Genomic DNA, 56,871 nt, shown 5'->3' on the forward strand with positions numbered 1-56,871 from the left:
TGCTCAAAAAAAAAAAACACCCCCCCCGCCAAAAGGCGGGGCCGCTTCTTTATCGGACTTACCGAATACCTGCCGTGCAGCCTTAACGCCGGTCGAATGAATACTTGCCGGGCCCGGTCACGCACAACAACAGCAGCCCACCCATAATGCTGACGTTCTTGTAGAAGTTGATCATGTTTTCATACTGCATCGCACCCGTCATGTTCCAGTAGTGGTGGCCGATGATCGCCGTGCCCAGCGTATAGAGCGCCAGCAGCAACGCCAGCGGTCGCGTGTAGAAACCCACTACCAGCGCAATGCCCACAACAAATTCCATCACCACGGCGATGATCGCCGACAACTCAGGAACCGGCGCCCCGGTCGACGTCATATAAGCGACGGTGCCGGAAAAGCCGGTCAGCTTCGACCAGCCAAACATCACGAACAGCACCATCAACAGGATGCGGGCGACGAGAATGACCGCGTCTTTCTGGTTTTCAAATAGCGTATAGCGCATGATTTTTCTCAAAAGGTAAGGAAGGGTGCGGCTCGCCGCAAACGGTTGCAGCGAGCCACGCTTAAGCCGGCCAGATCTATCGACAGGATTGAACCGCTTAAGCCCACAACTCCGACACTTCAATGTTACGCAGATCGAACACCAGCACCTCCGCGTCGTGACCTTGCGTGAAGGTCAGGGCTTCTTCGCCGCGGACCCGCGCGCCGTCGCCTTCGCCAAGCTCGACGCCGTTCACCGTGACGCTGCCGCGCGCCACATGAATGTAAGCATAGCGATTACTGGCGAGTTCGAGGCGTGCAGTTTCGTCGCCGTCGAAAAGACCGGCATACACCCGCGCATCCTGTTGCACCACCAGCGAATCGTCCGCGCCGTCCGGCGATATCACGAGGCGCAATACACCGCGCTTCTGGTCAGCCCCAAAGTGACGTTGCTGATAACGCGGCGTGGTGCCTTTCTGTGCCGGTGCAATCCAGATTTGCATGAAGTGCACGGGCTCGCTCTTCGAATGGTTGTATTCGCTATGCGCGACGCCGGTTCCGGCGCTCATCAACTGGATGTCGCCAGGCACGATCACCGAGCCGGTGCCCATCGTGTCCTTATGTTCCAGCGCGCCTTCCAGCACGTACGAAAAAATCTCCATGTCGCGGTGCGGGTGCTTGCCGAAACCTTGTGCCGGTGCGACGCGGTCATCGTTGATCACGAGCAGGTCGGAAAAGCCGTTCTGCTTCGGATCGTGATAGTGCGCGAAGGAAAACGTATGACGCGAGCTAAGCCAGCCGTGCTCCGCGCGGCCGCGTTGATTGGCGTGTCTGATATCGAGCATCGTATTTCTCCTTGTTTCGGGTTGTGCGATCCGGCCAGATGTTTGGCCGCGATCCATGAATGACAGTGTAGGTCAATCAGGATGGTTATAATCGAGTGTAAATAGGAAACACTGTATCCATGGAGTGGACAATACGATGCAGCTCGATGATATGCGGATCTTCGTCGCCACGGTCGATGCCCATAACTTCACCGCGGCGGCCAAGCGGCTAGCGCTGTCGAAGCAGTTCGTCAGCCGGCGCGTCATGGCGCTGGAAGAGGCGCTCGGCGTGCAACTGCTGATCCGCAATACGCGCAAGCTGGCCGTGACCGAACTGGGTCAGGAGTTTTATGAACGCGCCCGGCGCATTCTCGGTGAGGTGGAAGACGCTGAGCAGGCGATGTCGCTGCGCCGCGCCGGGCCGCGTGGACTCTTGCGGGTTAGCGCGCCGATGTCGTTCGGGATGATGCATCTGTCGCCGTTGGTGGCGAGCTTTCTACGTGAGCACGGTGATGTGCGCTTCGATATGGAGCTGAGCGATCGCATCGTCGACGTAGTGGGTGAGGGCTTCGATATGGCGATCCGGATCGGCACGTTGCCGGATTCCACGCTGATCGCGCAGAAGCTCGTCGACGTGAGGATGGTGGCGTGTTGCAGTCCTGGGTATGTGCGGCGGCGCGGGTCGCCGGTTGTGCCTGCCGATCTTGCGCGGCATTCTTGCCTGTTGTACGGGCATGGTGGGGCGGTGAGTTGGGATTTTGTTGTTGATGGGGTTTTGAAGGGGGTTGAGGTGCATGGGCCGTTACGGGCCAATAATGGCGAGCTGATTCGCGATGCGGCTGTGGCGGGGTTGGGGATTGTTCGGCTTCCTGATTTTATTGTTGCTGATGCGGTGGGGAGTGGTTTGCTGGTGACTGTGCTTGACGAATTTCTGCCTGCGGCGGCTTCAGTTTATGCGGTTTATCCGCAGCATCGGCAGAGCTCCGTCACGATTCGGGTTTTTGTTGAGTTTTTGCGGGGGCGGTTGGGGAAGGTTTGATTTTTTCATGCGACTCGGCAAACTATTCATCGGCATTAGACTTCGCCATCTCGTCAAGTCGATTTTTCGTGATTCGCGTCATGCAGTTCCAGAATTCAATAAAGCGCAGCGATGCGGGGCCAGCTTCATACACTTCCGCATAACAAAAATTATCCCGGTACAGTTCCCAATGGATTTGCGCATTTTTAAAATAAGGCAATGCCAGGGGTTCATCTTCATCAAGGAGATTTTTATCGTTTTTTTCTATTTCTCGCTCGACCATCAACACCTTTCTATTCAAGGCGTCGACTGTGATCTCAAATTCAAAGTGCGCGCACGCCGCTAGATCCATTCCTCCCAGCGTATTGCTTTTGCAATGCGACACAATCTGCTCATGAGTCTTGCCGGCGAAATAGACCGTTGACGGCAACGCCTTCTTGTAGTCGAACGTCGCCCCATAGATTGTTTCGGCGAACGTCGAATGAGCAATCGTGGAAAGCAAAAAGAAAATACTAATGGCTCGCATCGTAATTTCCCGTTTCAAAAAGTTGGGCTTCTGTACGGCGACGTCCCGGGACACGGTGCGCGACGAATGTCCGTATTACGTCCCGCATCCTATCGTATTCACCTTGATTCAGATAACTCGCCAGGTATTGTGAACGGGTTCCGGGCCAAGGGTCACTGTCCCTTTTGCCTGTTCCAGCGTTGAACAAGACAGATACGAGTGCATCGTATTCATATTGATAAAGCGGAACCCTGACGTCGCGATTTATGGCCGCTTCGACAGGTCGCAAATTGACGTCAAAGAAATTTCTGGCACGCTCAACGGAGATTATGTCGCCAAGGGCGAGATGATCTTCTGGAACAACCCTATGCCCAAGTCCGACCGTCGGTATGCCAAATCCGTCGTCATATACTTTAACGATAAAACCATCCACAACCGGCTTGCCTTGAAATGTTCCATTTAGCATTCCGCTTTCCAGAACGGCGATAAATGTGGCGCCGCGGGTCGTAAGATGCCACGGCTTGCCGATGCGATCACAGCGTACGGTTACGCACGAGTTTGGATCGGTATTGGTGACTACAATTGCAAGTGGTTGAGTCATTGGGCATCCCGCAAATGCCCAAGGTGGATAGAGATGCTCTTCGCGCGGTCTGTCCGATAGCGGCTTGTTCGCCCTTGCGAATCGGTGACTCCATGCCGCAACGCGCCAGACGGCAGACGAATCGAGTAGTAGGTTTCTGGTAGTGGCTGGCCGCGCGTATCCCTCAGCACGAACTGTTCGTCAAAGATCGTGACGGATAAGTCGTTTGCCATGGCAGGCGTCGCAACCGGCGCTCTATCGCTCGCGGTAACGACCGTTATCTTGAATTTGCGTCCATAGATCGCGATGATCCGGGGGTGGACTACGCATTTGCACGCGACCTCATCCCCGTCCACGGCCTGCCGCCTACCTCCATTCGCCACATCGAGCATCCGCCGTTGAGTCGGTACGGGTGCGCCACCGATAATGACGCCCATGGTGTTGCACGCTGCGCACCAAGCCGGATCACCGATAAACGCTATCCTGCGACGTCTACCGTCTTCGCCTTCGATCGTTCCGACCTTATGATTCGTGTGAACCCGGCTGTTGTCGCCGCTCGTAAGCGGGTCATCTTCGACTGCTGCGTAGTAAGTTGTCATTTTCTACACTGCTGTTCGATGGTCCGGAGAAACCGAGATATGGCTTATCTTGCGTGTCTGATACCTCTTTTCCGGGTGTCGGTTGTGTGTCATGCGTCCGCCTCCTTCGCGTCGAAAAAATATTTTGCAAGGAGCCTCTCTTATCGAACTGCGAAGCGATATAGGAAAAGTACGAAAAGCACTCGGCGGGCGGCCGTGGCCCGGTTTCATCTTCACCTGTCCACGCGTTCAATACGTGCCACGTGAGTGCACGCGTGTGATAGCACCATCGGCCGCCGTACCTCGATGAGGTCAGGGCTTACCCATTCCGGAAAATGAAGCTATAGCCGTTCAACGCTGGCACACCACCCAAGTGCGCGTACAGCACCCGTGAGCCATCCGGGAATTCGCGGTTTCTCACCATGTCGATCATGCCGTGCATCGATTTGCCTTCGTACACAGGGTCGGTCAGGACGCCTTCGAGTCGCGCGCACAAACGGATCGCCTCCAGGGTGCCTTCGTTCGGCAAGCCGTATTCGGGACCGCCATAGCGTTCGTCCAGTACCACGTCCTTGCTGGTGATGTCGCGATCCAGGCCGACTTTTTCCGCAGTCTGCTTCGCGATTCGCGTGATCTGTTCGCGCGTCTGCGCCGGTTTCGCGGATGCATCAATGCCGATTACGCGCTCGGCGCGGCCGTCGGCGGCGAAACCCACCACCATGCCGGCCTGGGTGCTGCCCGTCACGGAACACACGACGATGTAGTCGAATCGGAAGCCTAGCTCGGCTTCCTGCTGACGTACTTCTTCGGCAAAGCCGACGAAACCGAGGCCGCCCAGCGGATGGTCGGAGCAGCCCGCAGGGATCGCGTAGGGTTTGCCGCCCGCGGCACGCACGCTCTCCAATGCGTCCTCCCAACTCTTGCGAAAGCCAATGTCGAAACCGTCGGCCACCAACCGGACGTCCGCGCCGAGAATGCGCGACATCTGGATATTGCCGACGCGGTCGTACACCGCATCCGAATAGTTGACCCAGTTCTCCTGCACCAGCACGCACTTCATTCCCAGATGCGCGGCGATCGCCGCCACCTGGCGCGTCTGGTTCGACTGGATTCCGCCAATCGACACCAGCGTGTCACAACCCTGCGCCAACGCCTCGGGGATCAGATACTCCAGCTTGCGCGTCTTGTTGCCGCCGAAGGCAAAGCCGCTGTTGCAGTCCTCGCGCTTCGCGTAGAGATGCACCTTGCCGCCCAGGTGGTCGCTCAAACGTTTCAGCGGCTGGATCGGCGTGGGCCCGAAAGTCAGCGGGTAGCGTGGGAATCGTTGCAGGTTCATGGCAGCTCCGAAGTTGTAGGTTGGACGCGAACAGCAAGCCGTTGCGTTAAACAGATGGTAGGGAAAAGCGCAGGAAATGAGCTTGCAAAGAAATTCAATTCGACATACTTTTAGAGCTAGACAGCAGGAATTGACTTAATAAAACATCGAATGGAAAACAATGAGCGCAACAAAAGTTCGTGGCACGGCTAGCACGGCGGCTGCAGCGGCCGCCGCCACATCCGCATCCGAGCAAGCCGATCCGCTTCACGCGCTCGACCGCATCGACAGGGCGATCCTGCGTCAGCTGCAAACCGATGCGTCGATCTCGAACGTCGCGCTCGCGGCCAAAGTCAAACTGAGCGCGCCGGCGTGTCTGCGGCGCGTCGAGCGGCTGAAGGAATCGGGGCTGATTCGCGGCGTCGTCGCGTTGATTAACCCGAAGGCGGCCGGGGCGGGCATGCTGGTGATCATCGGCGTGGTGCTGGATCGGTCCACGCCGGAGTCGTTTGCCGAGTTCGAGAAAGCGGCGCAGAAAGTGGCGGGGTGCATGGAATGCCACGTCGTGACCGGCGAGTTCGACTATTTCATGACGATCCGCACACGCGATAGCGACAGCTTCAATCGTCTGCACGCGGAGCAGTTGCTCTATCTGCCGGGCGTCCGGCAAATCCGCTCGTTCATGGTGCTCAAGGAAATCCTGTCGACCACGAAATTTCCGCTGTAGACGCCGCGGGCACGCAAAAAGACGCGCATGCTGTCATATATCTCCTTGCTGGACGACTAAGTGTCGGGACCACTCGCGGGCGGCACATTCGGCGCCTGAACGGGTGAACGGTACGGACTTTCCGGGGCGATCATCATGACTATCAGCAGACGGACATTCTTCAGGTTAATCGGCGCGGCGTCGCTCGCCGGGGGCACCGTGGCATGGCGCTCGGCAAACGCGGCGGATACGGGCGCGGCGGCCGCCTACGAGGTCGCGCACAGCGACGCCGAATGGCACAAGTTGCTCACCGACGCGCAGTACCGCGTGCTGCGCGAAGCGGGCACGGAACGGCCCTTCAGCAGCCCGCTGAACGACGAGCATCGCGCCGGCACCTTCGCGTGCGCCGGCTGCGCGCTGCCCTTGTTTTCATCGAAGACGAAGTTCGACAGCGGCACCGGCTGGCCGAGTTTCTGGCAGCCGCTGGATCACGCGGTTATCACGCATACGGACAAGTCGTTCGGCATGACGCGCGACGAAGTCCTGTGCCGGCGCTGCGACAGCCACTTGGGCCACGTGTTCGACGACGGCCCCAAACCGACCGGCCTGCGCTATTGCATGAACGGCCTTGCATTAACTTTCGCGGCCGCCGCGCGCGGCACGAGTTGATCGAATCAGGACGGACATCATGAACATCGGGAAACGTATCAACGGTAAACCGGCCCGCTCGCGCGGGGCGGCCATCGCGCTTTCGGTCGGACTCGGCGCGCTGGCGCTGCTGCTGGCGCAGCGCATGGCATTTTCGTCGGAAGCGGGGGTTGTCATTGCGCCGCCTGCACTCGACGAGCCGATTTCCGCCGCGACCGCGCACGAGGAAACCGCCGTGTTCGCGGGCGGCTGTTTCTGGGGCGTGCAGGGCGTGTTCCAGCATGTGCGGGGCATCACGAAGGCGGTATCGGGCTATTCGGGCGGCCAGCGCGACACCGCGCAATACGAGACCGTCAGTGGCGGCGACACTGGCCACGCCGAATCCGTGCAGGTCACGTTCGACCCCACCAAGGTCACCTATGGGCAGTTGTTGCAGGTTTACTTTTCGGTGATTCAGGACCCGACCGAGTTGAACCGCCAGGGGCCGGACAGCGGGACGCAATATCGTTCAGCGGTGTTCCCGCTGAATGACACACAGCGGCGCATCGCGCAAGGCTATATCGCGCAACTCGACAAGGCCCACGCCTTCCCGGCGCCGATCGTCACGAAAACGGAGCCGTTCAAGGGCTTCTATCCCGCCGAGTCCTATCATCAGAATTACCTGACGTTGCATTCGAACTCCGCGTATATCGTCATCAACGACATGCCGAAAGTCGCCAACCTGAAGCGTCTGTTTCCGAACCTCTATCGCGACAAGGCTGTGCTGGTCGAAGCAGCGCAGTAAAACGGCGAATGCCGCGCCCGGCGCGGCTATCTTTCCTTGCTGGCGCCGTGCCATGCGGCGCCAGCCACGCTTTTTTTGTGGCTGTATTCTCCCTGTCATCATCGCCACGGCACGCTTGTCAGCGGCCGTCGGTCTGTCTTTCCGTTTCTCCGCCCAGCGCCGGCTTTCCAGTGACCAGGCCCGCATTTTGCACAGCAGCGTACGTCGGCGAAACGTTCTCTCGTCACTGTTCATACAATTGCCCTATTGACGGGGCGGTATCAGGGCCGAACAGTGCGTTTTGCCGGGCAATGCGTGTCGTCTGCTGAAAAAATTACATGCCGCGCGTAGCGATGCGGCGGTTGCCGGACGTTGGGCAAGCCGTTGCGGACCTCGGGCGAGAACATAAACCTCTTCGCGATATGCGAGAACGGAGGCTTCTGGTGTTGATCAGCCGTAGAAAGCGGATCGATAAAATCCGCAATAAACAAACAGGCTTTGCGGCAACATCCTTGATCGCCGTGACGCTCGGCGGTATCGGCATTTTGCCGGGTTCGGCCTTGGCGCAAACCCCTTCGCCGCTGGGCGAATGGCAGTACTCCGTGGGCATTCCGCTGCAAAAACTGATGCAGCCGAATATTCCGGACTGGCAGGTGCGATTCGGCGCGGCGACATCGTTCCAGCCGCGTTATGAAGGCTCCGACCGGTATCACGTGATGGCGGGCCCAAGCATCGACGTGCGTTACAAGGACCTGTTCTTCTTTTCGAGCGGCGAAGGCCTCGGCGTCAACTTCGCGCAGGGGCAGAACTGGCGCGCGAGTCTCGCGGCCGTCTACGACCTCGGGCGCCGCGGTCATGACGATCCGGAGGAGTTGAACGGCCTCGGTAACATCAATCCGGCGCCGGGCGTCAAACTTTCCGGCGAATATGTTGTGTCGAAGGATTTCCCCCTCGTACTGCGCGCTGACATCCGCCGCTATTTCGGCGGTTCGAACGGCTGGATCGGCGATCTGGGCGCCTATCTGCCGATGCCGGGCAGCACCAAAAAGTTCTTCTGGTTCGCCGGGCCGAATGTGTCGCTCGCTGACTCCACCTATATGAATAGCTGGTACGGTGTGAATCAGAATCAGGCTGCGCATTCGCAATACTCGCAGTATCACGCGAGCGCGGGTTTCAAATCGGTGGGTTTCGGCATTAGCGCAGTATGGCTGTTCGACAAACACTGGTTTGCCACGGCCGATGGCGCATTCGAACAACTGGTCGGCAGCGCGGGCAATAGTCCGATTACGCACAGCAGGGCCACCGGTGTGGCCGATATCTCCATCAACTATCGCTTTTGATGCAGCAGTGCGGTATTTGAAGGTGATGAGAGGTAAGGAGGGCGGTGCGCGATGGTGGCACATCGCGTCCTTCTTATCAGCTTGATCCACCGGAAACGTCATACGCAATCAAACGCTTGCGGGTACATGGTTTGCTGCCTTCCTCGGGTGCGTTAAACGGGACATTCCCCGGCGCGCCAGAATGCAAAGGAGCAGATTCCATGGCAGGCAAAACGAATACGCAGAAGCCCGCAGCGAAGTCCGGACACGCCAACGATCCGAAATCGAAAGATCTCGAACAGTTTCGCGTCAGCCCCGACGGCCAGGCGCTGCGAACCAATCAGGGCGTGAAGATCGCCGACAATCAGAACACCTTGCGCGCCGGTCCGCGCGGCCCCTCGCTGCTTGAAGATTTCATCATGCGCGAGAAGATCACGCATTTCGACCATGAACGTATCCCCGAGCGAATCGTCCATGCGCGAGGCTCGGCGGCACATGGCGTGTTCCAGGTGTACGAATCGATGAGCGAGTACACCAAGGCTGCATTCCTGCAGAACCCGAACGAGCAGACGCCCGTCTATGTCCGTTTTTCGACGGTGCAAGGCCCCCGCGGTTCGGCCGATACGGTGCGTGACGTGCGAGGCTTCGCAGTGAAGTTTTATACCCAGGAAGGGAATTACGATCTGGTTGGCAACAACATGCCGGTCTTCTTCATTCAGGACGCCATCAAGTTTCCGGACTTCGTGCACGCGGTAAAACCGGAAGCGCCGAATGAAATGCCGACCGGCGGTTCCGCGCACGATACCTTCTGGGATTTCGTTTCGCTCGTGCCGGAGTCCGCGCATATGGTGCTGTGGACCATGTCGGACCGCGCGATTCCGCGCAGCGTTCGCACCATGGAAGGCTTCGGCATTCACACGTTCCGCTTCGTCAATGCGCAGGGCAAGGCGCGTTTCGTTAAATTTCACTGGCGCCCGGTGCTGGGCTCGTATTCCCTACTATGGGACGAAGCGCAGAAGCTCGCCGGCAAGGATCCGGATTTCCATCGGCGTGACTTGTGGGAATCGATTGAAAGAGGCGACTTCCCCGAGTTCGAACTCGGCGTGCAGATCGTCGAGGAACAGGATGAGCACAAGTTCGATTTCGATCTGCTCGATCCGACCAAGCTGATTCCAGAAGAACTCGTGCCGGTGAAGATCATCGGCAAAATGACGCTCAATCGAAATCCGGACAATTTTTTTGCGGAGACCGAGCAGGTTGCGTTTCATCCGGGCCACATCGTGCCGGGGCTGGACTTCTCCAACGATCCGCTGTTGCAAGGGCGTTTGTTCTCATACACCGACACGCAGATCAGCCGTCTCGGCGGACCGAATTTCCACGAGATTCCGATCAACCGGCCGGTATGTCCGTTCCATAACAATCAGCGCGATGCGATGCACCGCCAGACGATCAACGTCGGGCAGGCTTCGTATGAGCCGAATTCGGTGAGTGGCGGCTGGCCGAAGGAGACCGCTCCGGCTTCGTCGGAGGGTGGCTTCGAAAGCTATCAGGAACAGGTGGACGGGAGCAAGATTCGCGTGCGTAGCGAGTCGTTCGCCGATCATTTCTCGCAGGCCGCGATGTTCTACAACAGCATGTCCGAGCCTGAGAAAGATCATATCGCCGCGGCTTACCAGTTCGAACTCGGCAAGGTCACCAAGCCGGAAATCCGCGCGCGCGTGGTTAACGAGATTCTGGCCAATTTCGATGCAGGGCTCGCAGCGAAGGTTGCCGAAGGTCTCGGTTTGCCGGCGCCGAAGAAGGGCACGGCGAAGCTCATGGGGCCCAAAGAGTCGCCGGCACTGAGTCTGCTCAATCGCGTGAAACCGGGCATCAAGACCTGCAAGATCGCGTTGCTGGCCGCGCCGGGTTCCGATGGCGCCGCGATCAAAAAGCTGCAACAGGCGCTGCAAGGCGAAGGCGCGGCGCCGATGTTGATCGCACCGACGCTTGCCGCGATCGACGGCATGGCGCCGGACGCAACGATTGCCGGCTTGCCGTCGATCATGTTCGACGCGGTGATCGTGGTGGGCGGCGAAGCGGGCGCAAAACTGCTGGCGCAATCGGGCGACGCACGGCATTTCGTGCTCGAAGCGTTCAAGCACCTGAAGGCGATTGCGGCGATCGGCGCGGGGCGTGACGTGCTGGCCGCGGCTCACTTGCCGGCCAATGCCGACGGTGTGGCAACCGGCGACGACAAACAGGCTGCCGAGGTGCTGAAGACCTTCATCAAGGCGGCCGAACAGCATCGCGTATGGTCGCGTGCCGCGCAGGCGGAAACGGTGCCGGCGTAGTGGTAATAAGTGCGCGGGCCGCGAGGCCCGCTGCACCCCCATCCTGTATGATTCCTTTATCGCATGGCGATATAAAAAACCTCTGCGGACATCCGAAAAAAATTCCGAATCAGATCGATTTATCAAGCCGATGACAGAAAAAATGACCGTATCTCAGGCTGTCGATCAGAACCGCTTTCGCCGCATCATCCGCCGCAACATCGCGCTGCCTTTAGGCCTCGGCCTGATCACCATGGCCGTGTTTGTCGCGTTGATCGCGTATCTGATTTCGACCATGAACTGGGCGGAGCACTCCGAGCGCGTTATCGGCGAGGCGAATGAGATGCTGCGTCTTGCCGTCGACCGCGAATCGTCGATGCGCGGCTTTCTGATCACGGGCGACGAAAGCTTCCTCACGCCGTATGAAACCGGCGGCCCGAAGTTCAAGACTCAGATCGAAGCGCTGCAGGAGCTGGTCTCCGACAATCCGCCGCAAGTCGAGAAACTCAAGCAGATCGAAGCGATCCAGCAACGCTGGAGCAACGTCGCCGAAAGCATGATCGACGCGCGCCGCAGGCACCTGGATTTCGAAGGCGCGGTGGCGAGCGGTCGCGGCAAGATCGAGTTCGACGAAACGCGCCGCGAATTCGGCGATTTTCTCGCTGTCGAATTGCGCTTGCGCCAGGAACGCTCCGAAGCGACGCGCCGCGTCACGACCACGTTGGTCGGCGTGTTTCTGCTCTTCAGCCTGAGCGTGAGCGGCCTGCTCGCATGGGTGGGGCGCCGCGAACTGATGGGTCTGTCGTCCACCTACGGCGGCGTATTGCGAGAGCAGGCCAAACAGACCGAGGCGTTGCAGGAGCAGGTGTGGTTGCGCTCCGGCCAGCGCCTGCTAGCTGAAAAGGTTGTCGGTCAGGCGACTCCGGAACTGGTCGGTCGGGCGATGCTCGACTTCCTCGCGCAATACCTCGACGCCGCGGTCGCCGCGCTCTACGTGCGCGACAAACGGCACGGCGCGCTGCGCCGCATCGCCACCTACGGTTTCAGCCGCGAAAGCGAACAGGCTACCGCGCGCAATATCGCCGAGGCGGAAACGCTGGTCGGGCAAGCGGCCGCGTCTCGGCGCACGATAGTCCTGCGCGACGTGCCGGACAATTACGTGCAAGTGGTTTCGGCCACCGGAAAAAGCGCGCCGAAGAACTTGCTGATCATGCCGATCGAAAACGACGGGCAGGTCAACGGTGTCGTCGAACTGGGTTTTATCCGCCAGCTGACGGAGCGCGATCAGGCGTTTATGGATCTGATCAGCAACAGCATGGGCGATTTCGTCGAAGCGGCGTTGTATCGCGAACGTCTACAGGACGCGCTTGCCGAAACGCAACAGTTGAATGAAGAACTTCAGGTTCAGCAGGAAGAATTGCGCGTGTCCAACGAGGGCCTGGAAGAACGCGGCCGCGCGTTGATGGAGTCGCAAGCGCGCCTCGAAGCCCAGCAGGCCGAACTCGAGCAAACCAATGTACAGCTCGAAGAATATGCACAGCGTCTCGAGCGGCAGAAGTCGGACCTGTTGCGCGCGCAGGACGATCTTGCCGCCAACGCCGCGCGCCTCGAGCAGTCGAGCCGCTACAAGTCCGAGTTTCTCGCGAACATGTCGCACGAATTGCGTACCCCGCTGAACAGTTCGCTGATTCTCGCGAAGCTGTTGCAGCAGAACCGCACCGGCAATCTGAGTGAGGAGCAGGTGCGCTACGCCGAGACGATCCACGCGTCGAATAGCGATTTGCTGGTGCTGATCAACGATATTCTCGATTTGTCGAAGGTCGAGGCCGGGCAGGTGACGGTTGAACTCGAAACGGTATCGGTCGACGCGACTCTGCAGTCGTTGAGGGAAATGTTCGAACCGTTGGCCGCGGCCAGGCATTTGAGCCTCGCCTTCGACCGCTTGCCGGGCATGCCCGACACGTTCATCACCGACGGCCAGCGGGTCACGCAGATCCTGCGCAATCTGCTTTCGAACGCCGTGAAGTTTACCGAGCAGGGCGAAGTGGCACTGTCGGTCGCGCTGGCCGAAGGCGATATGCTGCGTTTCGACGTGCGCGATTCCGGCATCGGCATTCCTGCGGACAAGCTGGACATGATCTTTGAAGCATTCCAGCAAGCCGATGGTTCTACTAGCCGCCAATATGGCGGCAGCGGTTTGGGCCTTTCCATTTCACGCGAGTTTTCCCATCTGCTCGGCGGCCGGATTACGGTATCGAGCGAAGTGGGCAAGGGCAGCGTGTTCACGCTCTGGTTGCCTCTCGATGCCGAGGCGGCATTGGCGGACCGTCAGAATGGACAAACGCCGGCGCCTGCGTTCGTGCCTCCGACTCCCACGCCGCTGACCGCAGTGGCCCCGGCCCCGCTCCAGGACCGGCCACCTTTAAGCAGTACCCAGCCAGCCGTCCTGGCGACCGCCAACGGCCTGTCTGAATACAACGCAGCCGACGCCACCAGTGGTTCGATCGCCGACGACCGGGACCACCGCACACGCACCGGCCGACTGATCGTCGCCGTGGAAGACGATCTCGCCTTCGCGGAAATCCTGCGCGACCTGACGCACGAACTCGATTTCGATTTCGTTCATGCCAGCAACGCCGCCACCGGCCTCGCGCTGGTGCGCGACATGCGCCCGGCCGCGGTGCTGCTCGACGTCGGACTGCCGGACCGTTCAGGCCTGACCGTGCTGGAGTGGTTGAAGAACGATCCGCTCACGCGCCACATTCCGATCCATATCGTGTCGGCCACCGACCACGCCGACAAGGCGCTGCACCTCGGCGCCATCGGCTATACGCTCAAGCCGACTGCGCGCAGCACGATGGAAGCCGCGATCCGCCGTCTCGAAGCGCGCCTGCAGCAGCGTCTCAAACGCGTACTGGTAGTCGAGGACGACGGGCCCATGCGCGAAAGTATCCGCGCGCTGCTGCAGAGCGACAACACCGAGATCGTTGCGGTCGCAACCCTGGCGGACGCACTCGAGTATCTATCGAAGTTCACGTTCGATTGCGTGGTAACCGACCTCGCGCTACCCGACGGCACCGGCTACGATCTGCTCGAACAGCTTGCCGCGAACCCCACGCACGCCGCGCTGCCGGTGATCGTGTACACGGGCCGCATGCTGTCGGACGAAGAAGAGCATCATCTGCGCCGCTATTCGAAATCGATCATCATCAAGGGGGCGAAATCGCCTGAGCGCCTGCTCGATGAAGTCACGCTGTTCCTGCACAGCGTGGAGTCGTCGCTGGCGCCCGAGCAGCAGCGCATGCTGCGCACCGTGCGGCAGCGCGACAATGCCTTCGAAGGCCGCACCATCCTGCTGGCCGAAGACGATGTCCGCAATATTTTTGCGCTCTCGCATGTACTGGAACCGCTCGGTGCGAAACTGCAGATTGCGCGCAATGGACGCGAAGCGCTCGACGCGCTGGAAAACGGCCCTGAGGTGCATCTGATCCTGATGGATATCATGATGCCGGAGATGGACGGTTTGACGGCAATGGGTGAGATTCGCCGCAATCCGCGTTTTGCGCAGTTGCCCATCATTGCGCTGACGGCCAAGGCCATGGCGAACGATCGCATCCGCTGCCTCGAAGCGGGTGCCGACGATTACGTGTCCAAGCCGATCGACGTGGACAAGCTGGTTTCGCTATGCCGCGTATGGCTGCGGCAGCGGTAGTCTGGAAACGGAACACGATGAGCCAGTCCGGGTTTGACACGCCGCAACGCATCAGCGATTTCGACATCGAGTTGAAACTGCTGCTGGAGGCGATTTACCTCAAATATCAGCACGATTTCCGGCACTATGCGATGTCGTCGCTGCGCCGCCGCCTGGCGCAGGCGCTCGAAGAGTTCGGCTTGAGGACGCTATCGCAGTTGCAGGACCGCATCATGCGCAACGGCGACGAGTTTTCGCGGCTTTTCCAGTACCTGACGGTGCAGGTCAGCGACATGTTCCGCGATCCGTCGTATTTTCTCGCGCTGCGTGAACACGTGTTGCCGCGTCTGCGCACCTATCCGTCGATCAAGGTGTGGGTGGCGGGATGCAGCACAGGCGAGGAATTGTGGTCGCTGAAAATCCTCTTCGACGAAGAAGGGTTGACCGAACGCACGCTGTTTTACGCGACCGACATCAACCCTGACGCGCTGGCGCGCGCCGAGTCCGGCATCTACGCGCTCGACCGGATTCAGGGTTTCACGCAGAATTATCTGGCGTCCGGCGGCAAGCGTTCGCTATCGGATTACTATCATGCGGCGTATGGCGGCGCGCGTTTCGCCGGTTCGCTGAAGGACCGCGTCGTTTTCGCCGATCATAGTCTGTCTACCGACGAAGTCTTTCTCGAGGCGCACCTGGTATCGTGCCGCAACGTACTGATCTATTTCGATCGCGGCTTGCAGGATCGCGCGCTGGGTTTGTTTGAAAACGCGTTGGTGCGCCGCGGTTTTCTCGGTTTGGGCAGCAAGGAAAGTTTGCGTTTTTCCCGTCACTACGAAGCGTTCGTCGAGTTCCGTCCGAGCGAACGCATTTATCAGAAGCGCTAGCGCACGGTCATCATGTCCCGCTCAATCGCCACACCAGCCATCGAGTCCCAGCCAGGTGCCGCCGCAGCACGCGGTTTCGAACTCGTGGCGATCGGCGCCTCGGCCGGCGGCATCGAAGTGCTGAGCGTGTTGCTGAGGGCATTGCCTGCGAGCTTCGCGCCGGCGGTGATGATCGTCACGCATTTACCGCCGGATTCACCGAGCTACCTGGTGCAAGTTTTCACGCACCGTTGCGCGTTGCCTGTGCTCGAACCCGACGCCGGCGAGCGGATCATGCCAGGCCGCGTCCATGTCGCGCCGCCCGGCTATCACATGCTGGTGGAAGTAGACCGCACCGTTGCGCTTTCCACCGACGCCGCCGTGCGTTTTTCGCGGCCGTCGATCGATGTGCTGTTCGAGTCCGCTGCCCTGGTATATGGCGAGCATGTACTGGCGATTCTGCTTTCCGGCGCCAACGACGACGGCGTGCAAGGCTTGAGGCGTGTGCGGGCGTTAGGCGGCACCGCGTGGGTGCAGGCGCCCGACAGCGCCAGTTCTCCAGAAATGCCGCGCGCCGCGATTGAGCGCGGCGTGGCCGATCACATTTATTCTCCCGAAACTATGGCTCGGCGGCTTGCAGCATTGCCGGCCTCTCTTTGACCCGATGCCATGACGAACTCACCTGTGAACATCCTGATCGTCGACGACATCGTCCACAATGTCACCGCGCTCGAAGCCTTGCTGACGCGGCCGGAACTCGCCGTGCTGGTGGCGGACTCGGGCACGGCGGCGCTCGATCTGCTGCTCAAGCACGAAGTGGCATTGGCGATTCTCGACGTCAACATGCCGGGCATGAACGGCTTCGAACTGGCTGCGCTGATGCGCGGCAGCCCGCGCACGTCGCATGTGCCGATCATCTTTCTGACCGCTACGGCGCAGGATGCATCGCGCACGTTTCGCGGTTACGAGGCCGGCGCGGTCGATTTCCTTTACAAGCCGTTCGACCCGCGGATTCTGCAGTCGAAAGTCGATGTGTTTGTTCAGCTCGAGCAGCAGAAGCGCCAGCTTGCGGCGCAACTCGTGACGACGCGGCAGATGCTCGAAGCCAACGAGATGCTGATGGCGGTGTTGAGTCACGATCTGCGCACGCCGCTTGGCGCGGTGCTGGCCTCGGCGGAATATCTGATGCGCACGGCGGCGGACGAGCAATCGATCACGGTCGCCACGCGGGTGAAGAACAGTTCGCTGCGCATGGCGAGAATGGTCGATCAACTGCTCAATCTGGCTCGTTTGCAGGGCGGCCGCTTGCCGTTGCAGCCGCGCTCGATCGAATTGGCGACCTTGTGCAGATCGGTGATCGACGAGTTCGCCTCGCGGGAGAACGGCAAGCGGATCGTGTTTTCCAGCCGGGGGAATACCACGGGGGCATGGGATACGGATCTGGTGTGGCAGGCGGTGTCGAATCTGGTGAGCAATGCGTTGCATCATGGCGAGCAGGGCAGCGATATCAGTGTCGACGTGGACGGCGAGTCCGTCGAGTCGGTGCGCCTGACAGTCGCCAATCGCGGGACGATTCCGCCCGAAGTGTTTCCGCATCTATTCAAGGCTTTCGGGCCCAACAACAGTGGCGCGCGGTCGCGGGAAGGCTTGGGGCTTGGCTTGCACATCGTGCAGGAGATTGCCCGGATGCATGGCGGCAACGTCAGTGTCTGCTCCGACGAAACGGCAGGGACCGTCTTTACGATTGAATTGCCGCGCATGGTGACGCTGGTGCGCGGCTCTTTCAACGGGCGATAGCGAGTCTTTTGTGTGGTCGTAGTGCATACAACCAGATAATCGCCTGGTCGGTGCGATCGATCATGCGCCACGCTCGCGCGCACTGTCGCGCAGATGCAGCCCCGCTGCCGCGGCGAAAAAGCCCAGTGCAGCGACACAGACACCCGGCCAGCCCCAATGAGCGAGCGCCGGCCCGGCAAGTGTGGCGCCGACTGCGCTGCCGATGAAAAAAAGCCCTGTATAGAGACCGTTCACTCGGCCACGCGATTCGGGCGCGAGCAGATTGATCGCGCGCCGGCCCAGCGCCTGATCGGCAATCACGCCACCGTCGATAAAGAATGCGGCTACGGCCAGCATGGCAATCGATGTGACACGCGACACCCCCGAGGTCAACGCCCATGCCGCCATCAGAGTAGCCGCGATGGCGACCGCATGAGCGAGCATGCTGGCAGGCTTCGACCAGCCCCTGTCGCCCGCACGGCCCGCCAACGGTGCGATAAACACGCTGCCGCCGCCGGCTAACGCAAAGAGCGCGACGGCGTTGCTGTTCAGACCGAGCGGCGCGCGCGCCAGGACAATGGCGATGCTGCTCCAGAACGCGTTGAAGCCGGCCATCAGCAGGCCTTGATACAAGGCCCGGCGGCGCAGCACCGGTTCGTGCGCGAGCAATTTCGCCATCGACGCCAATAAGGCGGCATAGGGCGGTGCGCCGACAGGGCGGCTATCCGGCAAACGCGGCACGACGGCGAGCGTGACAATGGCGAGCAACAGGGCATCGGCGGCGTAAAACGCGCGCCAGCCGAGCGCACCGCCGATCACGCTGGCGAGCGGCCGCGATAGCAGAATGCCGAGCATCAAACCGCTCATCACATTGCCGACGACTTTGCCGCGCGACGCCGGTGGCGCGAGCGACGCCGCGGCGGGCACCAGCATCTGCACGACACTCGACGTCACGCCGACGGCGAACGAAGCCGCCAGAAACACCGGTGCGAACGGCGCGATGGCGGCCAGCGCGAGGCATGCGATCTGCGCGGCCAACGTCACCGCAATCAGTGGCCGGTTGGGCAGGCGGTCGATCAACGGTACGAGTCCGACAAGGCCGACCGCGTAGCCAAACAGCGTCAATGCCGTGACGAGCGTGGTCCATGCACCGAGATGCAACGAGACATTGAGCGGGCCGAGCAGCGTTTGTGACGCGAACAGAGGCAGCACGGCAACCGCGACCATCGCGGCGAACCGGATGGTCGGCACATCCTGTATGGGCGGCGTAAGCGTTTGGGCTGCTGTCTGGCATTGAACCGAGGGGAAGTCCATTGTCGGGCCGGTCTAAAGTGAAGTTGAATCGATGCTACTCTCACGTCTGGCAAATACAATTCTCATGAAATTGGATACATCCTCACGATAAACGGGAGAATCGCCGATGGATGCATTGCGCGATCTGGAGGCCTTGGTGGCGATTGTCGAAGAGGGCAGTCTGACGAACGCCGCGCGCCGGCTTGGGCGATCGTTGCAGGCCGTCAGCCGGTCGCTTCAGGTGCTCGAGCGGGCGCACGGATCGACCTTGATCGTGCGAACCACCCGGACTTCGCAGCCGAGCGAAGCCGGCATGCGTTTTTACGAACGAGTCAAAGGTGCGCTGACTGAACTCGAATTGGCGCGCACGGAACTCGCCGAGGAATTGCACCGGCTCACCGGGCGTTTGCGCATCAATGCGCCCACGCTGTTCGGCCCGAAATTCGTCGCACCGCTCGCCGCGGAGTTTTTGCAGCGCCATCCGCACCTGGCGTTGTCGCTCGATCTGAGCGACGAGTATCGCGATCCGGCTGAGAGCGGCGCGGATGTGACGATCCGCATTGGCGAAACGCCTGATTCACGGCTGGTGGCGCGACGGATCGGCACGCTTCGGCGGGTGGTCTTCGCGGCGCCGGATTATCTTGCCGAACGCGGCAGGCCGTCCCATCCACGGGATCTGGCGAAACATGACTGTGTCGTTCGAACGGGCGTGCCGCATCCCGGGCGGTGGGTGTTTACGTCGGCCGACGGCAACGAGATTGCGGTGAGCGTGGCGGGCCGTTTTGACAGCAACCAGGTGGCTGCGGTGAATGCCGGTGTGCTGGGCGGCATGGGGATCGGGGTGGCGGCTTTCTGGCAGATCGAGGAATGGGTGGAGGCAGGACGGGTTGAAGTTTTGCTGGCGGATTTCCTGCTGACACCGTTGCCATTGCATGCAATGTGGCCGAGGACGCGGCGGTTGCCACAGAGAACACGGCTGCTGGTCGATTTTCTGGCCGTCAAGTTGGGGGCATTGTAGTTTTATCGACGGTTATCGGTGGCAGCGGGGAGGGGCACGGGTCCGGGCGGCGTGCGCGGATTTCGCCGTGCACGCGGAGTAGCATCAGGCGCGAAGGAGGTGCGATGCAAGCGTAATGCGCCATTGTGCTACGCTTGTCAGACCGAACCCCACGTACCGTGACCTCGCCATCATCATGCGTTCCTGGCGCATCTCCACTCCGGCCCGCAGCGGGCACATCAACACGTCGCGTGTTACCGACCTCGTCATGTCGATCTCGCATGCCGACCCGGACGCGCTTGCTGCAAGCATTCTGAAAACCGTTGGCGACACGCTTCCCGTTGCGCAGTGCACGATTTTCGCGTACGAATTCGACGCAAGGCCACGCACCGTCTCTGCCGCCGACCATCGCGGCGGACGCTTTCTCCGTGATGTCGCCGACCGCTACGCCACGCACTTTTATGCGTTCGACGGCAACCGCGCCATCATCGGCCGTCCTCAAGCGAAACAGACGCGCGAGGCGTTGGTGTTGCATCAGCAGCAAAGCGAAGAAATCGAAAACGAAGCCTATCGTGCGGCCTGCTACGCGCAGCCCAACGTGTCCGACCGGCTATCGTTGCTTTTACAACCGATGGAAAGTGTCTGGCTGTCGATCAATCTCTATCGTGACAGCGCATACGGCATGTTTCAGCCAGGCGAACTGGAGCATGTGGAAAGCGTCGCGCATCTGTTCGCGCACGCAGCAAAAAGCCATTACGCGCTCAATGGGCAGTATCAGCAGGGGACCGCGGCCACGATGCTGGCGCGAGTCAGACGCGCCTGCCCGGCGCTTACGTCGCGCGAAATCGATGTGCTGCGTGGCACGCTCGAAGGCGCAAGCGCCACCGAGATCGCCGAGCAGATGGGCGTCAAGGCCAGCAGCGTGATTACCTATCAGAAGCGTGCTTATGCGCGGCTGGGAATCTCCAGCCAGCGTCAGCTGTTCGCGCTATGTCTGCTGCCTGAGTGATCCTGATCCGGTGGGCCGACGTTGCGCCCGTGGATGGGCGGCGATGCAACCGCAGCGCCATTGAACCCGCTTCGAAAATTCATCCGCGTTTCGCGCGCGCATCGGTCTGCGTCTCACGATCCCAGCGCTTCAGCCATGGCATGATGAATTCCACGAATCCGTCCGCCGGCGGCGACAGCGCACGCTCGGTCGAACGATACACGCACACGTCACGAATCGTTTCGGGATCGACGATCCGCTTCATCACCAGCCCGAAAGTTCGTGCGAGTGGCGCGACATAGGCGGGCGCGAGCGTCACGGCAAGCCCCTGTGAAGCCAGCCCGAACGCCGTCGTGACGTTGTCCACCACGTCCACCGGAATGATGCGCGCCTCCACCGGCAGATTCGCCAGCATCTGTTCGACTGCGCGCTCGTGATCGCGGCCCGTGGCAACAATCGGCACGCCGCGCAGATGCTGCCACTGCACCCGGCGCCGTACGTTCAACGGATGCGTCGGCGCGCACCACATGACCCACGGACTCGCGAAGGCCGGATCGCACCGCACTCGCGTGCCGCTCTGACGATCCGGGCCGATTGCGAGATCCACGTCGCCGCTTTCCACGCGCTCCACCAACTGTTCGACCACGGTGTCGCAAATGCGCACGACCACCTTCGGTTTGTCGCGTGCATATTCCGCGATGGCGGCCGGCAGCGCGGTCGCCGCGAGCACCAGCGGTGCGCCGACGCGCACGATGCCGGCCGCGCGATTGCGGATGTCGTCGGCGGATTGGGCGGCGGCGCGCACATAGCGCAACACCGACTCGGCCGACGACAGAAAATCCTGTCCCGCGCTCGACAGATTGACGCGCCGCGTGGTCCGGTCGAAGAGGCGAAAGCCCAATTCTGTTTCCAGTTCAGCCAGCAACTGGCTGACCGCCGACGAGGTCAGCCCGAGCCGTTCCGCCGCCGCGCCGATGCTGTGCAAATCGACAATGGCGAGAAACGCTTCGAACTGACGGATGGTGACGCGTGTGAGTGGCATCAGGCGATTCTAAAGAAAAACTTACTAATCGTGAAAAATCGATTGATTGTGTGCGGCGAGCCCTTGGCCGACACTCGTCCTCATCGACGCGAAGCTGGAAACCCGCTTAGACTTCCGTCTCGCCCACGCGGCTATGACTGGGCTGCATCAATCCACCTCAGGGTAAACGCAGGCCAGCATCAGGTCACCAGCAGGCCACATGCTGGGCTCCACTCAAGGAATTGCCATGTTTGACCACATTCCCGCCTATCCGGGCGACCCGATTCTGAGCCTGAACGAGGACTTTCAACTCGATCCGCGGCCCAACAAGGTCAACCTGAGCATCGGCATCTATTTCGACGACGCCGGCAAGCTGCCGGTGATGGACGCCGTACGGCGCGCCGAAACCGCGCTGCTCGATTCGATCGGCCCGCGCTCCTACCTGCCGATGGCGGGCCTGCCGCTCTACCGCGACGCAGCCCAGGCGCTGGTGTTCGGCGCGGACAACGAAGCGCGTGCCGCGGGACGGATCGCGACCTTGCAGACCATCGGCGGTTCGGGCGCGTTGAAAGTCGGCGCGGATTTTCTGAAGCGCTATTTCCCGGCGTCGCAGATGTGGATCAGCGATCCGAGCTGGGAAAACCATCGCGTGGTGTTCGAAGGCGCGGGCCTCACGGTCAACACGTATCCGTATTACGACGAACACACCGGCGGCTTGCGGTTCGCTGACATGCTCGACACGATCAGCCGCTTGCCGGAACAGAGCATCGTGCTGCTGCACGCCTGCTGCCACAACCCGACCGGCGTCGATCTGAGCCCGGCGCAATGGGCGGAACTGGTGCCGGTATTGCAGCGCCGCAACCTGATTGCATTCGTCGACATGGCGTATCAGGGATTCGGTGCAGGTCTTGAGGAAGACGCCGCCTGCGTGCGTCTGCTCGCCGATGCAGGCGTGCCCTTGATCGCCGCCAATTCGTTTTCGAAGAACTTCTCGCTGTACGGCGAGCGCTGCGGTGCATTGAGCGTGGTGTGCAAGAGCAAGGAAGAGGCGGCTCGCGTGCTCGGTCAATTGATGTCGACGGTGCGCGCCAACTACAGCAATCCACCGACGCATGGCGCGCGGCTCGTTGCCAACGTGCTGTCCGACGCGTCCTTGCGTGCGTCGTGGGAAGCGGAACTCGCTGCCATGCGCGACCGGATTCTCGCGATGCGCGGCACGATTCACGAGGGGCTTGCCGGCCGCGTCGATGAAGTGATGCGCGCGCGTTACGTCGCGCAGCGCGGCATGTTCACGTACACCGGGTTGAGCGAAGCCCAGGTCGAGCGTTTGCGTAGCGAATACGCGGTGTATGTGCTGCGGTCGGGACGCATGTGCGTGGCCGGATTGAACGCGCGCAACGCGGGCTACGTGGCGTCGTCGATCGCGGCGGTGGTGGGCGCATAACGGCTCTTAACCGCAACGGCCAACGCAACGAATGCAAAAGCCAAACGTAACGAACATAGCGAACGATAAAAACGGAGACCCTGATGACGACTCTTGAAATGCAGCCGGCGAACCCCGCGAAGGCCGCCTCGATGCATCCCGACGAATGGCAGGCGCGTGTGCAACTGGCCGCGTGCTATCGCATCTTCGACATGCTCGGCTGGACCGAGATGATCTACAACCACATCACGTTGCGCGTGCCGTCGAGCGTGAGCGGCGGCGAGCGGCACTTCCTGATCAATCCGTTCGGTCTGCACTACAGCGAAGTGACGGCGAGCAATCTCGTGAAGATCGACGCACAAGGACGCGTGCTCGACAACTCGCCGTATCCGGTCAATCCCGCGGGTTTCGTCGTGCATGCGGCGATTCACGAAGGGTTGGCCGACGCGCACTGCGTGATGCACACGCACACCACGGCCGGCGTCGCGGTGGCCTGCCTCGAAAACGGGCTGGAGCAAACCAACTTCTATAGCGCGCAATTGCACGACCGCATCGCGTATCACGACTTCGAAGGCATCACGGTGCATGCGGAAGAAGGGCCGCGTCTGCTCGATCATATCGGCAACAGGCAGGCGGTGATCTTGCGCAACCACGGCCTGCTTGCATGGGGCCATACGTTGCCGCAGACTTTCGCTATTCTGTGGACGCTCAACCGCGCGTGCGAAATCCAGATGGCCACGTTCTCGATGGGCCGCGCAAGGCCGGTGCCGGAAGCGGTGGCAATCCGCTGCTCGCGCGACTCGTTGCAGTTCGACCCGCGTCACGGTGCCGGGCAGGACGTGTTCGACGCGCTGGTGCGGCGCGTGGATCGCATGGACGCGAGCTATAAGGATTAAGGCGAGGATTAAAGCAAGGATTAACGCGAGGATCGGCGCGAGGATTAAAGCAAAGATTGACCCGGGAATTAACGCAAGGATTGAAGCAATGAAAGTAGGCATCTACGGTGCAGGCGCAATCGGCGGCTGGATGGGGGTGAAGCTCGCGCAGGCCGGCCACGGCGTGAGCGTGGTGGCGCGCGGCGCGACACTCAGTGCGTTGCAGCAGAATGGCTTGCGTCTGATCGAAGGCGGCGTGACGCACACCGTGAAGGTGAAGGCGAGCGACCAGCCGGCGGACCTCGGCGTGCAGGATCTCGTCGTGGTGGCGGTGAAGGGGCCGGCAATGGCGTCGGTGGCCGCGCATATCGCACCGCTGCTGAACCCGCAGACGATTGTGCTGACAGCGATGAACGGCGTGCCCTGGTGGTTCTGCGACGGACTCGGCAGTGATTTCGCCGGCAAGCGGTTGAAGTCGATCGATCCTGACGGTGCGATCGCCGCCGCGATTCCCACCGCGCAAACGGTGGGCTGCGTGGTGCATGCCAGTTGTCTGATCGAATCGCCGGGCGTCATCCGGCATCATCAAGGCAATGGGCTGATTATCGGCGAGGCGTCCGGCCAATCGAGCGAACGCGTTAACACGCTCACCGCCGCGCTCAGCGCAGCGGGCTTCAATGCATCGATGTCGGCGCAGATTCAGCGCGACGTCTGGTACAAGCTGTGGGGCAACATGACCATGAATCCGATCAGCGCCATCACCGGCGCCACCACCGACCGGATTCTCAGCGACGAACTGGTGCGCAGCTTTGTCACGAGCATCATGCTGGAAGCGAAGGAGATCGGGGCGCGCTTCGGTATTCCGATCGATCAGGCGCCGGAGGACCGCCACGAGGTGACGCTCAAACTCGGCGCGATGAAAACCTCGATGCTGCAGGACGTGCAAGCAGGCAAGGCGGTCGAACTCGATGCACTGGTGGCCGCGGTGCGTGAACTGGGGCAGCTTACCGATGTGCCGACGCCATACACGGATGCATTGCTCGGGCTCGCGCGCCTGCATGCGAGCACGTTGGGGTTGTATCCCCGGCAGTAAACGTAGCTCTGAACGGAGGCCGCCCCGTGCGATCAACGGGGCGGTTTTTTTGTCGTACGTACTGGGCTTTCCGAATCACGCAGTCACTGCGGACGAGGCGGGCAGCTTCGCCGCCTCGATCAACGACAAGGCTCGCTGCGTATCGCCGAGTTCCGTCATGCACAGCAGCGCAAGGCGGGCCAGATATAAAGACGCTTGCGCTTCGCCTTCGGCGGTCAGCGTTTTGCAGAGCGTCGTGTAGACGAGGTCGAGTTCGCTATCGGTCATGGTGTGAGTCCTCTTGCGTCAATTCGTCAGACTGGCCGTCACGGCGCTTTGTACGTTCGTCGCGTTGCCGTTGCGCCAGCGGGCAAGCACGTGACCGTCCGGCCTGATCAGATAGACGGTGCCCGGCGTGGCGTCGAGCATTTCGTGCAGGTGTCCCGCCGGATCGACCACATGCGGGCTGGCGGCGCGCGGCGCATCGCCCGTGACCAGCGTGACCGCTTTGAACGGAATGCTGTGTTCGCCGAGTGCATGGTGCAATTGCTGCCACGCTTCGTCTTGCGCCGTGTCTGCGCCGAAGCGCAGTGCAGTGAAGCATGGCCCAAGCAGATCGGTGAGATGGATATCGACTGTTTCGCCGTCGCACATGCGTTGAAGGCGGCACTCCGGCAGTACCGTGCCTGGCGCCGGACCTTTGGCGAACGCGCCCGATGCAGCGGCGGCGACCCGATTGAGCGGCGACTGGGCATACGCAATCGCATGCGTCTGTCGCGGATTGATCAGAGGCCGCACGGCGGGATGACGTTCGGCAAGTCCTAGCACGGCGCTGCGCATCAGGTCGAACGCGAACGAGGGCGGCGCCATGAATTCCGTGCTCTTCATCCCATAGCTCAGATTTTCACGCGCCGCGTACACGCGCTCGTCGCTGTAGCTGTCGAGCAGACGGTCCGACGCCATGCCGTTGACCACGCAAGCAAGTTTCCAGCCGAGATTGTCGGCGTCGTCGATGCCGGAATTCGCGCCGCGCACGCCGAAAATAGGCACGAGATGCGCGGCGTCGCCCGCGAACAGCACCGAGCCATGGCGGTAGCGTTCGAGCGTCAACGCGTTGGCCTTGTAGACGGTGATCCAGATCGGCGACCATTCGCCGGTTTCGCCCATCGAATCGAGCACGCTCTGCACGCGTGGCATCACGTTTTCAGGCTTGACCGCGGCCTCGGGGTCTTCATCGTCACGAAGCTGGTAGTCGATGCGCCAGACGTTGTCCGGCTGCTTGTGCACCAGCACCGTCGAGCCGGGATTGGAGGGCGGATCGAAATAGGCTAGGCGTTCCGTGGCGCGCCCGCTCTTCAGTTCGATATCGACGATCACGTAACGGCCTTCGTACGTGGTGCCGGTGAGCTTGAGGCCGAGTGCCTCGCGAATCGTGCTGCGGCCGCCATCGCACGCGACGACCCAATCCGCGTGCATTTTCCATGCGGTGTCGCCGGTGCTGAGATCGAGCGTTGCGCCGGCGGTGCTGTTGTCGTTGCCGGTAAGTTGTTCGATACCGGTCACGCGGGTTTGCCAGCGGATGTCGATCAGATCGGCGTGCTGTTCCACTTCGTCGAGCAGCAACTGCTCGATCTGATACTGCGCGATGTTGATCATCGGCGGCAGCGACTGCTCGTCGTCCTGATGCATGGTGAAGCGGAATACTTCGGCATCGCGATAGAAGCTGCGGCCGCCTGTCCATGGCAGGCCCTTTTGCAGGAAACCGTGCACGGCGCCCAGGCGTTTGAAAATCTCCAGGCTGCGGCGCGAGATGCAGATCGCGCGGCTGCCGGTGCAGACGCCGTCGTCGGCCTCGATCAGCACGGAGCGTACGCCCTGGCGAGCCAGCGCGAGCGCCAAAGTCATGCCTACCGGACCGCCGCCGACAATCGCTACGGCGCGCCGCACAGGGTCACGCCCGTCGACTAGCGGCGGCACCGCGCCCGCATAGTGACGCGGCGTGAATGGATAGGGTTTGAAACTGCGGCTCATGCGTGTCTCCTGAATCTCCGTTGCCGATGGATTGCCCGCCGTGGCTTGAGTGCGCTCTAAAGGCGGTGCGAATCGATAGGTGGAGTATGAAGGAGGGGTGGCGCGTGCCTGTCCTCATTTTGGGTACAAGACAAGGGCATTCCGGCGGTCTGAGTCAGGTTTTACGCGCGCTGGGCCGGGTATTAGGCGCTCGGAACTCGCTTGGCGGACCTTGCAGGTCGCCGCGTCGCAGATTCGCAAATAGAAAGGCCGCAGGGCGCTTACGCACGGAACTGCACCCCACGGCTTTTCTGATCCGCGCATGCAGACCGCGCAAACCTGCCTAATCCGCCCCGGCAGCATGCGACGGCTGCCGCGTGTGCAGCAGGCTCGCTGCCGCCTGACATTCCTCGATCATCGCGCGGAACGTCGGCGCCGCGTGCGAAGCCCCGGTCGCGCCCATTTCCGGGCCGCCTTCCGCTGCGCCGCCCACGCCCACGACCAGCGTCGCCCTCGGCCGCCATTCCCGCGTACGCCGCAGCATGTTGCGCAGATACGGCGGCGACTCCGGCGCGTCGAGCGAGATGATGCAGATGACCGGTGCGTCCTTGAAGCTCGGTTCGTCGGCATGTGCGCTGCGATAACCCGAGTGCGTAGCCATCAACGGCGCGAGCCCTTGGCGCCCAAGCAATTGCACGGCAATCGCGACGGTGACTTCGTCGAATGCGCCGCGTCCGGGCACGCACAGCACCGAGGTCTTTTCGTTTTCATGGCGCAGCTGCGGATGCGCCGAAAGCTGCCCTTCGTGGCGCTCCGAAAGATCAGCTGAAGCCGAAGCCAATAGCGCCTCAGCGGCGTCGGCCGATTCGGTGCGCGACAGGCGATCCGGCAGTCCGTCGGCGACTTCCAGGTTTTCGACGATATCGACCAGCACATTATTGATTCGCGCCAGTTGCTCAGGCATCAGCACGCCGCGCATCGCGTCGTTGCGCGCGAGCTTGAGGCCCTCCAGCGCGACCTTGTCGTAGTAATCGATCAGCGACATCTCGCGCAGCAGGCGCTCGGCCTGCACGATGGCTTCATGCGGATCGTCCGCCAGCAGCCGCTGATAGAAGTTCTGCGCGGGTGTGAGCGCGGGCTGATCGCCTAGCAACACGGTGAGGAAGTTCAGACGGTCGGCATAACGGCCGAGCGTGACGACGCACAGCGTGAGCGGCGTGGACAGCACGAGGCCGATCGGCCCCCACAGCCAGCTCCAGAAAATCGCCGCCACGACCACCGCCAGCGGCGACAACCCCGAGCGGTGGCCATACAGCAGCGGCTCGGCAATCTGCCCGGCCACCACATCGACGACGATGAACAGGATCAGCGTATAGACCGCCATGGTCCATTGCGGCTGGATGGCGGCGGCGAGAAACACGGCGAGGATCGCGGCGATCCAGATGCCGATGTACGGCACGAAGCGCAGCAACGCCGCAATCACGCCGAACAGCAGCGCCCCCGGCACGCCGATGATCGCAAGGCCGATTGCGATGATCCCGCCCGCGCTGAGGTTCACGCCCAGTTGCGCGACGAAATAGCGGCTCAGCCGTACCGCGGCGTCGTTGATCGCCGTGGTGGTGCGGTGCAGATCGCGCGAGCCGAAAAGACTGATCAAACGGTCGCGCAGATCTTCGCGCTGCAGCAGGATGAAGATCGTGACAACCAGCACGATAAAAGTCGTTTCGATCGGCGCGATGGCCGGCGACAGCGCGCGTTGAGCAAGCTGCATCGGCGTGGGCGACGGCTCGTGCACCTCGACGGGCGTCGGCACGGCGGGCGCATTGCGCGCCGCCCGCCCCGTGAGGCGCGGCGGGCTCGGCTTGCTCGGCGCCACGCGTTGCAGCGTGGCGGCGGCGCGGCTCATCAGCGAATCGGCCCGGCCGACGGTTTTCTCCTGCACCGTCTCGATCTTCTGCTCGATCGCCACCTGATACTGCGGCAGATCGCCCGCCAGTTGCACGAGTTGCGCGCCGATCAGGCCGCCGACGGCCAGCAAGGTGGCGAGGGCGAACAGCACCGCGATGAAGATCGACGGCAACTGACCCATGTGCAAGCGCCGCAACGCCTGCACCAGCGGTGCGAGCAGAAAGCTGAGCAGCACGGAGAGCGTGATCGGGATCAACACCGCGCGGCCGAAGTACAGTGCGCAGACCACCACGACGCCGGTGATGACCGAGGCCAACCCATGCAGGCTGGGCGTGCCCGGCGGGTATACGCGGTTCGGCCGCCCGGGCGGCGGTAACGATATTTTCATGAACAGACTTCTCGATGGTGTGGCGCTGTCGCTTTACTGAGGGTTCGCGCGGATGGACCGGCGGCAGCCAGGTAAAGCGCCCAGCAATTCATATGCCCGGATTGTAGGCGCTTTGACAGGCGGTGGCCGTATTCCTCAGCCCATGTGCAAACGCAACAGCTCGAACAGTTGCGAACTTGCATACAGCAGCAAGCCGATAAAGCCGCCCACAATCGTTCCGTTGATGCGGATGTACTGCAAATCCTTGCCAATGTTCAGCTCGATTTGCCGCGACATCTCGCGCGCATCCCAATTCTTCACTGTATCGCTGATGTGGCGTGTGAGGAACTGGGCGAAATCCGGCGCCATGGCGCGCGCGGTCTCTTCCAGGTGGTCGTTCAGCGACTCACGCAACGCGGGATCGTGCGCCAGTTCGCGGCCTACCCATTGACCCATCGCCATCACTCTGGCGTGCAGGGCCGAATCGCTGCTTTGCAGATCGCGTTTGAGCCATGCGCGCAATTCGCCCCACATGTCTTTCACATAGGTGCTGAGGGCTTCGCCTTCCACCAGATAACGCTTCAGCTCCTCGCCTTTCTGCAGGAACGCCGGATCGCTCCTGAGTTTGACGATCAGGTTCTGCGCCGCGTCGTCGAATTTCTGACGCAACTGATGAGCGGGATTCTCGCTGATCTGCTCGAGCATCCGGTTCACCGCGTTGGCGATCGCTTCGGCGCCTTTTTCGCCGAGCCACGCCGAGGGCAGGATCATCTCCATCTTCGGATATTCGCTCTTCACCCACTCGACGATGCGCTCGGCGATAAACTCGCGCGCCTGCGGTTCGCGCAACAGCGCCACGACCTGTTCGATGCCGGCGTCGAGCAGTTCCTGATGACGGCCGTCCTTGGTGAGGGTGTCGAGAATCGCGCCCATGGATTGCGACAGATCGACTTTGGCCAGCACGTCGCGCAGCGCGTCCTTGATAAAGACCTGGATGCGCACGTCGTCGGTCAGTTCGAGAATGCCTCCCGTCAGTTTGACCACGTAGTCCCCCAGACGCGCGGTGTTGGCCGGCTTCGTCAGCCAGCCGGTGATGCTTTGCGCCGGGTCGTGTTTCTGGATCAGGCCGACCAGCGACGGCACGTCCAGAAACTTGTCCTGCACGAATACCGCGAGGTTGTCGGCGATCTTGTGCTTGTTCTTCGGAATGATCGCCGTGTGCGCCGAGACGATCGGGATCGGCACGCGGCGAAACAGGGCGACCACGGCGAACCAGTCGGCGAGCGCGCCGACCATGGCCGCTTCGGCCACTGCCTTGACGCCGTCCACCCAGAAACCGCGCGGCATGAAAGCGGTCACGAGGAAAACGCAGGCGGCGGCCGCCAGCAGCAGCAACGGGGTGCGCTTGGCCTTCTTCAGTTCGGTCTCTTTGTTCATCGGCAGCAGGGCAGCGAGGTTCGATTCGAGTGAAATAGGGGGGGCAGTTGGGGTGTTCGCCCGGAAACGCGAGTGTAGCGCCGCTATTCCGGCCGTGTGGCGCCGGCTTGGGACATTCTTTGACCCGCAGGCGCGGTAACATGAGCGCCGAATGAACATCGAGCGACGATGCAATTGAACGGAATGGAGGCACAGTGATCAGGTTTCTGCACACCGCGGACTGGCAGATCGGCACGCAATTCGGCCAGTTCGAGCCGGACGAAGCCGCGCATCTCGCCCAGGCGCGTTTCGACACCGTCCGCCGGATCGCCGAGGAAGCGGCGGCGCGCAAGGTCGACGCCGTGCTCGTGGCCGGCGACGTATTCGACCTGCAGACCGTGTCGGACACCGTGATCCGCCGGTTGTTCGGCGCGCTGCAGGCGTTTTCCGGCCCGTGGGTCATGCTGCCCGGCAATCACGATGCCGCGCTGGTCGAGAGCGTCTGGACCCGTGCGCAGCGCCTGAACTGCATTGCGCCGAATGTGCGGGTCGTGCTCGAACCCGGCGTGGTGACGCTCGACGCCTGCGCCTGCGCATTGCTCTGCGCGCCGCTCACGCAACGCATCACCTACGACGACACGACTGGCTTCTTCGACACGACGGAAACGCCGCCAGGCTATCACCGGATCGGGCTCGCGCACGGCAGCGTAAGCGGGATTCTGCAGGAGGGCATAGATTCGTCGAACCCGATCGCCCCGACGCGTGCCGCAAGCGCGCGGCTGGACTATCTCGCGCTGGGGGACTGGCACGGCCATTTGCGCGTCGACGAACGCACCTGGTATGCCGGCACGCACGAGCAGGATCGTTTTCGCGCCAACGACCCGGGCTTCATGCTCGACGTCACGCTGACCGAACCCGGCGCCGTGGCCGCCGTCGAGGCGGTGCGGGTCGGTCAATATCAATGGCATCGCTGGGACGAGACGATTGCGGTACCGACCGACGTCGATTCGCTCAAGACGCGCCTTGGCGCATTGGGCAATCACGACGTGCTGCGGATCACGGTAAGCGGCACGACGGCGCTGGCCGAGGCCGAAGCGATTCACGTCGCAGTGGAAGAGACTCGCGCGCGGGTGCGCGCGTTGCGCGTCGACCTGAGTGGCCTGCAAGTGCTGCCCACCGCCGACGACCTCGCCGAACTCGGCGCGCAAAGCGGCTACCTCGCGAAGGTGGTGGCGCGTCTGCGAGGCATGCAGGAGGACCCGCAATCCGACCCGCAGCAGGTCAAGCGCGCCGCGGAGGCATTGCTGCTTCTGGCGCGCTTTCAACGTGAACTGCCGCGCGAAGCGAGGTCCGCATGAAGCTGGAAAGTATCGCGATTCAGGAGTTCAAGCAGTTCACCGGGCGGCTCGTTATCGACGATCTGCAACCCGGACTCAATCTGTTTACCGGCCCGAACGAGGCCGGCAAAAGCACGATTGCCGAAGCCGTGCGAGCGGTGTTCCTCGAGCGTTACAAAGCTTCGCATCTGAAAGACCTGCTGCCGTGGGGCAAGGCGAGTGGACAGCCGTCGGTTGAAGTGACGTTCGATATGGACGGCACAGCGTGCAGACTCTCCAAGCAGTTCGTCACCCGGCAGCGCTGCGAGTTGAAGATCGGCCAGACGGTGTTCGGCGAAGATGAAGCGGAAGACAAGTTGGCCGCGTTGCTCGGCTTTTCGCGCGCCGCGCGTGGGCCGCTGAAAGCGGAAAACGCCGGCGTCCCCGGGTTGTTGTGGGTGCAACAAGGCGGCACACAGGAAATGCGCGATTCCACGGGCCACGCGGCGCAGTATCTGCGTGATGCGTTGTCGCAACTGTCGGGCGGCAATGAATCGGCGGGTGAAGATGCACTGATCGCGGCGGTGCAGAGTGAGCTTCGGCAATTGCTCACGGCGCGCACGCAGAAGTCCACCGGGCCGTTGGCTGAGGCGGAGCAGGCGTTGGCGGCGCTGATGGTGGAGCGCGACGACCTGGAGCAGCAGCGTCAGCAGTTCGACGAAAACATCGGGCGGCTTGCCACGCAGCAGGAAGCCTTCGAGGACGCGCAACGCAAGCGCCCCTGGGAGCTTCACGAGCAGAAGGCCGTGCAGGCGCAACAGCGCGCCGATGCAGCGGCGGAACTCGAGCGCAGCCTTCAGGGACTGGCCCAATCGCTGAAATTGAGCGATGCGGAACTGGCGCTGTCGGTGCAGCAGGAACAGGCCGCAACGGAACTGGAAGCGGCCGTCGCGCGTGAGCGGCAACAACTCGACGCCGCGCGCGCCAACGTGTCGGCGGTACAGAACGAACATGCGCAGGTTCAGGCGAGTGTGGCGCAATTCGAGCAGGTTTACGCCGATGCCAGCCGCGCGCAAGAGCTGGCGAACGCGGCTGTCACCGCGGGCGATCTGCGCAGCCAGATTGCACTGCATCGCACCGAGAGCGAGCGGCTCGACGCGGCGATTGCAGCCGCCGGCAAGGCGAACGAGGCCGTGCTGGAAGCGACGCGCGCGGCAGCGGCGGTTGAAATCGACGGGGCGCAATTGAAGCAGCTTCAATCGCTCGACGCTGAATTGACCGTGCTGCGTGCGCGGACCGAAGCGGCGATGACGCGCATCGAGTACCGGTTGAATGGTGCGATCACCGTCGGCGACGTGAAGGTGAGCGGCGAGGGCGTGCTGCGGCTCGACGAGGAGAAGCTGATCGGTCTGGGCGAACTCGGCGAGTTGCGCGTGATCCCAGGCGTTTCCGATCTGCCGGCGCGGTTGTCTGAGCTGGCATCGCTGGAAGCGAAGCATGCGCAGCTGTTGCAGGCGCTGGGCGTAGCATCGCTCGGGGAGGCCGAGGCGAGGCACGAGCAGTGGAAGACGCTGGTCGAACAGCAGAAAAGCCAGGCGAAGATTCTCGACGTGCATGCGCCGCAGGGTATCGACGCGCTGCGGGCCGCGTTGGCGTCCGCGGATGCACGGTTGCAATCGGCGAATGGACGGCTTGCAGCCTTGCCCGATGTCTCCGCCGCGCAGCCGCTCGACGAGGCTCGCCGCAACGCCGACATCGCACGTGATGCGCTGGACGCAGCCAGGAAGGTATTGGCGCAAGCGGCGGAAAAGCGCTCGACCGCTACGGCCACGATGGAATCGCTCGCCGCCCAACTCCAGCGTAAGGAAGCGCAACTCGGCGACGAAGCGTTCTGCCGCAACCGCGCGCAGTGGCAGACGAAAATTGTCGAGCAGCGCGTGCAGGTCGAGGCATTGAAGAAACAGCTCGAAGGAAGATCACGCGAACTGGAGGCGGCGCGTCTCGACGATCCAGCGGCCGAGGCGAAGCGCTATCGTGCGTCGGCGGAACTCGCGCGTAATGAGCAGCACACGCGGCAACTGCGGATCGCCGAGTTGCGCAGTCAGCTTGAGACGGTGGGCGCGTCGGGGCTGGGGGATCGTCTTGCGACGGTTAAGGCGTCGGTGGAACAGGCCACGCGCCGCAAGGACGAGCTCAGCTTGCGGGCGAGCGCCTTGAGTCTGCTGGACGAAGTGCTCGTCGACGAGCGCGACGCGGCGGTGGCGCAATTGCGTGCGCCGTTGACCGAACGGCTCGGGCACTATCTGAAGCGAATTTTCCCGCAGTCGACGATTGCGCTCGGCGACGATCTGAGTCCGGCGACCTTGGACCGTTATGGTCGCGCGGATACGCTCGATGCGTTGAGCTTCGGCACGCGGGAGCAGCTCGGCATTCTGACGCGGCTGGCGTATGCGGATCTGTTGAAAGCGTCGGGCCGTCCCACCTTGCTAATGCTCGACGATGCAGCCGTGCATACCGACGCGACGCGGCGCGATGCGATCAAGCGCGCGTTGATCGACGCGGCTACGCGGCACCAGATTCTGGTGTTCACGTGCCATCCTGAGCTCTGGGACGATCTGGGTGTCAGGCAGCGGGCAATCGAGGATTTGAAGGTGGCGGCATAGGCGTCTGGCGACGCTTTGATTTCGTTGAATGACTCGGGAACGTCATGACTCAACTCTTTCGCGGCATGGATCAAGCGGCACTGCGTGCGGCTTACGACAACGTGGCGGCAGTGGCCGATGTCGCCGAGCGCATGCTCGGCTTTCAGGCGCGCAGCGCGGCGCTGTATGCCGCTGCGCCGTGCCGGCGGGACGTAGCTTATGGTCCGCAGCCCCGGCAACGTTTCGACTGGTTTCCGTGCGGGACGCTTGACGCGCCGATTTTCGTGTTCATACACGGCGGCTACTGGCAGGCGCGCAGCAAAGAGGATTTTGCGTTCGTCGCCAGTGGGCCGCTTGGGTGCGGCTTCAATGTCGTGCTCGCGGAATACACGTTGGCGCCAGAGGCGTCGATGACGCAGATCGTCGGCGAAATCGATGCGCTGCTGGCGGCGCTGGCGGCTGATCGTGAAGGGCTCGGCACGCGCGGTCCCGTTTGCCTTGCGGGGCATTCCGCGGGCGGGCAGTTGAGTGCGCTTTATCGCGCCCATGAGTCCGTCGTACATGCAATGCCGATCAGCGCATTGGTGGACCTGGAGCCGATTGCGATGTCGTGGCTCAACGAGAAGCTGCAGCTAACGCCGGCAGAGATCGCTGCTTATAGCCCGATGCGGCACATCGGCAAGGGTGTGCCGATGACGGTCAGCGTCGGCACGGCCGAGTTGCCGGAGCTGGTTCGGCATTCGGAGGAATACGTGGCGGCGTGCCGGCAAGCGGGCGAGCAGGTAGAGTTCGTGCCGCTCGCCGGATGTAATCACTTTACGATTCTTGAGGACCTCGCGCGGGCGGACGGCGTGCAAATGGGCGCGGTGGTGAGGGGGATGGGGCGAAAGTAATCCGCTGCGTCCGCTTTCTCGGCAAACAACGCGGGGCGCGTTTGCTGAGAGAACTTTTGCATCGAACGCGAGCGAAGCCCGAAAAGGGCTCACTCATACCACCTTGGCGTGTAAACCCATTCACCCCCGTCGACACCGTTAGCAAACGCGCGTGTCGTCGACGACCCCACGATCACCATCGTGCGCATATCCACATCCGACGAACGCAACTCACCGAGCGTGATCGTGCGCAGCGTGCTGCCAGGTCTGCCGATATCGCGGCCGAGTACCACTTTCGTCGCTGCGGCGCGGTATTCCCGCACGATATCCAGCGCCTTATCCAGTTGCCACGGCCGGGCGCGAGAGATCGGGTTGTAGAACGCCATCACCAGATCCGCTTCGGCCGCATGCCTGAGGCGCTTCTCGATGATGGTCCACGGTTTCAGATTGTCGGATAGCGACAGCATGCAGAAGTCATGGCCCAACGGGGCGCCGGCTTGTGCGGCCGTTGCCATGGCAGCGGACACGCCTGGCACGATCGCGAGTTGGACCGTGCGCCAGTCGGTGTTCGCTGAGCCGCCTTCTTCGAGCGCTTCAAGCACCGCGGCCGCCATTGCGAACACGCCAGGGTCTCCCGACGACACCATCACCACCGAACGCCCCGTGCTCGCGAGTTCGAACGCATGGCGCGCGCGCTGCATTTCTTCGCGATTGTCCGTGCCGTGTATGCGTTGGTCGGCGCGAAACGGGCCGGCCATTTTCACGTAGGTTTCGTAGCCGAGAATATCAGTGGCTTCGTTCAGCGCGGTTCGAGCGGCGGGCACCATCAGGTCGGCACTGCCGGGACCGAGGCCGATCACGCTCAAGCGGCCGCGGGGACGGCCAATCGTGTTCGGGTCGATGGCCAGGGCTGCCAACGCGAGTGCAATGCCTGCGTCCGCGTCGTCATGCAGGGTTTGATAAGGGACGCGTAGCGCGGCATGCAGCAAATTGCCCGGCGGTTCGCCGTCCTCGAGGCCTGGCTGAGCAAAACGCAGCGGCACGTTCAGGCTCGCAGCGGCATCGGCGAGCGCAGGATTCGCCATGTGTTCGGAAGAAGCCAGCAATGCGGCAAGCGAAAGTGGCGCGAGCCCGTGCGCGTCCAATGCCTCGCGCACAAGCGCGGCGATTCGCGCGCCTGAATCTGTCGGCGTATCTGAACTGGGATTTGCATTGAGGTCCGTGTTTGTAGAGGCGGGCGTGCCAGCATCGGCACCAGCATCGGAATCGGAACCAGCACCTTTATCCCCACCCGCCACGATCACTGCCGCCACCACACTCCGAGGATGTATCACCAACTCGTCATCGCGCCCGTCCCACGCACGCGGCGTCACCCGAATCGCGAGACGTGCCGATTCGGCGCGCGGCAATTGCGCATCATCGAGCCACGGCGCTTCGCCCTCGATGCGCGTGCTTTCGCCGGCCAGCAGATCTGAAACAAAACGCTTACCCTGCGCTAAATCAGCGAGCGCATAGCCTTCAGGCGGATTGAGTACACACGTTCCGAAGCGCAGTTCGCCACTCGTCGTAATGGCCGGCGGCACAGCCAACGCAGCCGCAATCTCACGCGCCATGACGTTGACGCCAGCCAGGCCGCCGAGCAACGGCACGACGGCGCTGCCATCTTCCGCAACGGCCAGCACCGGCGGCTCGACACCCTTGTTCGACAACAGTGGCGCGATGCAACGAATCACGATTCCGGCGGCGCACAACGCGATGATCGGCGTGCCGCGCGCATACAGATCACACAGATGCGCCCGGAGTTCCGTATACGAGACATCAGCCTCGACACGCCCTTGCAAGGCATGCACCTGGCAGCCTGCATACAGCGCCTGGATACGCCGCGCGGTCTCCAACGCACCCGCGCCGAGAATCACAATGGCGGGTGGCGTCAGCCTTGCCATTTTTCCCCCGGCACCACGAGCAGCGAAAAATACGGCGACGCCATCGGATCGACGTCGGCGAGCGGCACGATGCGCTGATTGCCCATCGTCGCGCGTTCGACGTAAAGCGCGCGATGCGCGAGCCCCAGCTCGCTTAGCACGCGCCGCACCTTATCGAAATTGCGACCGAGTTTCATGATGACCGCGGCGTCCGCATCGGCGAGACGCCGGCGCAGTTCGTCCTCGGGCAACACGCCGGAGAGCACCGACAAACTCTGATTGCGATATACCAATGGCGAACCGAGCACCGCTGCGCCGCCGAGCATCGAGCAGACGCCGGGCACGACTTCGGCCTCGAAACGCGCCGCGAGGCGGTCGTGCAGATACATGTACGAGCCGTAAAAAAACGGATCGCCCTCGCAAATCACCGCGACGTCGCGGCCCGCGTCGAGATGGCCGGCGACGACCTCCGCGGCGGTGTCGTAGAAGTCGGCGATGATCGCTTCATACGAAAGCGGCGGCTCGAGCGCTTCGGTCGTGACGGGATAAACGAGCGGCAGATGCTGCTGCGCGTCATGCAGATGCGCTTCGATGATGCTGAAGGCGTTGCCCTTTTTACCCTTCGCGACGAAATACGCGACCACGGGTGCCGCTTTCAGCAAACGCAGCGCTTTCAGGGTGATGAGTTCCGGGTCGCCGGGGCCGACGCCCAGTCCGAATAAACGTCCTTGCACGGTCATTTACTCGACCTCCGTTGTCAGCGCATTCACAGCGGCCGCGGCCATCGCACTGCCGCCGCGTCGACCGTGAACCACGACGTAGGGCACGCCGCGGCTGTCTTCAGCCAGCATCGCTTTTGATTCGGCCGCGCCGACAAAACCGACCGGAAAACCCAGGATCAGCGCAGGCTTCGGCGCACCGGCATCGAGCATATCGAGCAGATGAAAGAGGGCGGTCGGCGCGTTGCCGATCACGACGACGCTGCCTGCCAGATGCGGCCGCCATAATTCGAGCGCCGCTGCCGAGCGCGTATTGCCGAGTTCGCGCGCGAGCGCGGGCACGTCCTGATGCGTGAGCGTGCAGATCACGTCGTTGTTCGCGGGCAGTCGCGCGCGCGTGATGCCTTGCGCCACCATGCCGGCGTCGCACAGAACCGGCGCGCCTTGTGCCAGCGCCGTGCGGCCTGCGGTGCCCGCGCCGTCGGAAAACTGAAGATCGTCAATGACGTCGACCATGCCGCAGGCGTGGATCACGCGCACCGCGAGTTTCTCCAGGTCGGCAGGGATGCATGACAGGTCGGCTTCCGCACGTATCGTCGCGAAAGATTGGCGATAGATCTCCTGACCGTCGCGAATGTAATCAAGCATCTAAGGGGCTCCGGGCCGGGTGTGCCAGTGAGTCGAGCATGTCGGCGGCCTGTTCGATCGTGAGTTGGTGCGCGACGCACGAGCCGAAACCCGGCTGGCCGTCGCGTCGGTAAAGGTCGTAGCTGCCGGGCGCCGCGGCCAGCAGCGTGTACGGCGCGCAATGCGCGGCGGCGCATGAGCGCGGGCAACCGCTCAGATGGACCTCGATGCCGTCGGGCAGGCGATTCGCTAGAAGCCGCGCGTCGGCTTTGGTATCGGCGAGGCTTTTCGCGCAGCCTGTGGAGCCGGCGCAGGCGATCAGGCGTGCCATAGGCTGCGCGGGGTCGCAGGCGAGGCCTAGCGCGTTCATTTCAGCGAGCACGGTGGGCGCGGCCTTGGCCACGACATCGGGTAGCAGCACGCTTTGCCAGGGCGTCATGCGCAGCGTGCCGTTGCCATGCTGCTGCGAGAGCGTGGCGAGGCCGCGCAAGCTCGCGGTGTCGAGGCGTCCGAGCGGCGGTTGGCCGCCCACGTGCAGCAGGCCCACGACTCGCTGTGGGTGCGCGCCGAGCCGCAGCGTGGCATCGGCAAGTGTGTCGCGTTGCCAGTGGGCGAGCGACGTGTCGCGTGACAGCGGGAAATCGACATACGTTTGAGCGTGCTGCAATAGCGTGTCGACGGAATGCGTGGCAAGCAGGTGACGCATGCGCGTGGCATCTGGGGCGGCCAGATCGAGGAACGTGTGCAATAGCGCGCGGACAAGATCCGTGACGTGCGAAGGCAGCACGGCGGCGAGGGCGCCTGTGCCGTTCGGACAAGGATGATTGGCCGAGCCATGCGAGGCGACATGCGCGATATGCTGGAGGGTATCGGCATTCGCGCTTCGGTTTGCGCCTCGGTTCGCGTCGGCCATCACCGGCGGACAACCCGCCAATCCGACCACGAATCGCACACCGTCTTCAGCTTGTGTCGCCGCCAGCCAGACATCATGCGGATGATCGAGCCTCGCAAGGCGCTCACCCCCATCGAGCAGTAACGCGAATTTGGGCGATAGCGCCGCAAACCGCGCTTCCGTTTGCAGCGCGGTGAGCAGTTCGGTGCACAGCGCTCTCGTGTCGAATAGCGCACATGCATCGCGCCCGGCAGCCGGGCTCACCATCACGTTGCGAACGTCGTCTGCGGCGCCGGATCGAGACGCGTCTGAAGCGTTCGCCGAGGTCGTGGGCAACACGCTCGACGCATCCACCGCGCAGGTTGCCCCAAGCGGCCCGAGCCCCGCGTCGATCAACGCCGCGATCAACGCCGTTTCATGCCCGCTTTGCACACCGCGCACCTGCAGATTCGCACGATTGGTCAGTTCAACCACCCCGGCCGCATATCGCTCGCTGGCATCGGCAATCACCATGGCCTGCGCCGCGCTCAGCTCGCCGCCAGGCAATTTGATCCGGCATATCCCGCCGTCGCGCGCGGCGACAATCCGCAGCAGCCCCGGGCATGCGGAGGGCCGCAGCGCCTGGGCCGCGTCGGGTGAAACAGTGGAGGGCGAAGCTTGATTCAAGACGGACACCGGGTTGAGCGTCGCGCGACGGCCCGAGCGAGCCGCAAAGCGGCCCATGCTGCGGCATCGGTACACCCCGCCCGATGTAGGCTGGCACGAACAGTCTGGCCGGCAGGTCTCCTGGCTGGCAGGTCATGGTCCGCCGCGGCCTTCCCGGTCGAACCAGTGGCGCGGAGCGCAGGCGGACTCGCTGCATACAGTTGCGGGGGCAGCCACAGTGACACTGTGTTCCCTCTTCGGCCCCGAAGGGCACCGGCGGCTGTATTATGCCTTTTTTCGAACAGCACAACGAGGCTGGACGCTTTGACCGGCGTGGCACAGCGCATTATTTGAAGATACAGAATGAGGATGGATGCATGCCGGCGTGGCTGACCGTGGTGGGCATAGGCGATGACGGCTTCGCCGGCTTGGGGAGGCCCGCGCGGCGTGCTTTGCTGGAAGCGTCGGTGGTTTATGGCGGCGAACGTCATCTGGCGATGTTGCCTGCGCGTCTGGCCGCGCGTCGTGCGCCATGGCCCAGGCCGTTCGATCTCGCGCCTTTGCTGGCGGAGCGGAACGGGGCCGATGGGGCCGACGGGGCCATCTGTGTGCTGGCGAGTGGCGATCCGATGCTGTTCGGCGTCGGCTCGACCCTGGCGCGGCAGTTGCCGGCAGGCGAGATGCGGGTGCTGCCGGCGCCGTCGTCGTTGTCGCTGGCGGCCGCACGGCTGGGCTGGCCGTTGCAGGATGTCGCCACGGTTTCGCTGGTGGGGCGGCCGTTGTCGACGCTGCATGTTCATCTGCACGACGGCGCGCGCGTTTTCGTGCTGAGCGCGGATGGCCGCACGCCCGCAGCGCTGGCCGGCCTGCTGAACGCGCGCGGCTTCGGCGCAACACGGATGACCGTGCTGGAACACCTGGGCGGAAATCTTGAGCGGTGTATAGATGGCCGCGCGGATCAGTGGTCCGCGGGCGACGTGGCAGCGCTGAATCTGATTGCGCTTGAATGCCGTGCAACGGAGGGCGCCCCGCGTTTGCCGCTGACCTCCGGCTTGCCCGACGACGCCTTTCGCCACGACGGTCAGTTGACCAAACGCGACGTCCGTGCGATCACGCTGGCACGCCTCGCGCCGGCGCCGGGCGAATTGCTATGGGACGTGGGCGCGGGCAGTGGCTCGATCGGCATCGAATGGATGCGCGCGCATCCGGCTTGCCGCGCAATCGCAATCGAAGGGCACGCGGAGCGGCAGCGGTTCATCGAACACAATCGCGAGGCGTTAGGCGTGCCGGGTTTGCAACTGGTGGCCGGCCGCGCGCCTAATGCGCTGGAGGGCTTGCCTGTGCCGGATGCCGTGTTCATCGGCGGTGGCGTGACGGTGCCGGGCGTGCTCGACGCCTGCTGGGCGCGTTTGCGCGATGGCGGACGTCTGGTTGCCAATGCCGTGACCTTGCAAGGCGAGGCAGCCCTCGCGGCGTGGCGTGAGCAACACGGCGGCACCTTGACCCGCATCGCGCTGGCCGACGCCCAGCCGCTCGGTGGCTTCGATACGTGGCGCCAGGCGTTGCCGATTACCTTGCTGGAGGTCACGAAGCCGGCCAGCAGTGCTCATGGCACCTCCGGCATGAACAGCGCGCAAGACACGAACGGTATCTCGAGCAAGAGCGCGACATCCGGCACGTCGACCCGTTCAGCCGATTCATCACCCCACCCGTAATGCGCGAAGAAACACCCGAACAACCCGCGCCGCTGCGTAGCGGCTACACGACCGGCAGTTGCGCCACCGCGACGTCGCTTGCAGCCGCGCGTCTGTTGCTCGCGGGTATCGTCAGCGAGGTCGCGGAAATCGTGTTGCCGAAGGGACAACATGTGCCGATGCCGCTGGTGTTCTGCCGCCGCACCGCCGACGGCGCGGAAGCGGGCACGGTGAAAGACGCGGGCGACGACCCCGACGTCACGCACGGCGCGATCGTATTCGCTCGCGTGCGGCTGCGTGCCGAGCCCGGTGTGATCTTCCGTGCGGGGCCGGGCGTCGGCACGGTCACGCGCGCGGGCCTCGCGCTGCCGGTCGGCGAACCGGCGATCAATCCAGTCCCGCGCAAGATGATGACCGAGCATCTGACCGAGCTCGCAGCGGAACACGGATACGCGGGCGGCTTCGACGTGACGATCGGCGTCGAAGGCGGCGAAGCGCTCGCACTGAAAACGATGAACCCGCGTCTCGGCATTCTCGGCGGGCTGTCGATTCTCGGCACCACCGGCATCGTGCGGCCGTTCTCGTGCTCGGCCTATATCGCATCGATACATCAGGGTATCGACGTCGCACGTGCCAACGGTTACGTGCATCTCGCCGCCTGCACCGGCAACGCAAGCGAAGACGCGATGCGCGCGCATTACGGTCTGCCGGATATCGCGCTGATCGAAATGGGCGACTTCGTCGGCGCGGTGCTCAAGCATATGAAGCGTGCGCCGGTCGAGCGCCTGAGCGTGTGCGGCGGCTTCGGCAAACTCAGCAAGCTGGCAGCCGGGCATCTCGATCTGCATAGCCGGAATTCGAGCATCGATCTGGAGCGGCTGGCAGCCTGGGCCGCTGGGCACGGCGCGGACGATGCATTGCAGATGGCAATTCTCACCGCCAATACGAGCCAGCAGGCCGTTGCGTTGGCGCACGCGCAGAACGTGCCGCTCGGCGACATCGTCTGCCAGCATGCGCTTGCCGTCGCGCGCGAAATCGTGCCGCCGCAGGTTGCCGTCGAAATGTTCGCGATCGACCGCCAGGGCAATCTGATCGGGGTCGCGCAATGACAAGGATTCTGCTGCTCGGCGGCACCGGCGACGCCTTGCGGATCGCAAGACAGCTCGGTCCCGGACACGTGTACAGTCTCGCGGGCCTCGGCAAGGTGCCGGACGATCTGTCGTGCGAGGTGCGTGTGGGGGGCTTCGGCGGCAGCGCAGGTTTGGCGCGTTATATCGAAGATGAGTGCATCGGCCTTGTGATCGACGCGACGCATCCGTACGCCGCGCAGATCAGCGCGAACGCCGCGAAAGCGAGCCGTGCGGCGCGCGTACCGTGTTGGGCGCTGCGTCGCGAGAGCTGGCAGCCGCAAGCCGGCGACGACTGGCGCATGGTCGGCGATTGGGCCGAACTCACGGGCGCGCTTGCTTCGTTCAGGCGGCCGCTGTTCACGCTCGGCCGCGAACCGCTTGCGCATCTCGACGAAATTCCACCGCAGCAGTTCTGGACGGTACGCTGCCTCGACGCACACGAAACCCATCCCCGTGCGCGAATTCTGGCGATGCGCGGCCCGTTCACGCTCGAAGGCGAGCGAGCGCTGTTCAGCGCGGAAGCATTCGATGTCGTCGTCAGCAAAAACAGCGGCGGCAGCGCCACTGAAGCGAAACTCGACGTCGCGCGCGAACGTGGCTTGCCGGTCGTCATGCTGCGACGCCCTGAATTGCCCGCAGCCGATCGCGAGTTTGCACACGTGGCCGACTTGCTGGACGCATTGCAAGTCTCAGGTTAAATGGCGCATGCATGACAGGCCGATCAAACAAATCATGGAGTGTTGAATGACGGTGTTTTTTATCGGCGCGGGTCCAGGCGACCCGGAACTGATCACGGTGAAAGGGCAACGCCTCGTGCGCAACTGCCCGGTGATCCTGTACGCCGGGTCGCTGGTGCCGGCCGCTGTTCTGGAAGGGCATGCCGCGGAGCAGGTCGTGAATACCGCCGAACTCGACCTCGATCAGATCGTCGCCTTGCTCAGGGCGGCACACGACAAAGGTCAGGACGTGGCGCGCGTGCATTCCGGCGACCCGTCCCTGTACGGCGCGATCGGCGAGCAGATCCGCAGACTGCGCGAACTCGACATTTCCTACGAGATCGTCCCCGGCGTGACGGCGACCGCCGCCTGTGCGGCGACGCTCGGCTGCGAACTCACCTTGCCCAATATTTCGCAAACGCTGATCCTTACGCGCTTCGCCAGCAAAACGACGATGCCGGAGGGTGAACAACTCGCCGACCTCGCGAGACATCGCGCGACGATGGCGATTCACCTCGGCGTGCGCCATCTCGCGCGCATCGTCGATGAATTGCGGCCGCATTACGGCGGCGCGTGCCCGATCGCCGTGATCTATCGCGCGAGCTGGCCGGATGAGGAAAAAATCACCGGCACGCTCGACGATATCGTCGGCAAAGTGCAGTCCACCCATATCGAGCGGACAGCGCTGATCCTGGTGGGGCAGGTGCTGGCGGCCGAAGGATTCGCGGAGTCGACGTTATACGCGAAAGGCGGCTGACCGCCACGCCGCCGATTCGTTATCCGCCTGTCTTCAACTGGGCCCACAGCCTGCCTTCCAGGCGTTTGATCTGGGCCGGCAACGGCTTGAGCAGAAACAGCGTTTTCAGCACGGACTCAGGCGGGTACACGGTCGGATCGTTGAGAATTTCCGGCCGCACGAATTTGCGCGCGGCGGTGTCCGCATTCGGATAAAACACCGCATTGGTGATCCCGGCATGAACCTCGGGGCGCTCGATATAGTTGATCCAGTCGAGCGCCGCCTCCGGATGCGGCGCATCTTTCGGAATCGCCATCATGTCGAACCAGACCGGCGCCCCGCCTTGAGGAATGAAGTATTTGACCTCATAACTTTTGCCGGCTTCGCGCGCGCGATGGCTGGCCATCGACACATCCCCCGACCAGCTCAGTGCGAAACAGATGTCGTCGCCCGCGAGATCGTTGATATAACTCGTCGCATTGAACTGCGTGACGTACGGGCGGATTTTCTTGAGTGCTTCGTATGCGGCCTGGTAGTCGGCCGGATTCACGCTGTTCGGATCGCGGCCGAGATAGTGCAACGTCACCGCGAACACGTCGGTCGGCGCATCGAGTAAGGACACGCCGCAAGTCTTCAGCTTGCTCAGATATTCGGGCTTGAAGAGGATGTCCCAGTTATCGAGCGGCGCGTCGTTGCCGAGAATCTTTTTGACCCGCGTGACGTTGTAGCCAAGCCCCGTGGTGCCCCACGCCCACGGCACCGCGTATTGATTGCCGGGGTCCGCATCGGCGACCAGCTTCAGCAGACTGGGGTCGAGGTTCACCAGGTTCGGCAGTTTCGATTTGTCGAGCTTCTGGTAGATGCCGGCCTGGATCTGCTGGGCGAGAAAGTTCGAGGTCGGCACCACGACGTCGTAACCGGTCGAGCCGGTCAGCAATTTAGCCTGCAAGGTTTCGTCGCCGTCGTACACGTCGTAGCGCACATGAATGCTCGACTCTTTCTCGAAGTTCGGCACCGTATCTTTCGCGATGTAGTCGGCCCAGTTGTACAGATTCAGCAGCTTTTCGTCGGCGTGCGAGGGTGTGCCGAAAGCGCTCAACAGCAGCGCAGCCAGCATCGACACGGCCGGCCTGGACTTCATGAAGGGGTGGGGCATGATGGTCTTCCAGAGTGGTTTCAACAGGGCGGTTGGCGGCGCTTACATGCGCTGATGGCGTTGCAGTTTCTGATTGCGCATCAGGCACAGCATGTCGGCGGCAAGGTGGGCTGCGGCGAGCGCGGTGACGTCGCTGTGGTCGTAGGGCGGCGACACTTCCACCACGTCCGCACCGACCAGATTCACGGCGCCCAGCGCGCGAACGATTTCCAGTGCCTGGGCCGAACTCAGACCGCCCGCCACCGGCGTGCCGGTGCCGGGTGCGAAGGCCGGATCGAGACAGTCGATGTCGAAGGTGAGGTAGGTGGGCGCATCGCCGACAATCGACAGCACTGCGTCGATGGTCGCTTGTGTGCCGTTGCGATGGACCCACGGCGCGTCGAGAATGCGCACGCCCATGAAGTCGTCGTTCCAGGTGCGAATGCCGATCTGCACCGAGCGTGCGGGATCGATCAGCCCTTCACGGATCGCCTTGTAGAACATCGTGCCGTGGTTCAGCGAATCGGGGTTGTCGTCCGGCCACGTGTCGCAGTGCGCGTCGAAGTGGATCAGGCTCAACGGCTTGCCGTACTTTTCAGCGTGCGCGACCAGCAGCGGGTAGGTGATGTAGTGGTCGCCGCCGAGCGTCAGCATGCGGGCGCCCGTGGCGAGAATCTCGCGGGCGTGGGCGACGATCGCGTCACGAATGCCCGACGGATTGTGGGCGTCGAACCAGCAGTCGCCGTAGTCGACCACATTCAGATGATCGAACGGATCGATGCCCCACGGAAACGCGCCCAGCTCGGCCAGTTGCACGGACGCAGCACGCATGCCCGCAGGGCCGAAGCGCGTGCCGGGGCGGAAGGTGGTGGCGAGGTCGAGCGGAATGCCCGATACGGCGACGTCGACGCCGGTGAGATCGCGGGTGTAGGGCCGGCGCATGAAGGACAGCACGCCGGCATAAGTGGGCGCGTGGGGTTGGCCGGCCTCATCAGTGCCAGCCGTGCCCGCGGCAGGGCTGGTTGAAGCAGGGCGCAAAGCGTTCAGGTTCAGGGTCATACACGTCGATCCAGTCAGTTTCAATGGGTGCTGTCATACAAATATTTCTCATGCCTGACGAAGCGGCATGCGATGTATGACGAGCAATTGACGCTATGATTGCGAGGCAATATTCCGGCGAAAAGCGAAGAATCTTGTTGGAAGTATCGATATTTCTAATATCTCTCCTGACCGTGGCGCCCCGATGCGTAGACTTCCCCCTCTGCAGGCCTTGCTCGCTTTCGACGCCGCCGCGCGTCTCGGCAGCTTCACGCGCGCGGCGCAGGAACTCGCGCTGACCCAGTCGGCGATCAGCCATCAGATCCAGCAACTCGAGGAGTGGGCCGGCGTGCCGCTGTTCCGGCGGATCGGGCGCGGGGTCGCGTTGACGGCCGCCGGCGTGCTGTTTGCGCAGACCGTGACGTCGGCGATGACGACCCTCGCGGATGGGCGCGATCGCATCGAGCCGTATGGCAATCCCGACTCCGTGATCATCTATTGCGCGCCGCAGTTTGCGACGGGCTGGATCATGCCGCGCATGCCGGCGTTTTCGGCGGCGCTGCCGGACATCGAGATCTGGCTCGTTACCGGGGACGAGGTCAACGAGATCGATCGTGTCGATGTCGACCTGATCGTTTCCACGAAGGAGATCCGCACGCCCGACGTGATCTGCGAGCCGTTGCTGGACGAGGAGGCGGTCGCTATCTGCGGACCCGTGACCGCGCGCCGTCTGCGTTCGGCGCCCTTTCCCGAGGTGTTGACCCAGGCGCCGTTGCTGGTGCTCGAATCGCGTCCGGAGTGGGCGCCGTGGTTGCCTGAATTAAGGCGCGGCGGTTTGCGCACGCGGCGTGCGATGACGGTCGACGATCCGCGCATCCTCGTGGCGGCGGCCGAGCAGGAGGCGGGCATCGCGATGGTGTCCAGGCTCACCGCCGGCGATGCACTGACGAGCGGGCGGGTCGAGGTCTTGCCGCAAGTGCCGGGCTTCGCACTCGCGCCGCTGTGGTTGATGCGCTCCGCCCAACCGGCGCGCTCCGCTGCGGTGGATGCGGTTTATGCGTGGATGGTGAGGCTCTGCCGGGACGATGATTGACGCGCTGCCCGCGCTCTGCGCCGCGGAAAATTTCGCAAGCTCTGCACCGTCTTCCGGCCACGACGCGGCTATCCTAGCGCCATGATGAAGCCCAGCACCGAACGCGATTACCGTCGACGGATTGCCCGCGTAATCGAGGCGATCCTGGTGGAGCCCGGTGCGCCACACACGCTCGAAAGCCTTGCCGCGGTGGCGCATCTTTCACCGTATCACTTCCATCGCATCTATCGCGCATTGACCGGCGAGAGTGTGGTCGAGACCGTGCAACGCCTGCGGCTCGCCCAGGCCGCGCAAAGGCTGACCGATGCGGCCGCGTTGGTCACCACGGTTGCGCACGATGCCGGCTACAACAGTCCGCAGGCTTTTGCGCGCGCGTTTCGTGGTTTCACCGGGGTCACGCCGAGCGAATTCAAGGCGCGGCAGAAACGCTTCGCCGCACCGTCGAAAGCGCGGCGCACAAGCGAGCCGTGTGAGGCCGCCACGACTGAAAGCAGGATGTCGGTTTTGCCGGCGGTCGAACTCGCCGAGATCGCACCGATCGATGTGATGTGCCTTCGCCACGCAGGGCCTGTCGCCACAATCGGGCAGACCTACCGGTCGCTGATGGACATGCTGCGCTGCGAGGGGAGCTCGACGAAGGGGCAACGCGTCGGCCTCTGCATGCACGATCCTGCGCTGAGCGGGGGCTTCCAGTACTACGCCGGCATCGTCGCCACGCCTCATGCCGCGCCGCGGGCGGCAGAGGGCGAGGCAATCGAGACGGTGCGCGTGGAGGGCGGCCTGTATGCGGTCCATCGGCTGGTTGGCCCGTATGCGTTGATCGCACCGACCTTCCGTGCGCTCTACGGCGGCTGGCTGCCGCAAAGCGGTTATGCGCGCGACGACCGTCCGGGGCTCGAGGTGTACCGGAACCCGATGGTTGCCGGTTTGCAGCATGCCTGTGTCACGGATCTGATGATCCCCATTCGCAAGGACTGAACATGTTTCGTCGTTACTGTGCCGCCTTTGCATGCGCGGCGGCGTTGTGGTCGGCGGCGGGTGCCGCGCCGACGGATCAGGCCTTGCATGTGGGCGAGGCGACGCGTGTCTTTCATCCCGCTGTGGCCCGCTATTGGCGTGGGGCCCAGACACAGGCGCTTGTGACGACCATCTGGTATCCGGCCGATCTGACAAGCCCGGAAGTCACGCATGACATTGGCGCACACGGTCATCCGTTTTTCCACGGGCATCCCGCTGCCGTCGATGCGCCTCTGTCGGGCGCGCGCGCAAAATATCCGCTGCTCGTGCTGTCACACGGTACCGGCGGCACCGCGGACAGTCTCGACTGGCTGGCTGCCGCGCTGGCCGCGCAAGGCTACATCGTCGCCGGCGCCAATCATCCGGGCAACAGCGCGATGGAGCCGATGACCCGCGACGGCTTCATGCTCTGGTGGGAACGCGCCACGGACGCCAGCGAAGTGCTCGACGGTGTGCTTGCCGATCCGATGATGGGTCCGCATGTCGACCGGGACCGGATCGGCGCGGTGGGATTCTCGCTCGGTGGATATACGGTTCTTGAACTGGCGGGCGCACGCACCAATTTGCCGGCGTTCGAGCGCTTCTGCGCGTCGCCGCAGGCCGATGCCATCTGTCATCCGCCGGAAGCCGCCAGAATTCATGAGGACCCTCAAGCGCCTGCCTTGACGCTCGCCACGCTTTCATCCGAGACGAAGGCGTCACGGGCGCGCGCCGGTGATTCGTATCGTGACCCGCGCATCAAGGCAGTCTTTGCGATCGCACCGGCGCTGGGCGAGGCCTTCGATAGCACCTCGTTCGCCGACGTTGCGATTCCCGTCTCGCTGCTTGCGGGCGAGGCTGACGTGACCGCGCCGGTGGACACCAACATTCACCGCATCGCGGGGTTGATGCCGAAGGCAAACATCACGATGGTGCCGGGCGCGTCGCACTACACCTTTCTGGATACCTGCTTGCCCGCAGGTATGGAACACCTTGCGACGATCTGCAAGGATAGTCCCGATGTCGATCGCGATGCGATCCATGCACAGACGGCCCAGCGGGCGATCGATTTTTTCGCCGCCACCTTGCCTGCGGGCGGCGCGTAGCGAAGTTCAGTCCTCGATCGGTGACAACGCTTCAAGCGGCACCTGCTTCGCCGGCCCGATGTGGATCGCCGGCACGAAGCCCAGCAGCACGACCACAAAAATCGCAATCGCAAAGATCGAGATGAAGGTGAGGTGCAGCGACTGATGCAACACCATGCGGATCATGTCGCTATCGGCGAGACTGGCTACCTGATTCTGCAACAGCGCTCTCAGCTGATCCGAGGTGACCACGGCGACGTCTTTCGAATGACTGAGTCCGAAGTTGAGCACCGCGCCAAACAGCGTTGCGCCCAGCGTGCTGCCGAGATTGCGTGAAAAGAGATTCGACGCGGTGGCGCTGCCGCGTTCGTCCATCTTGACGATCTCCTGGATCAGCACCAGACAACTGACGCTCGACGTGCCCATGCCGAAGCCCATGATGAGCGAACCGAACGCCGCGATGAGCGGCGAGCCGCCAGGCTGCAGGAACAGCAGCAGCACCGCGCCGATCGGGATGAACGCGCTGCCGCCGATCAGAATGCGCCGCAAGCCGAGGCGGTGAAATGATTTTGCCGCGAGCGTCGCGCCCGCCGGCCAGCCTACCATCATCATCGTGAGCGCGAGACCTGCGACCACCGGCGAGCGGTGCAGCACGCCCTGAACGTACATCGGCAGGAAGGTGGTGGCGCCCATCAGGATCATGCCGGACAGCACGGTTGAGGCATTGCACGCGGCAATCGGCCGGCGGCTCCAGAGCGCGAACGAGATCATCGGCTCAGCCGCGCGGCGCTCCTGGAATACGAACAACAGCAGGCACAGCATGAACGCGCCACCTGCGAGCGATGCCTTGGCGATGTCGTCGTCGCCGGCGTAAGTCAGCGCCATCATCAGCGCCGCGATGGCCGCCATGAAGAGCGCCGCGCCCGCGAAGTCGATCGACGGACGCGCATGGCGCTCCGATTCGCGCAGGAATGCGATGAAGCCGGCTGCCGAGGCAAGGCCGATCGGCACGTTCATCCAGAAGATCCACGCCCACGACAGGTTGTGAATGATGAAGCCGCCGACCATCGGCCCGACCACCGCTGAAATGGCCCACACGCTGGCAAGATAGCCTTGCACCTTGCCGCGCTCGCGCGCCGGATAAAGGTCGGCGACGATGGTCAGCGTAACCGGCTGGATCGCGCCTGCGCCGACGCCCTGAATCAGGCGGAACACGATCATGGCCGGCATCGACCAGGCGAAACCGGCCAGCACCGAGCCGAGCAGAAAGATCGCGATGCCGGCGAGCATGATGGGCTTGCGCCCATACAGGTCGGCGAGCTTGCCGAACACCACGGTCATCGCGGTTTGCGTCAGCAGGAACGACGAAAAGACCCAGCTATAGAGATGCAGATCGCCGAGTTGCGCGACGATTTGCGGCATGGCGGTGGAAACGATGGTGGCTTCGATGGCGACCATCGCCATTGATGCCATCACTGCGGCAATGACCAGAGGGCGCGACGATTGGAGGCTGCGGGACATGGGGCGGGTAGTATTAGGATGTTGGACGCGTCTGACGGCGTGACTGATGGCGGGCATGCCGCGACGCAAAAGCGCGGCCGCACGAAGGCGGCCGATATCGAGTATGCACCTTGCGGAGAATGTGCGCTGAGCGCGCGCAGCGATGGCCAGGTTCACGCGACGCTGATACGACTTTAAAGCGGCCGCTTGGCACAGCCTTTGCGCGCTCATGGGCACTTTTGCCAAACGGAGGAATATTATGCGGATCGAATTCACCGGACGCCGTGAAGTGGTGGCAGCGTCGCGCGTCGCCTTCGAAGCCAACGTCGATGGGGCTGACGTCTGGTGCAGCGTGTCGCTGGACGCGCTGAACGACCATTTCGGCAACGCGGGTCCATCGGCCCACAATCTGGTGGGGACTTTCGAAGCCAATCGCGCACGGATTGAAAATGCCACACGGCGGGTTCTCGAAAAAAACGGGGGGCGATCCGTGGAACTCGAGACCGGGGATTTCAACTGAGGCCCGGGTGGTCCGCCTCCTGACTTGAGAGGACGGTCCGGCATCTGCGCGCCGGACCTGCTCGCCTCGTTTTTCGCCAGCCACTGCCATGCGAGCGCGAACGGCGGCCTTGCGTTCGGCGACCGCCACGCGGTTTCAAATCCGTTCGCGGCGGTGGGGTTTGCGGGCGTACCGTTCGCGCTACGGTATAGTCGCGGCAACCGATCGCAGACTCGCCCCGGACCCTTTGCCGCAAGCTCGGCGGGCCGAGGTTTCGACTATCCGGAGAACGTCGTGCAGGAAATCATAGAAGGATTCGTCCGCTTTCAACGCGAGGTCTTCCCGCAGCAAAGCGCATTGTTCAAACGCTTATCGATTGCGCAAAATCCGAGAACGCTGTTCGTGACCTGCTCGGACAGCCGTGTCGTTCCCGAGCTCCTGACGCAGGTGGAACCCGGCGCACTATTCGTGATCCGCAACGCGGGCAACATCGTGCCGTCTTACGGCCCGGAACCGGGCGGCGTGTCGGCCACGGTCGAATACGCGGTCGCGGCATTGGGCGTGCGCGATATCGTGATTTGCGGTCACTCCAACTGCGGCGCGATGACAGCCATCTGTACGTGCACGAACCTCGACCACATGCCGGCCGTGGCGGGGTGGCTTCGTCATGCCGACGCGGCGAAAGCGATTAACGCGTCGCGAACGTATGCCTCGGATGCCGAGCGTCTCGACGCTCTCGTCAAAGACAACGTGCTGGCTCAACTCGCGAATATTCGCACGCATCCCTCCGTAGCCGTGGGCCTGGTGAATAAAACGTTGCGACTGCACGGCTGGATTTTCAACATCGAAAGCGGCGCGATGCTCGCACTCGATGGGCGCACAGGGCAGTTCCTGCCGTTGGTGGACAACCCTGAAATTTACGCTGTCTAGCGGCGTGCCGCCGAGCCGCGAAAAGCGCATGCGGTGACGCCGGAAAACCCGTTGCCGCGATCTGCCATGCATCCGGCGTGCTACGTCCTGCAAAGGGGCTGGATTAACAGCGGCATGTGGTGGTCGCGGGCAATCTGATCACGGGGCAGAATCCCGCTTCGTCCGAAGCGGCGGCTAAAGCGTTGCTCGCGAAACTCGGTTAGGACGCCGCCTCAACCGGCGTAGCAGCGGAATGCAAGGCTGATACGCGGCTCGGTGACGCCGGCCGCCTTGGGAATGCCGTGCTCATGCGTGAATTGCGAGGCGTAGCTCATGACGACGCAACTGCCGGGCGCCAGTTCCACGTGCAAGATCCTGCCGGAACCGGCCTTCGGGCGGATCGACATGCGGCGGCTCGCGCCGAGCGAGACGATCGCAATCGGCTGGGCGGCCACCAGCTTTTCCGTTTTATCGCCGTGGAGCGCGACGCTGTCGTGGCCGTCGCGATAGAGATTGAGGCCGACCCGATTGAACGGCGCGCCGAATAGCGCGCGGACGGCTTCAAATGCTTCGCCGAGCGGCGCAGGCAGATCTTCAGATTCGCGGGCGAAAGTGGCGAGCAGACGCGGCACCGCGACCTCCCGGTCATACATCATGCGTTGCTGGCTCATCCAGCCGATATTTTCAAGTGCCTGCCCGAACCACCGTTGCGCGGCAGGCGCGGGGATCGAATCAGGTAAATATCGAATGCCGCCTTGCTCGTCATGGACGAGGGACACCGGCTCGGGGGCAAACAGGCCTTGCTGGAACACCATGATTCAAACCTTGGGGAGCAACAGCCCAGAGGAGAGATGAAGGGCTGTCCATACCGATCATTATACTGTGTTTTTATACAGTGTTTCGGGTTGTGCCTCGAATCGGTCGGCAGCCGCTGCCGCGCTGCCGACCGGCTAAACGATCGCTCGTTCAGTTCGACGTCACGAGCGAATCCGAAGGCACGATCCGCAGTGCCCCAGGGTTCTGCGCCGCCGGGCTCGACCACGTCAGGTGCATGCTTGCCGGGCCCGTACCATGCACATACTCGACCTTGATCGAGGCGCGCTGCTTCGCGGTGAGCCACGTCGTGCCGCTCACGGTGGCGAGCGTCGAGGTCTTCTTGTTGATGACCCGCACCCCGTTGATCCACAGGCGCGCAATGTTGTCGCTATTGATCGAGAACGTATAGAGCCCTGTTTTGCCAGCCTCTATCGCGCCGGTCCACCGCACGCCATAACCGGTCGCGTTGACGCCGGCGGAGGCATCAGGCGAATCGGTGCCGCGCTCGGTGTTCAGGTCGAAGTCGATCAACGGTGCGACCGACGTCTTGACCGGTGCGCTATTGAAAGTCGGATCGTTGTAGTAGCCGACCTGCAGCACCGGCAGCTTGACATCGAATCCACCCGTCAACGCCTGGGTCTCCGAGGTTTGCCACGGGTGACCGTCCGGATAGATCGTCCCCTGGAAGGGCGTTGCCGGTTCGACGGTGGCGGGTGCGCTTGGCACCTGCCCCCAGTGGAAGCGCGTATTGGTGCGGCCGATCATCAATTCCCACACGATAAAGCCCGTCGTGCCGCCGTAGTTCGCCACAATGCCCGGCATGGTTTGACCCGTGGTGCCGGGGAAACCGCGCTGCAGCGTTTCGGAATTCAACGCGCTGACATTGCTGCCGTTCACCGGACCCGTATACGGGTTGTTGTACGGATGGAACGCATAGAAGTCGGAGAAATACGTGCCTTCGTCCTCCTGCACCTGGGGCGAATTGATTGGTTGCGTCGCGCCCGCATTCAGAATCGCGATGCGCGCGTCGTTCATCATCACGGCGCGGGTTTGCTGCAACGCGCCGTTGCCGCTGCAACCCGGTTCGTTCATGGGCTCCCAGAAAATGATGCGTGGGTCGTTGCGGTGCGGCGCGACGAAGTCGGTGATGTAGCTCGCGAGACTTGCCTTGTACGTGATGCTGGCATTGGCCGCGGTCGGCTGGAAATACGCCTGCTCGACCGGCGTGCCCGGCGACTGCACCCACTGGCTGTTATGCACGCCCCAAACCGGCGCGGGCTGCGGACCATACGCGGGCGTCGGGTTCCAGCAGTCGTCGTAGAAGATCGGCGAGACCTTGATGCCGTGCCGCGCGGCGATCTTCAGCAGATTTTCGAACTTGCTCAGGAATGCGACGCGATCGTTCGCCCACACGAGGTAGTGCAGATACACGGCAATCGTATTCATGCCGTACGTTTGCGCGTACGTCAGCTCACGATTGACGATCCCCGGGTCGTAGTTCTCCCAGAAGTCGATCGCGTTCACCGCGTTGGACGGCGTGTAGACCGCGCCGACAACCTTGGAGAAATCGAAGCTGGGTGACGTCACGGTCGGATACGTATGGATCGTGATGTTGCTGAAGCTCGCGCCGACGCCGAATCGCCGCAGCCCGAAGCTGCCCGACTGGAAGGCCGCGGGGAGCGCGTTGGTGGCGTCGTTCACGCTGATCACGCGCTGCTGGTCGAGGTCGACCGTGATAGCCGTGCCGCTCGTCGTGACTTTCAGGTGGTGCGTGCTGCCGCCCACGATCGTGCTCATCGGATACGCGATAAAGCTCGTCCAGTTGTTGTTTTCGCGCCCGACCTGCAGCACGTGCGAGCCGGTGTCGAGGCCGATGTAGTAACCGGTCAGGCTATCGGGGCCACCCGCAGTGGGACTCGTCGTGCGGACGATAAAGCCGGCGTTCGCCGCACCGTTGCCCACCGGCGCGCTCACCGTCACATCCGCTTCGTAGGAAGCCGTGGCATACGTGCTTGCGAGGGCAACGGTTTTATCGCCAGCGCCCGTGCCGTTGGTGGCCGGCGGCGGAATCGTGATGGTCGAACTGCTGGTGCCGGGTTGCCATCCTTGCGTCGATCCGGGCGCGAGGTAGCTCGTGAAGTCGCCGAAGTTGAGCGTCGTGGTGGAAACCGGAGCAGGTGGGGGCGGTGGCGTGTACGGCGGAAGGTTGAGGGTGGGGTCGGCGATCACGAGCGGGGGTGTCGTGGTTTTCATCCCAAGTGGGATGGTTTTCGCCGCCCTGAATTCGGCTTCGACGTTGGCCGTGTCCGCCAAAGCCGCGGCCGAGGCCACCGAGGCTGCGGCTGCTGCCGCTGAGGCATCGACTGCCGCGATCTGCTTGTTCGCCGACGCAGCCACGTCCGGCGAACCGTCATTACCGCCGCAAGCGCCCAGCATGGCGAGCGTTGCCAGCACAAAGTAATTGCGCACCTGTATCTCCTGATGTCCCCGCTTAATTGATGGTCATAATTATTATTAAATTTGCATAAGGCCATAGAGATTGAGCTTTGACCTCATGAATGCGGAAATCGATATGAATAATATTATTAGTTGACAAGACCTGTATCGGTACTTACCCGGAATAGTGCAGACGAAAGGCAGGGCGCCAGACGAGAGGACCGGCGAACTTCCCGGGGCCATGCGGAATGGATGAGCGCGTTTTTCCAGTCGATCGCGCGAAGGGCAGCAGGCATAATCCGTTTTCCGATTACGCCTGCCTTTCACCGGAGGCGAAACCTAAGCGACGCGCTGTTTCGCGCGTTCCCAGGACAACTCATGCCGCCCATCACCGCCGCCCGGAATGCCGCCGTGCCGCTCTCCAGCGTCGCGCTGATTCTTGTTTCGATGTTCTGCTTCGCCCTCGTCGATGCGCTGGCGAAATCCGTGGCGTTCGCCTATCCCGCCAACGAGGTGACGTTCTTCCGGATGCTGTTCGGTTTGTTGCCTGCGATAGCGGTTTGCCTGCGCGGCAAGCCGCTCATCGAGCGTCTCAGGCAGATGGATGTGCGTGGACAAACCTTGCGCGCGCTGACGTTGCTGGGCGCCTCGGGACTGTTCTTTGCCGGGCTGCCCTATGTGCCGCTCAGCGAAGCGGTGGCGATCGTTTAC

General features: G+C 62.7%; 49 protein-coding genes, 1 pseudogene and 1 riboswitch (1 of these 51 only partly in view). Of the genes and pseudogenes, 29 read left to right on the forward strand and 21 right to left on the reverse strand.

The annotated features are described in order from the left end of the window. Nucleotides 1–82: 82 nt before the first annotated feature. Together PQQ95_RS18905 and PQQ95_RS18910 are read right to left on the reverse strand one after the other, a co-directional pair. A complete protein-coding gene (locus tag PQQ95_RS18905; protein ID WP_408439134.1) occupies nucleotides 83–496 on the reverse strand; it encodes a DoxX family protein in 414 nt (137 codons plus the stop codon). A 97-nt stretch (nucleotides 497–593) separates the two neighbouring features. Then, entirely contained in the window at nucleotides 594–1,319 is a 726-nt protein-coding gene (locus PQQ95_RS18910; protein WP_408439137.1) for a pirin family protein, read from the reverse strand. A 136-nt stretch (nucleotides 1,320–1,455) separates the two neighbouring features. On the opposite strand from PQQ95_RS18910, the gene PQQ95_RS18915 reads away from it, so the two are divergent. Continuing rightward, entirely contained in the window at nucleotides 1,456–2,337 is an 882-nt protein-coding gene (locus tag PQQ95_RS18915; protein ID WP_408439140.1) for a LysR family transcriptional regulator, read from the forward strand. 22 nt (nucleotides 2,338–2,359) lie between these two features. On the opposite strand, the gene PQQ95_RS18920 is transcribed toward PQQ95_RS18915, so the two are convergent. From PQQ95_RS18920 to PQQ95_RS18935, 4 genes are all read right to left on the reverse strand, one after another. Further along, on the reverse strand, nucleotides 2,360–2,842 hold the full coding sequence (locus tag PQQ95_RS18920) for a lysozyme inhibitor LprI family protein (protein ID WP_408439142.1): 483 nt from the start codon (nucleotides 2,840–2,842) through the stop codon (nucleotides 2,360–2,362). Further along, nucleotides 2,829–3,422, reverse strand: coding sequence for a lysozyme (locus PQQ95_RS18925; RefSeq protein ID WP_408439145.1), 594 nt, complete (start codon nucleotides 3,420–3,422; stop codon nucleotides 2,829–2,831). The genes PQQ95_RS18920 and PQQ95_RS18925 overlap by 14 nt, the downstream gene beginning before the upstream one ends. Then, complete coding sequence (locus PQQ95_RS18930) at nucleotides 3,419–4,000, reverse strand: PAAR domain-containing protein (protein ID WP_408439147.1); 582 nt, start codon at nucleotides 3,998–4,000, stop codon at nucleotides 3,419–3,421. Before PQQ95_RS18930 ends, PQQ95_RS18925 begins: the two co-directional genes overlap by 4 nt. A 298-nt stretch (nucleotides 4,001–4,298) precedes the next feature. Further along, nucleotides 4,299–5,315 (reverse strand): 1-aminocyclopropane-1-carboxylate deaminase, encoded by a 1,017-nt coding sequence (locus PQQ95_RS18935; RefSeq protein ID WP_408439149.1) that lies wholly within the window; start codon nucleotides 5,313–5,315, stop codon nucleotides 4,299–4,301. 160 nt (nucleotides 5,316–5,475) lie between these two features. On the opposite strand from PQQ95_RS18935, the gene PQQ95_RS18940 reads away from it, so the two are divergent. The 9 genes from PQQ95_RS18940 to PQQ95_RS18980 all read left to right on the forward strand — a co-directional run bounded on the left by PQQ95_RS18940 (nucleotide 5,476) and on the right by PQQ95_RS18980 (nucleotide 17,393). Further along, entirely contained in the window at nucleotides 5,476–6,021 is a 546-nt protein-coding gene (locus tag PQQ95_RS18940; RefSeq protein WP_408439151.1) for an Lrp/AsnC family transcriptional regulator, read from the forward strand. A gap of 135 nt (nucleotides 6,022–6,156) precedes the next feature. Next, complete coding sequence (gene msrB, locus PQQ95_RS18945; protein WP_408439154.1) at nucleotides 6,157–6,669, forward strand: peptide-methionine (R)-S-oxide reductase MsrB; 513 nt, start codon at nucleotides 6,157–6,159, stop codon at nucleotides 6,667–6,669. A gap of 19 nt (nucleotides 6,670–6,688) precedes the next feature. Continuing rightward, nucleotides 6,689–7,432 carry a peptide-methionine (S)-S-oxide reductase MsrA gene (msrA, locus tag PQQ95_RS18950; protein WP_408439157.1) on the forward strand — a complete coding sequence of 248 codons (744 nt, stop codon included), beginning with the start codon at nucleotides 6,689–6,691 and terminating at the stop codon, nucleotides 7,430–7,432. Between the two features lie 422 nt (nucleotides 7,433–7,854). After that, nucleotides 7,855–8,751, forward strand: coding sequence for a MipA/OmpV family protein (locus tag PQQ95_RS18955; RefSeq protein WP_408439160.1), 897 nt, complete (start codon nucleotides 7,855–7,857; stop codon nucleotides 8,749–8,751). A 200-nt stretch (nucleotides 8,752–8,951) separates the two neighbouring features. Beyond that, nucleotides 8,952–11,063, forward strand: a complete 2,112-nt coding sequence (gene katE / locus PQQ95_RS18960; RefSeq protein WP_408439162.1) for a catalase HPII — start codon at nucleotides 8,952–8,954, stop codon at nucleotides 11,061–11,063. Nucleotides 11,064–11,205: 142 nt separating this feature from the next. After that, complete coding sequence (locus tag PQQ95_RS18965) at nucleotides 11,206–14,754, forward strand: response regulator (protein ID WP_408439164.1); 3,549 nt, start codon at nucleotides 11,206–11,208, stop codon at nucleotides 14,752–14,754. 17 nt (nucleotides 14,755–14,771) lie between these two features. Continuing rightward, nucleotides 14,772–15,617, forward strand: a complete 846-nt coding sequence (locus tag PQQ95_RS18970) for a CheR family methyltransferase (RefSeq protein WP_408439166.1) — start codon at nucleotides 14,772–14,774, stop codon at nucleotides 15,615–15,617. A 12-nt stretch (nucleotides 15,618–15,629) separates the two neighbouring features. After that, nucleotides 15,630–16,256 carry a chemotaxis protein CheB gene (locus PQQ95_RS18975; protein ID WP_408439169.1) on the forward strand — a complete coding sequence of 209 codons (627 nt, stop codon included), beginning with the start codon at nucleotides 15,630–15,632 and terminating at the stop codon, nucleotides 16,254–16,256. A 9-nt stretch (nucleotides 16,257–16,265) separates the two neighbouring features. Continuing rightward, nucleotides 16,266–17,393 (forward strand): hybrid sensor histidine kinase/response regulator, encoded by a 1,128-nt coding sequence (locus tag PQQ95_RS18980; RefSeq protein WP_408439171.1) that lies wholly within the window; start codon nucleotides 16,266–16,268, stop codon nucleotides 17,391–17,393. Between the two features lie 60 nt (nucleotides 17,394–17,453). Here PQQ95_RS18980 and PQQ95_RS18985 read toward each other — a convergent pair whose 3' ends face one another. After that, complete coding sequence (locus PQQ95_RS18985; protein ID WP_408439174.1) at nucleotides 17,454–18,686, reverse strand: MFS transporter; 1,233 nt, start codon at nucleotides 18,684–18,686, stop codon at nucleotides 17,454–17,456. A gap of 106 nt (nucleotides 18,687–18,792) precedes the next feature. Here PQQ95_RS18985 and PQQ95_RS18990 point away from each other — a divergent pair, with 106 nt between their 5' ends. Then, the gene (locus tag PQQ95_RS18990) at nucleotides 18,793–19,683 is read left to right on the forward strand and encodes a LysR family transcriptional regulator (protein ID WP_408439177.1); all 891 of its coding nucleotides are present in this window, start codon (nucleotides 18,793–18,795) and stop codon (nucleotides 19,681–19,683) included. Between the two features lie 175 nt (nucleotides 19,684–19,858). Beyond that, nucleotides 19,859–20,671: a helix-turn-helix transcriptional regulator gene (locus PQQ95_RS18995; protein ID WP_408439179.1), complete on the forward strand. Its 813-nt coding sequence runs from the start codon at nucleotides 19,859–19,861 to the stop codon at nucleotides 20,669–20,671. 79 nt (nucleotides 20,672–20,750) lie between these two features. On the opposite strand, the gene PQQ95_RS19000 is transcribed toward PQQ95_RS18995, so the two are convergent. Continuing rightward, the gene (locus tag PQQ95_RS19000; RefSeq protein ID WP_408439181.1) at nucleotides 20,751–21,692 is read right to left on the reverse strand and encodes a LysR family transcriptional regulator; all 942 of its coding nucleotides are present in this window, start codon (nucleotides 21,690–21,692) and stop codon (nucleotides 20,751–20,753) included. A 226-nt stretch (nucleotides 21,693–21,918) separates the two neighbouring features. On the opposite strand from PQQ95_RS19000, the gene PQQ95_RS19005 reads away from it, so the two are divergent. The 3 genes from PQQ95_RS19005 (at nucleotide 21,919) to PQQ95_RS19015 (ending at nucleotide 25,062) form a co-directional block, all read left to right on the forward strand. Further along, nucleotides 21,919–23,115: an amino acid aminotransferase gene (locus PQQ95_RS19005; RefSeq protein ID WP_408439183.1), complete on the forward strand. Its 1,197-nt coding sequence runs from the start codon at nucleotides 21,919–21,921 to the stop codon at nucleotides 23,113–23,115. 83 nt (nucleotides 23,116–23,198) lie between these two features. Beyond that, a complete protein-coding gene (locus PQQ95_RS19010) occupies nucleotides 23,199–23,990 on the forward strand; it encodes a class II aldolase/adducin family protein (RefSeq protein ID WP_408439186.1) in 792 nt (263 codons plus the stop codon). Between the two features lie 88 nt (nucleotides 23,991–24,078). Then, on the forward strand, nucleotides 24,079–25,062 hold the full coding sequence (locus PQQ95_RS19015) for a 2-dehydropantoate 2-reductase (RefSeq protein WP_408439188.1): 984 nt from the start codon (nucleotides 24,079–24,081) through the stop codon (nucleotides 25,060–25,062). Nucleotides 25,063–25,137: 75 nt separating this feature from the next. Here PQQ95_RS19015 and PQQ95_RS19020 read toward each other — a convergent pair whose 3' ends face one another. From PQQ95_RS19020 to PQQ95_RS19035, 4 genes are all read right to left on the reverse strand, one after another. After that, complete coding sequence (locus PQQ95_RS19020) at nucleotides 25,138–25,329, reverse strand: hypothetical protein (protein ID WP_054035384.1); 192 nt, start codon at nucleotides 25,327–25,329, stop codon at nucleotides 25,138–25,140. Between the two features lie 18 nt (nucleotides 25,330–25,347). Continuing rightward, nucleotides 25,348–27,072: an FAD-dependent oxidoreductase gene (locus tag PQQ95_RS19025; RefSeq protein ID WP_408439191.1), complete on the reverse strand. Its 1,725-nt coding sequence runs from the start codon at nucleotides 27,070–27,072 to the stop codon at nucleotides 25,348–25,350. A 322-nt stretch (nucleotides 27,073–27,394) separates the two neighbouring features. Then, entirely contained in the window at nucleotides 27,395–29,347 is a 1,953-nt protein-coding gene (locus PQQ95_RS19030; RefSeq protein WP_408439194.1) for an AI-2E family transporter, read from the reverse strand. 135 nt (nucleotides 29,348–29,482) lie between these two features. After that, nucleotides 29,483–30,763, reverse strand: coding sequence for a DUF445 domain-containing protein (locus PQQ95_RS19035; RefSeq protein ID WP_408439197.1), 1,281 nt, complete (start codon nucleotides 30,761–30,763; stop codon nucleotides 29,483–29,485). Nucleotides 30,764–30,957: 194 nt separating this feature from the next. Here PQQ95_RS19035 and PQQ95_RS19040 point away from each other — a divergent pair, with 194 nt between their 5' ends. From PQQ95_RS19040 to PQQ95_RS19050, 3 genes are read left to right on the forward strand one after another with little or no spacing between them, the layout of a single operon-like run. Beyond that, nucleotides 30,958–32,100, forward strand: a complete 1,143-nt coding sequence (locus tag PQQ95_RS19040) for a metallophosphoesterase family protein (RefSeq protein WP_408439200.1) — start codon at nucleotides 30,958–30,960, stop codon at nucleotides 32,098–32,100. Continuing rightward, on the forward strand, nucleotides 32,097–34,721 hold the full coding sequence (locus PQQ95_RS19045; RefSeq protein ID WP_408439201.1) for an AAA family ATPase: 2,625 nt from the start codon (nucleotides 32,097–32,099) through the stop codon (nucleotides 34,719–34,721). The genes PQQ95_RS19040 and PQQ95_RS19045 overlap by 4 nt, the downstream gene beginning before the upstream one ends. 44 nt (nucleotides 34,722–34,765) lie before the next feature. Beyond that, entirely contained in the window at nucleotides 34,766–35,593 is an 828-nt protein-coding gene (locus tag PQQ95_RS19050; RefSeq protein WP_408439204.1) for an alpha/beta hydrolase, read from the forward strand. An 89-nt stretch (nucleotides 35,594–35,682) separates the two neighbouring features. Here PQQ95_RS19050 and cobJ read toward each other — a convergent pair whose 3' ends face one another. The 4 genes from cobJ to cobG are packed head-to-tail and all read right to left on the reverse strand — an operon-like array spanning nucleotide 35,683 to nucleotide 40,407. After that, on the reverse strand, nucleotides 35,683–37,515 hold the full coding sequence (gene cobJ / locus PQQ95_RS19055; protein WP_408439207.1) for a precorrin-3B C(17)-methyltransferase: 1,833 nt from the start codon (nucleotides 37,513–37,515) through the stop codon (nucleotides 35,683–35,685). After that, on the reverse strand, nucleotides 37,503–38,234 hold the full coding sequence (locus PQQ95_RS19060) for a precorrin-2 C(20)-methyltransferase (RefSeq protein ID WP_408439210.1): 732 nt from the start codon (nucleotides 38,232–38,234) through the stop codon (nucleotides 37,503–37,505). The genes cobJ and PQQ95_RS19060 overlap by 13 nt, the downstream gene beginning before the upstream one ends. Continuing rightward, nucleotides 38,235–38,861: a precorrin-8X methylmutase gene (locus PQQ95_RS19065; RefSeq protein ID WP_408439211.1), complete on the reverse strand. Its 627-nt coding sequence runs from the start codon at nucleotides 38,859–38,861 to the stop codon at nucleotides 38,235–38,237. Further along, nucleotides 38,854–40,407, reverse strand: a complete 1,554-nt coding sequence (cobG, locus tag PQQ95_RS19070; protein WP_408439214.1) for a precorrin-3B synthase — start codon at nucleotides 40,405–40,407, stop codon at nucleotides 38,854–38,856. Before cobG ends, PQQ95_RS19065 begins: the two co-directional genes overlap by 8 nt. 84 nt (nucleotides 40,408–40,491) lie before the next feature. After that, nucleotides 40,492–40,670, reverse strand: a riboswitch (cobalamin riboswitch). Nucleotides 40,671–40,754: 84 nt separating this feature from the next. Between cobG and cbiE the strand changes: the two genes are divergently transcribed. The 4 genes from cbiE to cobM are packed head-to-tail and all read left to right on the forward strand — an operon-like array spanning nucleotide 40,755 to nucleotide 44,674. After that, nucleotides 40,755–42,092, forward strand: coding sequence for a precorrin-6y C5,15-methyltransferase (decarboxylating) subunit CbiE (gene cbiE / locus PQQ95_RS19075; protein WP_408439217.1), 1,338 nt, complete (start codon nucleotides 40,755–40,757; stop codon nucleotides 42,090–42,092). Then, entirely contained in the window at nucleotides 42,092–43,180 is a 1,089-nt protein-coding gene (locus PQQ95_RS19080; protein ID WP_408439220.1) for a cobalt-precorrin-5B (C(1))-methyltransferase, read from the forward strand. Before cbiE ends, PQQ95_RS19080 begins: the two co-directional genes overlap by 1 nt. Next, entirely contained in the window at nucleotides 43,177–43,899 is a 723-nt protein-coding gene (locus tag PQQ95_RS19085) for a cobalt-precorrin-6A reductase (protein ID WP_408439222.1), read from the forward strand. Before PQQ95_RS19080 ends, PQQ95_RS19085 begins: the two co-directional genes overlap by 4 nt. Before the next feature lie 46 nt (nucleotides 43,900–43,945). Next, entirely contained in the window at nucleotides 43,946–44,674 is a 729-nt protein-coding gene (gene cobM, locus PQQ95_RS19090) for a precorrin-4 C(11)-methyltransferase (RefSeq protein WP_408439225.1), read from the forward strand. A 19-nt stretch (nucleotides 44,675–44,693) separates the two neighbouring features. Here the strand turns inward: cobM and PQQ95_RS19095 are convergent, their stop codons facing one another. Next, nucleotides 44,694–45,794, reverse strand: coding sequence for a polyamine ABC transporter substrate-binding protein (locus PQQ95_RS19095; protein ID WP_408439558.1), 1,101 nt, complete (start codon nucleotides 45,792–45,794; stop codon nucleotides 44,694–44,696). Nucleotides 45,795–45,851: 57 nt separating this feature from the next. Then, nucleotides 45,852–46,847 (reverse strand): agmatinase, encoded by a 996-nt coding sequence (speB, locus tag PQQ95_RS19100; protein WP_408439228.1) that lies wholly within the window; start codon nucleotides 46,845–46,847, stop codon nucleotides 45,852–45,854. A gap of 184 nt (nucleotides 46,848–47,031) precedes the next feature. Between speB and PQQ95_RS19105 the strand changes: the two genes are divergently transcribed. The 3 genes from PQQ95_RS19105 (at nucleotide 47,032) to PQQ95_RS19115 (ending at nucleotide 50,021) form a co-directional block, all read left to right on the forward strand. Then, nucleotides 47,032–47,919 carry a LysR substrate-binding domain-containing protein gene (locus PQQ95_RS19105; protein WP_408439230.1) on the forward strand — a complete coding sequence of 296 codons (888 nt, stop codon included), beginning with the start codon at nucleotides 47,032–47,034 and terminating at the stop codon, nucleotides 47,917–47,919. A gap of 84 nt (nucleotides 47,920–48,003) precedes the next feature. Beyond that, nucleotides 48,004–48,897, forward strand: a complete 894-nt coding sequence (locus PQQ95_RS19110; RefSeq protein WP_408439561.1) for an AraC family transcriptional regulator — start codon at nucleotides 48,004–48,006, stop codon at nucleotides 48,895–48,897. A gap of 2 nt (nucleotides 48,898–48,899) precedes the next feature. Then, nucleotides 48,900–50,021 (forward strand): alpha/beta hydrolase family protein, encoded by a 1,122-nt coding sequence (locus PQQ95_RS19115; RefSeq protein ID WP_408439233.1) that lies wholly within the window; start codon nucleotides 48,900–48,902, stop codon nucleotides 50,019–50,021. Between the two features lie 6 nt (nucleotides 50,022–50,027). Here the strand turns inward: PQQ95_RS19115 and PQQ95_RS19120 are convergent, their stop codons facing one another. Next, on the reverse strand, nucleotides 50,028–51,521 hold the full coding sequence (locus PQQ95_RS19120) for an MDR family MFS transporter (protein WP_408439235.1): 1,494 nt from the start codon (nucleotides 51,519–51,521) through the stop codon (nucleotides 50,028–50,030). Between the two features lie 238 nt (nucleotides 51,522–51,759). Here PQQ95_RS19120 and PQQ95_RS19125 point away from each other — a divergent pair, with 238 nt between their 5' ends. From PQQ95_RS19125 to PQQ95_RS19135, 3 genes and pseudogenes are all read left to right on the forward strand, one after another. Further along, nucleotides 51,760–52,020: a DUF1488 family protein gene (locus PQQ95_RS19125; protein ID WP_408439238.1), complete on the forward strand. Its 261-nt coding sequence runs from the start codon at nucleotides 51,760–51,762 to the stop codon at nucleotides 52,018–52,020. Between the two features lie 273 nt (nucleotides 52,021–52,293). Beyond that, nucleotides 52,294–52,929, forward strand: coding sequence for a carbonic anhydrase (locus tag PQQ95_RS19130; RefSeq protein WP_408439564.1), 636 nt, complete (start codon nucleotides 52,294–52,296; stop codon nucleotides 52,927–52,929). Nucleotides 52,930–53,042: 113 nt separating this feature from the next. Beyond that, a pseudogene (locus PQQ95_RS19135) lies at nucleotides 53,043–53,132 on the forward strand (type 1 glutamine amidotransferase domain-containing protein); the annotation flags it as partial. 9 nt (nucleotides 53,133–53,141) lie between these two features. Here the strand turns inward: PQQ95_RS19135 and PQQ95_RS19140 are convergent. Together PQQ95_RS19140 and PQQ95_RS19145 are read right to left on the reverse strand one after the other, a co-directional pair. Beyond that, nucleotides 53,142–53,723 (reverse strand): alpha-ketoglutarate-dependent dioxygenase AlkB family protein, encoded by a 582-nt coding sequence (locus PQQ95_RS19140; RefSeq protein WP_408439240.1) that lies wholly within the window; start codon nucleotides 53,721–53,723, stop codon nucleotides 53,142–53,144. A gap of 151 nt (nucleotides 53,724–53,874) precedes the next feature. Further along, nucleotides 53,875–56,193 (reverse strand): PA14 domain-containing protein, encoded by a 2,319-nt coding sequence (locus tag PQQ95_RS19145; RefSeq protein ID WP_408439243.1) that lies wholly within the window; start codon nucleotides 56,191–56,193, stop codon nucleotides 53,875–53,877. A 345-nt stretch (nucleotides 56,194–56,538) separates the two neighbouring features. Here PQQ95_RS19145 and PQQ95_RS19150 point away from each other — a divergent pair, with 345 nt between their 5' ends. After that, nucleotides 56,539–56,871, forward strand: partial view of a DMT family transporter gene (locus PQQ95_RS19150; protein WP_408439245.1) — the 5' end (the start) only. 567 nt of this gene lie beyond the right edge of the window; 333 of the gene's 900 nt are visible here — the first part of the coding sequence; the start codon lies at nucleotides 56,539–56,541; its stop codon lies beyond the right edge, outside the window.

It is taken from the genome of Paraburkholderia caffeinilytica, from assembly GCF_046030355.1.
GTDB classification, from domain to species: Bacteria; Pseudomonadota; Gammaproteobacteria; order Burkholderiales; family Burkholderiaceae; genus Paraburkholderia; species Paraburkholderia caffeinilytica_B.

Bases quoted from the DNA above. Each gene is read 5' to 3' on its own strand.
- PQQ95_RS18905 (WP_408439134.1), bottom strand. From the start codon at position 496: ATGCGCTATACGCTATTTGAAAACCAGAAAGACGCGGTCATTCTCGTC.
- PQQ95_RS18910 (WP_408439137.1), bottom strand. From the start codon at position 1,319: ATGCTCGATATCAGACACGCCAATCAACGCGGCCGCGCGGAGCACGGC.
- PQQ95_RS18915 (WP_408439140.1), top strand. From the start codon at position 1,456: ATGCAGCTCGATGATATGCGGATCTTCGTCGCCACGGTCGATGCCCAT.
- PQQ95_RS18920 (WP_408439142.1), bottom strand. From the start codon at position 2,842: ATGCGAGCCATTAGTATTTTCTTTTTGCTTTCCACGATTGCTCATTCG.
- PQQ95_RS18925 (WP_408439145.1), bottom strand. From the start codon at position 3,422: ATGACTCAACCACTTGCAATTGTAGTCACCAATACCGATCCAAACTCG.
- PQQ95_RS18930 (WP_408439147.1), bottom strand. From the start codon at position 4,000: ATGACAACTTACTACGCAGCAGTCGAAGATGACCCGCTTACGAGCGGC.
- PQQ95_RS18935 (WP_408439149.1), bottom strand. From the start codon at position 5,315: ATGAACCTGCAACGATTCCCACGCTACCCGCTGACTTTCGGGCCCACG.
- PQQ95_RS18940 (WP_408439151.1), top strand. From the start codon at position 5,476: ATGAGCGCAACAAAAGTTCGTGGCACGGCTAGCACGGCGGCTGCAGCG.
- msrB (WP_408439154.1), top strand. From the start codon at position 6,157: ATGACTATCAGCAGACGGACATTCTTCAGGTTAATCGGCGCGGCGTCG.
- msrA (WP_408439157.1), top strand. From the start codon at position 6,689: ATGAACATCGGGAAACGTATCAACGGTAAACCGGCCCGCTCGCGCGGG.
- katE (WP_408439162.1), top strand. From the start codon at position 8,952: ATGGCAGGCAAAACGAATACGCAGAAGCCCGCAGCGAAGTCCGGACAC.
- PQQ95_RS18965 (WP_408439164.1), top strand. From the start codon at position 11,206: ATGACCGTATCTCAGGCTGTCGATCAGAACCGCTTTCGCCGCATCATC.
- PQQ95_RS18970 (WP_408439166.1), top strand. From the start codon at position 14,772: ATGAGCCAGTCCGGGTTTGACACGCCGCAACGCATCAGCGATTTCGAC.
- PQQ95_RS18975 (WP_408439169.1), top strand. From the start codon at position 15,630: ATGTCCCGCTCAATCGCCACACCAGCCATCGAGTCCCAGCCAGGTGCC.
- PQQ95_RS18980 (WP_408439171.1), top strand. From the start codon at position 16,266: ATGACGAACTCACCTGTGAACATCCTGATCGTCGACGACATCGTCCAC.
- PQQ95_RS18985 (WP_408439174.1), bottom strand. From the start codon at position 18,686: ATGGACTTCCCCTCGGTTCAATGCCAGACAGCAGCCCAAACGCTTACG.
- PQQ95_RS18990 (WP_408439177.1), top strand. From the start codon at position 18,793: ATGGATGCATTGCGCGATCTGGAGGCCTTGGTGGCGATTGTCGAAGAG.
- PQQ95_RS18995 (WP_408439179.1), top strand. From the start codon at position 19,859: ATGCGTTCCTGGCGCATCTCCACTCCGGCCCGCAGCGGGCACATCAAC.
- PQQ95_RS19000 (WP_408439181.1), bottom strand. From the start codon at position 21,692: ATGCCACTCACACGCGTCACCATCCGTCAGTTCGAAGCGTTTCTCGCC.
- PQQ95_RS19005 (WP_408439183.1), top strand. From the start codon at position 21,919: ATGTTTGACCACATTCCCGCCTATCCGGGCGACCCGATTCTGAGCCTG.
- PQQ95_RS19010 (WP_408439186.1), top strand. From the start codon at position 23,199: ATGACGACTCTTGAAATGCAGCCGGCGAACCCCGCGAAGGCCGCCTCG.
- PQQ95_RS19015 (WP_408439188.1), top strand. From the start codon at position 24,079: ATGAAAGTAGGCATCTACGGTGCAGGCGCAATCGGCGGCTGGATGGGG.
- PQQ95_RS19020 (WP_054035384.1), bottom strand. From the start codon at position 25,329: ATGACCGATAGCGAACTCGACCTCGTCTACACGACGCTCTGCAAAACG.
- PQQ95_RS19025 (WP_408439191.1), bottom strand. From the start codon at position 27,072: ATGAGCCGCAGTTTCAAACCCTATCCATTCACGCCGCGTCACTATGCG.
- PQQ95_RS19030 (WP_408439194.1), bottom strand. From the start codon at position 29,347: ATGAAAATATCGTTACCGCCGCCCGGGCGGCCGAACCGCGTATACCCG.
- PQQ95_RS19035 (WP_408439197.1), bottom strand. From the start codon at position 30,763: ATGAACAAAGAGACCGAACTGAAGAAGGCCAAGCGCACCCCGTTGCTG.
- PQQ95_RS19045 (WP_408439201.1), top strand. From the start codon at position 32,097: ATGAAGCTGGAAAGTATCGCGATTCAGGAGTTCAAGCAGTTCACCGGG.
- PQQ95_RS19050 (WP_408439204.1), top strand. From the start codon at position 34,766: ATGACTCAACTCTTTCGCGGCATGGATCAAGCGGCACTGCGTGCGGCT.
- cobJ (WP_408439207.1), bottom strand. From the start codon at position 37,515: ATGGCAAGGCTGACGCCACCCGCCATTGTGATTCTCGGCGCGGGTGCG.
- PQQ95_RS19060 (WP_408439210.1), bottom strand. From the start codon at position 38,234: ATGACCGTGCAAGGACGTTTATTCGGACTGGGCGTCGGCCCCGGCGAC.
- PQQ95_RS19065 (WP_408439211.1), bottom strand. From the start codon at position 38,861: ATGCTTGATTACATTCGCGACGGTCAGGAGATCTATCGCCAATCTTTC.
- cbiE (WP_408439217.1), top strand. From the start codon at position 40,755: ATGCCGGCGTGGCTGACCGTGGTGGGCATAGGCGATGACGGCTTCGCC.
- PQQ95_RS19080 (WP_408439220.1), top strand. From the start codon at position 42,092: ATGCGCGAAGAAACACCCGAACAACCCGCGCCGCTGCGTAGCGGCTAC.
- PQQ95_RS19085 (WP_408439222.1), top strand. From the start codon at position 43,177: ATGACAAGGATTCTGCTGCTCGGCGGCACCGGCGACGCCTTGCGGATC.
- cobM (WP_408439225.1), top strand. From the start codon at position 43,946: ATGACGGTGTTTTTTATCGGCGCGGGTCCAGGCGACCCGGAACTGATC.
- PQQ95_RS19095 (WP_408439558.1), bottom strand. From the start codon at position 45,794: ATGAAGTCCAGGCCGGCCGTGTCGATGCTGGCTGCGCTGCTGTTGAGC.
- speB (WP_408439228.1), bottom strand. From the start codon at position 46,847: ATGACCCTGAACCTGAACGCTTTGCGCCCTGCTTCAACCAGCCCTGCC.
- PQQ95_RS19105 (WP_408439230.1), top strand. From the start codon at position 47,032: ATGCGTAGACTTCCCCCTCTGCAGGCCTTGCTCGCTTTCGACGCCGCC.
- PQQ95_RS19110 (WP_408439561.1), top strand. From the start codon at position 48,004: ATGAAGCCCAGCACCGAACGCGATTACCGTCGACGGATTGCCCGCGTA.
- PQQ95_RS19115 (WP_408439233.1), top strand. From the start codon at position 48,900: ATGTTTCGTCGTTACTGTGCCGCCTTTGCATGCGCGGCGGCGTTGTGG.
- PQQ95_RS19120 (WP_408439235.1), bottom strand. From the start codon at position 51,521: ATGTCCCGCAGCCTCCAATCGTCGCGCCCTCTGGTCATTGCCGCAGTG.
- PQQ95_RS19125 (WP_408439238.1), top strand. From the start codon at position 51,760: ATGCGGATCGAATTCACCGGACGCCGTGAAGTGGTGGCAGCGTCGCGC.
- PQQ95_RS19140 (WP_408439240.1), bottom strand. From the start codon at position 53,723: ATGGTGTTCCAGCAAGGCCTGTTTGCCCCCGAGCCGGTGTCCCTCGTC.